We start from the raw sequence: 57671 nt of genomic DNA, 5'->3' as shown, positions 1-57671 counted from the left end.
GGGGCGGTAGCTGGCAGCCACGGCCCGCCCGCCCGGCGTGCGGTATGTCGTCAGGTTGGTCCTGCTCGTCCGGCTCGGTCGCCTCGACCGGCTGTGACGGCGTCACGGCGGGCGGCGGCGTCGGTTCGAGCACGGCCACCGGCCGCCGTACCGACTCGTCGCGCAGGATGCGTTGGTGCAGGAGTTGCAGCTCGCTGCCCGGGTCGACGCCCAACTCGTCGGCGAGCAGGCTGCGGGTACGGGCGTACTGGTCCAGCGCCTCGGCGCGCCGCCCGCTGAGGTGCAGCGCGCGCATCAGGTGCAGCACGAGGGGTTCCGTGAGTGGGTCGCGTTCCAACGCCTGGCTGAGTCGATCGGCTACCGGCCCGGGGCGGCCCTGGCGCAACTCGCTCTCCGCCCACTCCAACAGCGTGCCGAGCGCCTGCTGACGTAGCCGTTCTCGGACCCGGGCGGCCCAGTCGCCGGGCAGACCGTCCAGTGGGTCGCCGCGCCACAATTCGACCGCCTGACGGAGCAGTTGCGCCCGTCGCGGGTCATCCGCGTCGAGTTGCTGGACCTGCTCGCTGAGAGTCCGCAGCTGCCGCAGGTCCACCCGGTCGTCCGCGGCCTCCAACTGGTATCCGCCCGGTCGCCGCGCCAGCGTGATCGGGCTGACGCCCTCCACGAGCGCGGCCGCGGCGAGCAGCCGGCGGATCCGGGTGATGTAGGTGTAGAGCACCCCTCGGGCGTCCGCCGGTGGCGAGCCATCCCACACCCGGTCGATCAGCACCTCGACCGGTACGCCCCGACCGACGTCGACGGCCAGGGCCGCCAGCACCAGGCGCTGCTTCAGTGGGCCGAGTTCGATCGGCCGGCCGGCCACCTGGATCTGTAACTCGCCAAGTATTCGAAGTTCCACGGCATCGCCCCCGCGCCCGTTGGATTGTCCACATCGCCCGTGAAGAGGGCAGATGTGGCTGTCAAGGATTCGTTCAGCTTCGCTACCGGTCCGGCTGCGAAGGTCTTGCCACAAGCGATCTGGTGCGCCGCCAACGGGTGTGGCCCGTGCAGCCCACGACAGTCGTCCTCTCCCCCATAGGAGCCGCGAGTATCGATTTTCATCGGATGACGCGAAGAGAGCCGCCGGGTCTCGGCAGCCCTCGTGATCTTGCAAGGTTCCCAGCGACTCTAGCCCGCCATCGGTGGTCATCAGTGCCCCCCGAGGTGATGCCAGCCGCTCGTCAGAGCCGCTACCGGTCCGAAAAACACTATTCATCAGGAGGACATCTGCTATGCGAGTCTTCGCAGCACGCTCACAATTGCGGCATCTGACCCGGCTGGTTGCCGGCGTGGCGCTGAGTGTGGCGGTCGTCGGTGCGAGTGGCCTGCTCGCCGTCTCGCCCGCCGAGGCATCGTCGATCAACGGACCCATGACCCGAACCGAGATGCTGGACCGCGCCCAGAACTGGGTCGATCGTGGCATCACGTACAACACGGATGCGAAGGTCAGTGACGCCGAAGGCGCTCACAGTTACCGACGGGACTGCTCCGGCCTCGTCTCGATGGCCTGGCATCTGTCCACGGATTACAACACCCAAGCCTTTCAGGGCAGTAACCCCATGTGGACGAAGTTCAGCAATTGGGACGACTTCCAGCCTGGCGACGCCATGGTTCGCACCGGCCATATGGAGCTTTTCGCGTTTTGGAGGGACAAGAGCGATCACCGCAAGGGCGCTTACGTCTACTCGTTCAACAACTCCGGTGAGACGGTGCAAAACCCTTACGCTCTCACCAATAAGGACGCCAGGGGATTCAACAGCTGGAGCGATCTGACCAGCTACCAACCAATCCGGCGGGTCAACATCGAGGCCGACCCGACGCCCGAGCCGGAGCCGACTCCGGTCGCGGATCCGAACGTGGTGCAGTTGTCGGGGGACTTCAACGGTGACGGGCGCGACGACGCCGCGATGCTCTACCACTACAGGGACGACTCGATCGAGTTGTTCACGTCGTTGGCCAATGCCAGTGGTGGGTTCGGGGCGTACTTCGGCAGTTACAAGCTGCCGGCGAATTCGTGGAAGTGGGATTCGTTCCGGACGATCGTGGGTGATTTCAACGGTGATGGCCGTTCGGATCTGGGGGCGATGTATTACCAGGCGGACGGGTCGATCACGATGCACACCGCGTTGGCGAACAGCGGTGGCGGGTTCGGTGCGTTCACCGGGAGTCTGACGGTGCCGGCGAGCGCGGCGTGGAAGTGGGACGCGATCCGGTTGACCAGTGGTGACTTCAACGGTGACGGTCGCGACGATGCGGCGATGTTGTACGGCTACCGGGATGGCTCGATCGAGTTGTTCACGTCGCTGGGGAACACCAGTGGCGGGTTCGGCACGTTCACCGGCAGCTACAAGCTCCCCGCGAACTCGTGGAAGTGGAACTCGTTCCGGACCATCGCGGGCGACTACAACGGTGATGGTCGTTCTGATCTGGCGGCGATGTACTACCAGGCGGACGGGTCGATCACCATGCACACCGCCCTGGCCAACGCCAGCGGTGGGTTCGCAGCGTTCACCGGCAGCCTGACCGTCCCGGCGAGCGCGTCCTGGAAGTGGGACGCGATCCGCCTGACCACGGGTGACTTCAACGGTGACGGTCGTGACGACGCCGGGATGCTCTACCGCTACAACGACGAGTCGATCGAGTTGTTCACCTCGCTGGGCAACGCCAGCGGCGGGTTCGGCACCTTCACCGGCAGCTACAAGCTCCCGGCGAACTCGTGGAAGTGGAACTCGTTCAAGACGATCACCGGTGACCACAACGGTGACGGCCGCACCGATGTCGCCGCCATGTACTACCAGGCCGATGGGTCGATCACCATGCACACCGCGCTGGCGAACAGCGGTGGCGGGTTCGGGGCCTTCACCGGCAGCCTGACCGTGCCCGCCAACGCCGCCTGGCACTGGGACGCCATCCGACTCCTCTGACTTTCCTCCTGGGTGCGGGAGGGCTCACCCCTCAGGGCCCTCCCGCACCTCCCCTCTGGACAGGCAGGCCTCAGCCTGGCGCAGGGACGTGCCCCAACATCCAAGGAGTGTGTAGCAATGCTCAGCATGAAGAGGTCGGCGGTCGTCGTGGCGCTGGCCGTGGTCGCGCTGCTCGGACTCGCCACGCCGGCAGTCGCTCAGGCCGCCGGTGATGACGCCCCTGATGGCCATCCCGCCATGACCGGCTCGGCTCAAGCCGCCGCTGCCGCAACCGTGCCTCCCGGGTATCCGGTCACCGGCATCGACGTCTCACACCACCAGGGCACCATCGACTGGGCGGCGGTGGCCCGCGGTGGAGCCAAGTTCTCGTACGCCAAGGCAACCGAGGGGCTTTCCTTCGTGGACAGTTCCTTCACCGCCAACTTCCGCGGCGCCAAGCAGAACGGCATCCTGGCGGGCGCCTACCACTACGCCCGCCCCGACGTGTCCGATGGCACCAGCCAGGCGAACTACTTTCTCGATCGCGCTCAGTACTCGCAGGATGGCAAGACGCTCATCCCGATGCTGGACATCGAATGGCCCTGGGAGGGTTCGGGCGCGCCGTCCCCGTGCTACGGGCTGAGCACGAGCCGGATGTCGACGTGGGTCAAGCAGTTCGTGGACCGGGTCTACGCGCGCACCGGCCAGCGAACGATGATCTACACGAACACCAACTGGTGGAATCCGTGCACCGGCAACAACGCGACGTTCGGCGCCAATCCGCTCTTCATCGCCAACTACAGCTCGACGTACAAGCCGCTGCCCGCGGGCTGGAACCAGTTCACGCTGTGGCAGTACTCGGACAGTGGCTCCCTGCCGGGCGACCAGGACGTGTTCAACGGAAGCCTCACCCAGCTCCAGGCGCTCGCCGGGGGCAGCCCGGAGCCTACTCCGGTCGCGGACCCGAACGTGGTGCAGCTGTCGGGGGACTTCAACGGTGACGGGCGCGACGACGCCGCGATGCTCTACCACTACAGGGACGACTCGATCGAGTTGTTCACGTCGTTGGCCAATGCCAGTGGTGGGTTCGGGGCGTACTTCGGCAGTTACAAGCTGCCGGCGAATTCGTGGAAGTGGGATTCGTTCCGGACGATCGTGGGTGATTTCAACGGTGATGGCCGTTCGGATCTGGGGGCGATGTATTACCAGGCGGACGGGTCGATCACGATGCACACCGCGTTGGCGAACAGCGGTGGCGGGTTCGGTGCGTTCACCGGGAGTCTGACGGTGCCGGCGAGCGCGGCGTGGAAGTGGGACGCGATCCGGTTGACCAGTGGTGACTTCAACGGTGACGGTCGCGACGATGCGGCGATGTTGTACGGCTACCGGGATGGCTCGATCGAGTTGTTCACGTCGCTGGGGAACACCAGTGGCGGGTTCGGCACGTTCACCGGCAGCTACAAGCTCCCCGCGAACTCGTGGAAGTGGAACTCGTTCCGGACCATCGCGGGCGACTACAACGGTGATGGTCGTTCTGATCTGGCGGCGATGTACTACCAGGCGGACGGGTCGATCACCATGCACACCGCCCTGGCCAACGCCAGCGGTGGGTTCGCAGCGTTCACCGGCAGCCTGACCGTCCCGGCGAGCGCGTCCTGGAAGTGGGACGCGATCCGCCTGACCACGGGTGACTTCAACGGTGACGGTCGTGACGACGCCGGGATGCTCTACCGCTACAACGACGAGTCGATCGAGTTGTTCACCTCGCTGGGCAACGCCAGCGGCGGGTTCGGCACCTTCACCGGCAGCTACAAGCTCCCGGCGAACTCGTGGAAGTGGAACTCGTTCAAGACGATCACCGGTGACCACAACGGTGACGGCCGCACCGACCTCGCAGCCATGTACTGCCAGGCGGACGGGTCGATCACCATGCACACCGCGCTGGCGAACAGCGGTGGCGGGTTCGGGGCCTTCACCGGCAGCCTGACCGTGCCGGCCAGCGCGTCCTGGCAGTGGGACGCCATCCGACTTCTCTGAGCGCCGTCGATCGGTGTGGGAGGGTTCCCCGAGAACCCTCCCACACCGCTGTCGTCGCGGGCCACCGCTCCGGCGGCCGGTACGACGTACGGCACCTGCGGTTAGCATGACGGGACTATGGCGAGTGAGCGTAAGGCGACCGCGGACCCGGCCCGCAGCCTGGCCCTTCTCTGGCGCACCCGGGAGCCGACCAGCCGCAGCGCCGGTCCGGCGCTCAGCGTCGACCGGATCGTCCGGGTCGCGATCGACATCGCCGACGCCGAAGGGCTCGACGCGCTGACCATGCGCCGGGTCGGTGAGGCGCTGGGGGTCGGCACGATGTCGGTCTACACCTACGTGCCGGGCAAGGCCGAACTCGTCGCCGTCATGATCGACACCGCGTACGGCGAGATGCCGCGCCCCGCCGTCGAGGGCGACTGGCGGACCAGGCTGGAACGGATCGCCCGCGACAATCTGGCGCTCTACCAGCGACATCCGTGGATGCTGCGGGCCGAGACGACCCGACCGGTGCTCGGTCCGCACCTGATGGCCAAGTACGACTACGAGCTGAGCGCCATCGTCGACATCGGGCTCACCGACGTCGAGGTCGACGCGGTGCTCACCCTCGTGCTGGGTCACGTGAAGAGCGCCGCCCGGGCCGCCTCCGAGGTGGTTGACCTGGAGCGCGAGACCGGCATGACCGACGGTCAGTGGTGGCAGTCGCACGCGCCCTGGCTGGAGACCTTCCTGAAGCCCGGCGCCTACCCGACCGCGTCCCGGGTCGGCACCGCCGCCGGCCAGCAGCACGGCGCCGCGTACGGCCCGGAGTACGCGTTCGAGTTCGGTCTGCAACGCGTCCTCGACGGGATCTCGGTGGTGGTCGCCGAGCGGGCGGCCAACCGATAGCCGGCCCGCTTCGGGGACGGCGACCTAGCGTGGTGCCGCCTGTCGAGCCAGCCGGGCCAGCGAGCGCGCCGACGGGCTGCCCGGCTCGGCGTGATAGACGACCAGCGACTGCGTGGTGCCGCTGATCGCGAGCTTCTCGTAGCGCAGCGCCAACTCGCCCAGCTCCGGGTGCTGGAACACCCGCACCCCGCCGCCCGCACGGGCCGCGACGTCGTGCCGGGCCCACAACCGCCGAAACCGCTCGCTGCCGGCCGTCAGCTCCTCCAACTTCATGGGGCACTTCGCGTTGACCGTCGGCCCGCACGACGCCTTCGCCGCGGCCGGCGGCGCCCGGGTGGTGTCGGTCAGCTCCAGCGGCAACCTCTTCTCCCCGGTGATCTTCGACGACCTGCACTTCGCGTTCCGGCCGTACGACCCGTTGCTGGCCTACGGGCAGTCCAAGAGCGCCGAGGCCCTGCTGGCAGTCGAGGTGACGCGCCGCTGGTCCGGCGAGGGCATCTACTCCAACGCACTGAACCCGGGCGCGATCGCCACCGGCTTGCAGAAGCACACCGGTGGGCTCAAGTCGCCCAAGGAGATGCACAAGACCCCGCAACAGGGCGCCGCTACCTCAGTGCTGCTCGCGGCGTCCCCGTTGCTGGACGGGGTCGGCGGTCGCTATTTCGAGGACTGCGCCGAGGCCCCGGTCGTCACCGAACGGCCCGCCGACTACAGCGGCGTGGCCGTGTACGCGGTCGACCCGGGCAACGCCGAGCGGCTCTGGACCGTGGCGTCCGACCTGATCACCTAGCGCGGCGTCACCGCGGCCACCGACGACGCCCGGCTCGCCGGAACCGACCCGGGCCCGGCAGCCCAGGTGGTACGACTGGGGCGGCGGTGGCAGCTGCGGGCCGGGGAAGGATGGCGATGGCGGGCAGGCTTCCGGGTCAGCTGCTGCTTCGGCGGGAGAACCTGGGCAAGGCGTCGTTCCTGGAACTCTTCTTCGACCTGGCGTTCATCTTCGCGCTGACCCGGTTGTCCCGGGCGCTGCTCGACGACCCCAGCCTCAACGGTGGTTTCCAGGCGCTACTGATGCTGGCGGCGCTCTGGTGGGTGTGGTTCGTGACCGCCTGGTCGGCCGACTGGTTCGACCCGCGGGCCCCGCTGGTCGTCGCACTGCTGCTCTGGGTGATGTTCGGCGGCCTGCTGATGGCCGCGGCCGTACCCACGGTGTTCGACGGACACGCCATGGTGTTCGCCGTCGCCTACGTGGCCATCCACCTGGGTCGGGCGGCGATCCTGATCCCCGGCCTGCGGGGGCATCCGCTGCAACTGCGCAGTCTGCGGGTGGCGATCTGGTTCGCGATCTCCGGCGTGCTCTGGGTGGTGGGGGCGGCCGTGGCCCCGGCCCGGGAGGTGCTCTGGGCGCTGGCCCTGGTCATGGAGTACGTACTGGCATGGCTGCGCTGGCCGTTCCCGTGGCTGGGACGCAGCACCTGGCCGGAACTTCGGGTGAACGGAACACACCTCTCCGAGCGGTACCAACAGATCTTCATCATCGCCCTGGGTGAGCTGATCTTGATCGCCGGCATCACCTACAGCGGGTCCGGCCTGGACCGGGACAGCACGGTGGCCTTCGCCCTGGCGTTCGTGACCGCGGTGGCCCTCGCCCGGCTCTACCTGGTGCCCGCCGGCGGGCGGCTGGGCGGCAGAATCGAGGCGGAGGGCCCGCCCGGCAGCCGGTTGACGCTGCTGGCGGGCTACCTGCACCTCGTCATGATCGCCGGGGTGCTGGGCACCTCGGTGGCCATGGAGATGACGATCGACGATCCGGGCGAAGACAACACGGGGCAGCTGGCGGTGGGCGTCATCGGCCCCTCGCTGTTCCTGACCGCCCGGATCCTGCTCGCGGCGATGGTCGACGGCAGCCGGCCCTGGGCACGCCTGGTCGGTGTGCCGGCCATCATCGTGGGCGGGCTGGCCACCGTGGGGCTTCCGCAGCTCGTCGCCAGCGCCGTCGTCGCCGGGGTGCTGCTGCTGATCGTCCTCTTCGACGCGATGCCGCGACTGTGGCGGTTCATCCGCCAGGCCAGGGAGAGCCACCCGGCCGACCAGCGGCTGGCTGGATAGCTGACCCGATGCCGCAGGGACGAGCGCAGCACGGCGACCAACCGCGACGACACGACGTGGTGGAGTTGCGGGTGCACGGCGTGTCCGGGGCGGACCCCACTGTCATCCTCGACCAGCCGCAGGTCCGGCAGGTCGCCGGCGACGGCAGCGGGGGTTTCCACCGTGCCGCCCGGTCGGACGGCGTCGGCCCGGACGGGCTGACGCTGGAGGCGTACCGCTGGGGTGACCTGCCCTCGGGCACCGTCGGGCGGACCCTTGCCATGGTTTTCCTGCTGCCGTTCATGCTCAGCAACGTGGCCGTGTGGATGCGCCCCACCGGCCGCCGCCGCGCCGTCGCGGTCAGCGTGCTGTGCCGGCTGCTCGCGCTCAACCTCACCGTGCTGTACGTGGTGTCCATCGCCGGAGTCGCCCTCGACCTGCTCGCCTGGCGGTGTCTCGGTGCGGCTCGCTGCCGCCCGCCCTTCGACACGATGGCCGGGCTCGACGGCCGGCACGTCGGGCAGCGGCTGGCCGTGCTGGCGCTCCTGCCGATCGCCGCCATCGCGGTCCTGCGCCTCCTCGGCGCCCGTCGGTCCGGTCCGGCCGACAACCCGCTGTGGGCCGTGGAGCCGTTGGTGCACCGGCTGCGCGCGATCCACGTGGCCGCCGCGCTCGCCGTACTCAATGTCGTGCTGCTCACGGCCCGTCGCGCCAGCGGCGCGACGTTCTCCACGACGCTGCTGCTGGCGCTCAGCGCGGCGGTGTTGCTGACCTGCGTCGGTCTGCTCGCCGCTCCGGGGATGATCGACCGGGCGGCGACCGCCCGAACGGCGACCTGGACCGCCCGCACGGCGGGCGCGGTGTCCGCCGTCCTGAGCGTGGCGACCCTCGTCACCGTGGGGAGCGACCGGCGCGGCTGGTCGTCGGCGGTCGGGCTTCCCGGCTACGGCGGGATCGCGGGTTGGGCGCTGTTGGGCCAGATGGTGTTGCTGGTGGTCCTCAGCGTGGTGGTGCTGTGGCAGCGCGGTCGGGTGGGCGGCCGGTCCGCGCTGCCGGGTGGCCTGGGCGCGGCGGTCCTCGCCGCCCTCGCGGTCGGCCTGACCGGCGCGCTCTCCGCCGGCCTCGTCTACCAGACGGGGGAGTTGCTCGGCGGCTACCGCGGTGACGGCGGGCCACCGTTGCCGTACCGCTGGACGCTGCTGGCCTTCTTCCTGCACGTGGTCGCGGCGGTGCTGTTGTGCGGGGCGGCGACCGTCGTGTCGCGGCGGCGCCGGCTGCGTGCGGCGGCGGCGATCACCGCCCGTGACTTCCCGGTCGTGCCACCGGAGGCGGTCGGCCGGCTACGGCTGACGACGAAGACCATCGCCCGTGCGCGGTTCACCGAGTGGCTGGGACTGCTGGCCGCCACGTACGCGGCGCTCGCGGTGGTGGGGCTGACCACGAGTCTGGTGGGGCGTACCGGGCGCGAACCGGAGGAGTTGACCCGGCAACTGCTCGGGCTGCCGGGCGAAGCCGTCCAGATGGGGCTCAGCGGGGGCAGCTATCTTCTCGCCGCGTTGCTGCTCACGCTGGTGACCGGTGGCGTGTTCGCCTATCGGACCGCGTGGTTTCGCCGGCACGTCGGCATCCTGTGGGACCTGGGCACCTTCTGGCCCCGGGCCGCGCATCCGTTCGCCCCGCCGAGCTACGCCGACCGCGCGGTGCCGGAACTGGCCGACCGGATCAGCCAACTGGCCGAGCGGCACGCCGGGGTTCTGCTCTGTGGGCACAGCCACGGGTCCGCGCTGCTCGCTCTCGCGGTGCTGCGGCTGCCCTCGCGCGTACGTCAACGGGTCGCGCTGCTCACCTACGGGTCACCGCTGGACCGCCTGTACGCCCGGCTCTTTCCGGCCTACCTCAACGAGGAGGTGCTGCGTGAGGTGGGGGAGCGGGTCGAGTGGCGGTGGCTCAACCTCTGGCGGGACACCGACCCGGTCGGCGGCTGGGTCTTCGCCGCACACCGCCCCGGCGATCCACCCCCGGACCCGCTCGATCCGTCGGGCCAGGTCGATCGGCGGTTGCGGGACCCACCGGACCTGCTGCCGGCGCCGGGGGAGCGCTCTGCGCCGCCGCTGCGGGGGCACCATCCGGGCGAGACCGACCCCGAGTTCCGGGCTGCGGTGCGCGAACTCGCCGAACGCCTCCGTGGTGCCGGCTGAGCCGGCCGATCGTGGGGCGGGCGGTGCGGGGACCGCACCGCGGTCAACGGTCCATCTCAGGAATCCGGTCCGACTCCGCCACCGTCGCGCGGACCTTGCGCAGCGTGGCGTCGGGGGCGCGGATCGCGGCACGCCAGCGGTCCAGTGTCCGGGTGAGCACCCGGACCACGAACTGCAACTGGTTGACCTGTTCGCGGAGCGTGCCCAACTCGGACCGGGCGCTGAACGCCTCGCCCTCCAGTTGGGTGATCCGCGTCTGCAACGGCTGCACGAGCGTGAGGGCGGCCTCGGTGAGCGTGTCGGCGGCATCGGCCTTGAACTTGCCCCGCTGCACTATGACGGTGGCAATAGCGGCGAGGCCGGTGCCTCCGCCGAGGATGCCGAGCACGCTGAGCGCCACCTGCACCCAGTGCGGTGCAGCCGGTGCGGGTGCGGTGATCACGTAACACCTGCCTGCAACTGTTCGTATGTCACAAATTCGCACGCTCGGGCCAGGCGACGAAGGTCGATGGCGATCTGCGCGGCCCGCCAGAGCGACCCGACCGTCACCGCCATCACGAACGACGTCGCGACGATGGAGCTTCGGCCCGACATGACCAACACGGCTACCGCGTACATGCCGGTGATCGTGCCGAGCACCAGCACCGACGCGAGTTCGAGGCCGAGCCCGGTGGAGAGCCGGCCGGGCCACAGGATGCCCAGCAGTCCACCCACGCCCACCACGATCAGACCCAGTTCCCAGGCGACCTGGATGGGCTCCGGCATCGACGTCTGAACGGACGTCGGCCGGACATTCAGAGTCATCATCAGAATGCCGCAGAGCGGCGCTGCGGCCAGGACAGCGATCTCGTACGGCTGGTGGCGGGACCGGATTCGTAGGTTTCCCACGGCAACTCCTTGGTCGAGGACCGGCGTCCGGCAGCGCCCGGTGGACCAGTGCCGTTCGGTGGGTCGCGACTGTCGAGCGGCGGTCCGTGCGGCGAAGCCCAGGGGTGCGTTGCCTGTGGACGGTCGTTGGGCGAGAAAGGGAGCGACTCGGCGTCGTTGGCTGCCGGTATCTGCCTGTTTATCACCGATGACGGCTTGCCGTCCACCTCGCGCAGCATCGCATTACCGCAGGTCAAGGCCCATTGATGGCTGGTTTGTGGGCTGTGGGACCGTTGTGGCGCGGCGACCCGGCCGTACGACCACCCGGTGACAGCTAGTGTCGGATATCTTGCCCAGGGTGACAGAGGTGGCCGGGTCGCCGATCGATCAACGGTCGAGCAGGGCGCGCAGCGCCCGGAGCACCTCGGCCGGGGCCTCCTCCGCCATGAAGTGCCCGCAGGTGACCGTCTGGTGGTCCAGGTCCGGCGCCCAGGCCCGCCACACCGCCGCCGCGTCGTAGCCCAGCGCCGCGCCCCAGTCCTGCTGGAGCACCGTCACCGGCATCCGCAGCTGGTTGCCGGCCGCCCGGTCGGCGGCATCGTGGGCCACGTCGATCCCGGCGGACGCCCGATAGTCGGCGACGATCGAGGGAACGGCGTCGCGGGACGCGCGCAGGTACGCGGCCCGCACCTCCGCCGGCAGGGCCTCCGGATCACGGGTCCAGACGTCCAGGAAGTGACCGAAGAAGGCGTCCGGGCTGCCGGCGATCAGCTCCTCGGGCAGGCCGGGCGGCTGCGCCATCAGGTACAGGTGAAACGCCACAGCGGCGCTGGCGCCGTGCAGCACATCCCACATGTCCAGGGTGGGTAGCACGTCGAGCAGGGCCAGTTGACTGACCGCCGTCGGATGGTCGAGACCGGCGCGGAACGCGACCAGGGCGCCCCGGTCGTGCCCGGCCAACGCGAACCGATCGTGACCGAGCGCGCCGGCCAGCGCCACGATGTCGGCGGCCATGGTGCGCTTGGCGTACCCGGCGCCGTCGGTGTCGACGGGCTTGTCGCTGTCGCCGTAGCCACGCAGGTCGGGGCAGATGACCGTGTGGTCGGCGGCCAGATCGGCGGCGACGTGCCGCCACATGAGGTGGGTCTGCGGAAAGCCGTGCAACAGCACGATCGCCGGCCCGGAACCGCCCACGGCGGCGTTGAGCGTCACCCCGTCGGCGACGGTGACGCGTCGGTAGTCGAATCCGTTGATCTTCGGGTCCACGGGGAACCTTCCTGGTGAGCAGTGCCGGCGAGGGCGGTGGCCCGTCGCCGTCGTACCTCACCGAGCCTGCCCGGCGGTGATCAGCAGCCGGTCAGTGTCGGATCAGTGCCGGCCGGGCCACGGGCCTAGATTGGTGCCATGACCAGGCAGCTGACGGCGCCCGTCGCGGTGACCTTCGGCGTACTCGGGCCGGTGATCGCCGCGACCGAGCGCGGCCCGGTCCCCCTGCGGGGACACCGGCAGCGCCTGGTGCTGGGCCGGCTGTTGATCGCCCACGGTCGGGTGGTGCCGGTGGACCGTCTCGTCGACGACCTGTGGGAGGTCGCACCGGACGGCGCGGTGGGCGCGATCCGGACCTTCGTCGCCGACCTGCGCCGGGCCCTTGAGCCCGACAGACCACCCCGGCAGCCGCCCCGGATCCTGGTCACCGAGCCGCCCGGGTACGCCCTGAAGGCCGCCCCGGACGCGGTCGACGCCGGACAGTTCGAGGCGGCCGTCGGCGAGGCGGGCCGGCTGCTGGCGGCCGGGCGTCCCGCACCGGCCCTGGCCGCACTGGAGTCGGCACTCGGGCTCTGGCGCGGGCCCGCGTACGCCGACTGCGCCAACGAGTCCTGGGCGGTCGCGGAGATCAACCGGCTGGACGAGCTGCGCATGCTCGCCGTCGAGCGGCGGGCCGAGGCGCTCCTGGCGGTGGGCCGACCGGACGACGCCGCCGCGGACCTACCGGCACACCTGGCCAGCCATCCGCTGCGCGAGGACGCCTGGCGGCTGCTCGCGACTGCCCGGTACCGCGCCGGCCGGCAGGGCGACGCGCTGGCCGCGCTGCGGGAGGCCCGCCACGTCCTGGTGACCGAGCTGGGCGTGGACCCGGGGCCCGAGCTGCGACGGCTGGAAGCCGACATCCTGGCCCAGGCGCCGCACCTCGCCCCGGCCCTCGACCGGGCCGTCACCCCCGACCTCGGGGAACCCGCTCGACCCGTCCAGGCGGAGCAGCGCCCGTTCGTCGGCCGCGACGCGGAGCTGGAACGGCTGCGGCGCGCCGCCGAGGCCGCGTCCCGCCGCCGCCAGCCCACGCTCGCCCTGCTCAGCGGCGACCCGGGCGCCGGCAAGACGGCACTGGCCGAGGCCCTGACCCGGCGACTCGCCGCCGAGGGCTGGACCACCGCGTGGGGACGCAGCCCGGAGTACGAGGGCGCTCCGCCAGCATGGCCGTGGACCCAGATCACCGACGCGCTCGCTGGGCCGGCCGCCGCCGTCGGCGCCCCCGTCGCCGTCGCCGTTGACCCGGAAGACGGCTCGGCTGAGGCTTCGGCTGACCCCGCCACCGTGCGATTCCATCGACACCGCGCGGTGGCCTCGCTGATCTCGGCGGTCGCCGACCGGGAGCCGGTCCTGCTGGTCCTCGACGACCTGCACCGCGCCGACGGCGACACCCTGGACCTGCTGACCGCACTGCTCACCGGCCCGCAGCCGGCCGGCGGGCCGGTGCTGATCCTCGGCACCTACCGGGCCACCGAGATCAGCCCGGAGTTGACCGCCACCCTGGCCCGCGCGGCCGGGCTGGAGCCGGTCCGGGAGTATCTTGCCGGCCTGCCCGCGCCGGCGACCGGCGAGCTGGCCGGCGCCATCGTCGGAGCGGAACTGGACCAGGCCACCGCCCGCTCGATTCACCAGCGCAGCGGCGGTAACCCGTTCTTCGTCCGCGAACTGGCCCAGCTGTACGCGAGCACGGGGCAGGCGGGGTTGGCCGCCGTGCCGCCCGGGGTACGCGACGTGATCCGGCACCGGTTGGCGCAGCTGCCGGCCTCGACCCGTACCGTGCTGCGGCAGGCGGCCGTGCTCGGCCGGGACCTCGACCCGGACGTGCTGGGCGTGTTGGCCGGTGACCGGACGACAGCGCTGGACGCCGTGGACCGTGCCCTGGCGGCCGGGTTCCTCACCGAACGGGAGTCCGACGGGCGGCTGCGCTTCACCCACATCCTGGTCCGCGACACCCTCTACGCCGACCTGTCCGCGCCGCGCCGCGCCGCCTGGCACGCGGCCGTCGCCGACGTGCTGCGACAGCGGGAACCCGTCGAGCCGGCGGCCCTCGCGTACCACCTGCTGCGCGCCGGCGGGCCGGTCCACGCCGCCGAGGCGTCGACGTACGCCCAGGTGGCGGCCGAGCGGGCCGAACGGGGCGGCAACCCCCACGAGGCGGCCCGCCTGTGGGGCCAGGCGATCGACGCGTACGACCGCGCTGGCGGGGTCGAGCCGCGTGGGCGGGTGACCGCGCTGCTCGGCCTGGGGCGGGCGCTGGCCGTGACGGGCCGGCTGGCCGAGGCGCGGCTACGGCGTGCCGAGGCGATCACCGTCGCCGAATCCACCGGCGACCCCCTGCTGATCCAGGAGGCGCTGGCGGGCTTCGACGTGCCCGCCAGTTGGACGCGCAACGACGACGACCTGCTCTCCGGGCACATCGTCCGGGCCGCCGAACACGCCCTGACCCCGCTCGGCCCGATCGGCTCGACGCAGCGCAGCCGGCTGCTGAGCACCCTCGCGCTGGAGCTGCGCGGCACCACCACCGATCGTGGCCGCCGCGCTGCCGTCGAGGCCGAGACGATCGCTCGCGACATCGGCGATCCCGGGCTGTTGGCCTTCGCGCTCAACGCCCGTTTCATGCACGCCTTCCACCGCGTCGGTCTGGCCGACGCGCGGGCCCGGATCGGCGTGGAACTGGTCGAGCTGGCCGCACGGCACCACCTGGTGACCTTCGAGGTGCTGGGCCACCTCGTCCTGGTCCAGGCCAACTGTGCGCTGGCCGACCGGCCCGCCGCCGACGGGCACGCCCGCGCCGCCGACCGTCTCGCCGAACGGTACGAGCTGCCGTTGGTCGGTGTCTTCACCCGGTGGTACGCCGCACTGCGCCTGGCACTCGACGGCGAGTCGGACGCGGCGGCGCAGGCGTACCGCTCGGCGGCCGAGGGCGTGAGCGCCGACGGCATGCCGGGGCTGACCCAGGGGCTGCTCCCACTGGCCCTACTCGGCCTGCGGCTGGCCGACACCGTCGGTGCCGACCGGCCGACCACCGGGCCCGGCGGGGCCGACCCGCCGACCCTCGGGCTTGGCGCGGACGACTGGGCGGACCTGGACTGGGGTCCGTACGAACCGTGGGTCCGGCCGTTGCTGCTGCTCGCCGCCGGCGACCGGGACGCCGCCGCGGCCGCCCTGCGGGCGCTTCCCGAGGGGCCGCACGATCTGCTGCGTGAGGTACGGCTCTGCCTCGTCGGTCGGGCGGCGCGCGCCCTCGACGACCGGGCCACGATGGCCCGGGTCCACGCCGAGCTGCTGCCGGCCGCCGCCGAGCTGGCCGCCGGCAGCGGGGTGCTCACCGTCGGCCCGGTTGCCGGGCACCTCGCCGACCTGGCCACCGCGCTGGGCCGGCCCGAGGAGGCGGCCGAACACCGTCGTAGGGCCCGTGCGGTGACAGCGCGCGCCCGCGCCACCGCCTGACCCTCGCCCGCGGGCACCGCGACTTGCCGGTTTCCGCTGGAACCCACCGGCCGGTGGGGTCAGATGGAACCACCGGCGCGTCCACCGTCGGCATGGTCCGAGGGGGGTGTACGCGTGGAGGCGCTCATCCTGATCGTGGCGCTCGGCATCACCGTCCTCGTCGGCACCACCCTCGGCGGCCGGTACCGGGTCGCCCCGCCGGTCCTGCTCATCGCGTTGGGCGTGCTGCTCGGGCTCACGCCGCCGCTGTCCGAGGTCACCCTGGAACCCGACCTGGTCCTGCTGATCTTCCTGCCGGCGATCCTGTACCGGGAGAGCCTCACCATCAGCCTGCGGGAGATCCGGGCCAACCTGCCGGTGATCGGGCTGCTCGCCGTGGTGCTGGTGGTGCTCACCATGGTCACCGTGTCGTTCGCCGCGCAGGCGTTCGGGGTGAACCCTGCGGCCGCCTGGGTGCTCGGCGCGGTCCTCGCGCCGACGGACGCCGCCGCGGTCACCGGTCTGGCCAAGCGGCTGCCCCGGAAGCTGCTCACCACCCTGCACGCGGAGAGCCTGATCAACGACGGCACCGCGCTGGTGATCTTCGCGGTGGCGGTGGGTCTGCTCAGCCAGAGCGCCGAGCCGGGCGTGCTGGGCATCGGCGAGGAGTTCGTCGGCGCCAGTGTCGGCGGCGTGGTCGCCGGTCTGCTGGTGGGGGCGGCCGTGGTGCTGATCCGCAAGCGGCTCGACGATCCGCTGCGCGAGGGCGCGTTGAGCGTCCTGACACCGTTCGGCGCCTTCCTGCTCGCCGACTCGGTGCACGCGAGTGGCGTACTGGCGGTGGTGGTTGCCGGCCTGGTGCTGGCCTACGCCGGCCCTCGGGTGATCCGGGCCCGGTCCCGGGTGCTGGCGTATGCGTTCTGGGACCTGACCACCTTCCTGATCAACGGCGGATTGTTCGTGCTGCTCGGCACGCAGATTCCCCGCGCGGTGCGGGGCATCACCAGCACATCGACCGGGCGGGCTCTGCTGATCGTGGTGGTGGTGACCCTGGTCGTGATCGGTACCAGGCTGCTCTTCGTCTACCTGACCTCGCAGACCGCGAGGCTGCGGCGGCGTCGCATCATGGACCCGAGCCAGGGGCCGTCGAGTTGGCGGGTGGGGACCGTCGCGGGCTGGTCCGGTTTCCGGGGCGCGGTGTCGCTCGCCGCCGCCCTGGCCGTGCCGACGATGACGGCGGGTGGTCGACCGGTGGTCGAACGCGATCTGATCATCTTCGTTACCGCACTGGTCATCGTGCTGATCATGCTCTTGCAGGGCACCACCCTGCCGTTGGTCGTGCGCTGGGCCCGGCTGAGCGGCGACCCGGAACGCGTGGACGAGGCGCGGCATGCCCGGCGGCGGGCCACCGAGGCGGGCCTGGCCGCGCTTCCCCAGGTCGCCGCCGAGGTCGGTGCCCAGGATGACTCGGTGCGCCGGCTGGAGGCCGAGTACCAGCGGCATCTGGAGGACCTCAACGAGAGCGGCGGGAGCACCGCCGAGGAACGCCGCCTGGAGCGGCAGCTGCGCCTTCGCGTCCTGGCCCACAAACGCCGAGAGGTGACCCGCCTGCGCGACAGCCGGGAGATCGACGACCTGGTGCTGCAGGAGCTCCAGGCCGCGTTGGACAACGAGGAGATCCGGCTGCTGGGGCGCGGACCCAACGAGTGATCGTCGCGTCGGTCCGACCGGCGCGGCTCAGAGCACCTGGTCGAGGAACCGGCGCAGTCGCGGATGCTCGGCCCGCTCGAAGATGGCCTCGGGCGGGCCGGCCTCCAGCACCACACCCCGGTCCATGAAGGCGACGGTGTCGGCGACCTGCCGCGCGAAGCCCATCTCGTGGGTCACCACCACCATGGTCATGCCGGCGGCGGACAGGTCGGCCATCACCCCGAGGACGCCCTTGACCAGCTCCGGGTCGAGCGCCGAGGTGGCCTCGTCGAAGAGCATCACCTCGGGCCGCAGCGCCAGCGCGCGGGCGATCGCCACCCGCTGCTGCTGACCGCCGGAGAGCTGCGCCGGTCGGGAATTCGCCTTGCCGGCCAGCCCCACCAGCTCCAACTGGGCCCGGGCGACAGTTTCCGCCTCGTCGGCATCAAGCTTGCGGAGCCGGCGCAGTGCCAGCGTGACGTTGCGCAGCACGCTCATGTGCGGAAAGAGGTTGAACTGCTGGAACACCATGCCCACCCGCTGCCGCAGCGCGTCCGGGTCGTCGCCCAGCACGCTGCGCCCGTCCAGCAGCACGTCGCCCCGGTCCGGTTCGATCAGCCGGTTGATGGTGCGCAGCAATGTGGACTTGCCCGACCCGGACGGGCCGATGACACAGGCCGTCGCGCCGCGCGGCACCGAGAGGTCGACACCGCGCAGCACCCGGTTCGGTCCGAAGGCGAGGTGCACGTCGCGTACGTCGAGGCTGACCGAGGTGGTGGTGGCGCTGGTCATCGCCGATCTCCTTCCGTCGCGGCGTACGACGCGGTGTCGTCGTCGTCCTCTTCGGTCGACGCGGTGGCCGGCCGACCGTTGCGCAGCCGCCTGTCGATCCAGTTGACGACGTGCGTCAGCGGGACTGTCAACGCCAGGTAGCAGAGCCCCGCCAGCAGCAGCGCCGACTCGTTGCCGGTGGTGGCCGCGTAGTCCTGCCCGATCCGGAACAGCTCCCGCTGGCTGGCCACCAGGCCGAGGAAGTAGACCAGGCTGGAGTCCTTGATCAGCGCGATGAGCTGGTTCACCCAGGCCGGCAGCACCCGCCGGATGCCCTGCGGGATGATCACCAGCCGCATCGCGTCGGCCCAGGAGAAGCCGAGCGCCCGGGCGCCCTCCAACTGGGCGGCCTCCACCGACTGGATGCCCGAGCGGAAGATCTCTCCGATGTACGCGGCGGCGATGAGCGACAGCGCCAGGATGCCCAACGGGTAGGGATCCGGGCCCCAGACCTGCATGCCCAGCGGAGCCAGTCCGACGCCGATCAGCAGGATCGTCGCCGCGGCCGGCAGCCCCCGGAACACGTCGGTGTAGACCCGCGCCGGCCAGCGCAACCAGCGGCTGCGGGAGATCCCGGCGACGGCCAGCAGCAGGCCCAGCACCGAGCCGAGCAGGGCGGCGGAGACCGCCAGGATCAGCGTGTTGGGCAACCCGACGGTCAGCATCTCGGGCAGCGCCTCGCGCATCGCGTCCCAGTCGAAGAAGGTCTCCCACAGGGTGCTCAACGGATCCATCGGTCGCTCCTCCTACCGCCCTGCTCGTTCGTCACCGGCTCAGGACGCGGTCGACGCGGACGCCGACGGCACGGCTGTAGCGGACGCCGACGGCACGGCCGACGCGGACGGGGCCTTCACCGTGCCGCTGCCCGGCGTGAAGTCCGCCGGGATCGGTCGGCCCGGGTAGTACTGCGCCTGCAACCGGGTCCAGGTGCCGTCGGCGATGACCTCGTCGAGGGCCTTGTTCAGCGCCTCGCGCAGCTTGTCGTTGCCCTTGGCGACGGCGTACGCGGTAGGTGCCGGGCTGAGCTGCTTGGCCGCCACGGTGATCTTGCCGTTGCTGTCGGTGGCCGACTTCTCGCCGATCTCCGCCGGGGCGATCCAGGCGTCGGCGGTGCCCGCCTTGAGCTGGTTGAGCGCGCCGTTGTAGTCGGGCACCCGCACCGGGTTGAGCTGCTTGCCGGTGGCGTAGTCGTCCTGGACGGTGCCCTGCACCACCACGACCCGCTTGCCGGCGAGTTGGTCGAAGCCGGTGATCGGCGAGCCGGTCGGGACGTCCAGGCCGAAGTAGCCGAAGTCGTAGCCGTTGCCGAAGTCGACGGTCTTCCTGCGGGCCTCGGTGATGGTGATCGAGGAGCTGCCCACGTCGAACTTGCGGTTGTTGACCTGGCTGAGCAGCGCGGAGAAGTCGGTGCCGACGAACTCGACAGTGAGACCGAGCTTCCCGGCCACGGCGGTCAGCAGGTCGTTGTCGAAGCCGGTGAACTTGCCGTCCTTGAGGTACACGTTCGGCGGGGCGTCGGTCAGCGTTCCGGCGCGCAGCACGCCCGACCGGGCCAGGCCGTACGGGTTGGCGGTGGCGTCGGACGAGCTGTCGTCGCCGCAAGCGGTGAGGGCGGTGGCGGCCAGGATCGTGGCCGCGCCCAGGGCGGCGGCGCGGGTCAGGGCAGGAAGGAATCGCACTGGTGTCTCCGAAGGGTGATGTCTCGGCGCGCACGGACGTGCGCCACCGACGGCGCGCCCGATGGGCGTACCGGTGGGAGAGGAGCTCGGGAAGGGGGTGCTAGAGCGCGGTGCCGCGACGACAGGCGGCGCTGCACATTCGCATCATGTCCACGTGCCGCCGCCGGATCAGTGCGGGCGAGGGTCGATCGGTGCGGGAGTCCGCGACGTCGGTCGGTGGGGTGGTGCTGAGGATGCGCATGGTTCTCCCGGGTCTGTGCTGACCTGGGTGCCAGGCCACGCTTGCACCGACGTCCTGCCGGTGCCTGGTCTTCACCCGGGGCACCCCACCGCGGAGGAGGGTTGCCGGCCAGCGAGCCGGGGCTTCGCGCTGGCACTCATGACCTGCGCCGAGGCTAGCAGCAGGAACGGGTGGATCGTCCAGTCGTTATGACCACGCTCACGGTGCGCGACGGACTGTCGGCTCGCGGGTCAGCCGGCGTGCACGTGCGGTCGACGGTGCGGGTCGGGCTCGTGACGGCGCAGGATCTCCCGGGTCACCGAGGCGATGGCGCCCTGTCCGAACGCCAGGTAGCGCAGGAAGTTGCGGGTTGGACCGCCCTCGGACCACTCGAAGTAGATGTGAGGGCGCCGACGGCTGCGGTCGCGGATCTCCAGCAGCAGGGCGGCGAGCGCGCTGGGCACCGACGAACTGGCCAGGCTGAGCACCGGGAAGCGACCGTCGACCACGCCGCCGCGGACCAGCAGTTCGGTCTCGAAGTCGGACGGGTCGGTGACCGTGACCTCGACGAAGATGACGTCGCTGTCGTCGGGGAAGTCGTTGTCCGCCATGGTCTGGGCCAGCTTGGCGCGGTACTCCGCCTCGTCGCGTCGGTCGGGTTCGTGCGCGATCAGGCGGATCCGACGTCCGGCGCGTTCGTCGATCAGCCGGGCCGCGGCGGGGTCCAGTTCGACGCGGTCGACGCGCAGCTCGTAGGCCCGCATCAGCCGGGACAGCACCGACACCAGGATGATCCCGCCGATGAAACAGGCCGCGATCTTGACGCCGCTCGGGCGCTCCACCACGTTCGCCAGCGTGGTGTAGACGAAGATCACCGTGATGACTCCGAACGCGATGGTGCGACCGCGCTGACGCTGCCGGAGCGCCGCGAGCGTCACCGCCGTCGCGGCCGAGGTGATCAACACCAACACCCCGGTGGCGTACGCGCCGCCCTGCGCGTCCACGCTGGCCTCGAAGACGATCGTGATCAGGAACGCCACCGCGGTGAAGACCAGCACCAGCGGCCGGACGGCTCGCGCCCAGGTCGGGGCCATGCCGTAGCGGGGCAGGTAGCGCGGCACGAGGTTGAGCAGACCAGCCATCGCCGATGCCCCGGCGAACCAGAGGATTCCGATGGTGGACAGGTCGTAGACGGTGCCGAACACCTCGCCGAGGTGGGCGTGCGCCAGGTAGGCCAGCGCCCGCCCGTTCGCCGGCCCACCCGGCTTGAACGCCTCCGGCGGGATGAGCACCGTGGTCGTCACGCTGCTGGTGATCAGGAAGACGCTCATGATCAGCGCTGCGGTGGTGAGCAGCCGGCGCGCGCCACGGATCCGGCCCAGCGGACGTGCCTCCGTGTCCTGTGGGTCACCCCGAACGCTCGGCATGACCGCCACTCCGGTCTCGAAGCCGGACAGACCCAACGCCAGCTTCGGAAAGACCAGCAGCGACAGCCCGACCACCAACCACGGGTCGCCGTGCCGGGTGGTCAGCATGGTGGTCCAGTCGCCGACCGCGCTCGGATGCGTCACCACCCGCCACAGCGCGTCGGCCACCACCACCGCGTTCAGCGTCAGGTAGACCGCGACCAGGACGACGGCGATCCCGATGGCCTCGGTGAATCCCTTGAGGAACACCGCGCCCAGCAGCGACACCAGCAGCAGCGTGATCAGCACCTCGTGCCCCTTGAGCCCGCTCGGCCAGAACGGGTTCTCGTCGATGTGCGCCGTCGCGTCAGCGGCCGAGAGAGTGATGGTGATGATGAAGTCGGTGGCCACGAAACCGAGCAGCACCAGCACCAGCAGCTTGCCCGGCCAGTAGCTCAGCAGGCGTACCAGCATCGCGATGGAACCCTCACCGTGCGGGCTCTCCACCGCCACCCGCCGGTAGACCGGCAGCGCCCCCAACAGGGTCACCAGCACCAGCACCAGGGTCGCCACCGGTGAGAGCGCCCCGGCGGCCAGCGCCGCGATGCCCGGCTGGTAACCCAGCGTGGAGAAGTAGTCGACCCCGGTCAGGCACATCACCTTCCACCACGGGTGGTGCCGGCGCTCCGGCGGGCGCCCGTGCGGCCCCGGGTGCTGCACGGCCTGGTCCGAGCCGGCGTCGAGCAGCCACCCCCGCAACCGGCCGGCCCGTCTGTCGACCTTCACCGGCGCGTCCCCCGTCATCCCGCTCACGGTCACCGTGAGTATCCGCCCGACGGGCCGGCCCCGTCCGCCGGTGCGCGGATCCCAGCTGACGCCACGGCGGGTTTCAGGGCCCAGGACAGGGGGGAAGCAGCGCCCCGCGCTGGATGGGACGGCACCGGGGAGGGGACAGGGCATGGTCGGCGGCCGTCGCTTCCGTCCGGGTGGTGGCTTCGGCCGCCAACTCGACGAGTACGAGACGAGGGTCGGTGTGGCGCCGCCCGCGGAGTCGCCCGCCGCGTCCCACGGCGGCCTGGTGGACAGCGCGGTCTACATCCGGGGGCACCGGTTCGCCTCGCCGTCCGGCCTCGCCGAGACGTACCGCTGCCTCCAGGAGCAGGACGGCGCGATGGCCTGGATCGGGTTGTACCGGCCGGACATCGAGCAGATCACCTCGCTGGCCCGGGAGTTTCGGCTGCACGACCTGGCGGTCGAGGACGCGATCAACGCCCACCAGCGGCCCAAGCTGGAGCGGTACGGCCACACCCTGTTCGTGGTGCTGCGCGCCGCCCGCTACAACGACCTCCGGGAGGACGTCGAGTTCTCCGAGCTGCACCTGTTCATCGGGCCGGGCTTCGTGGTCACCGTCCGGCACGGCGAGGCGCCCGACCTGGCCGCGGTGCGGCGGCGGCTGGAGACCGAGGCGCAGATGCTCGCCCGGGGGCCGGAGGCGGTCCTGTACGCGATCCTCGACCAGGTCGTCGACGGGTACGCGCCGGTGGTGGCCGGACTGGAGAACGACATCGACGAGATCGAGACCCAGGTGTTCGGTGGCGACCCGAACGCCAGCCGCCGCATCTACGGGCTCAGCCGCGAGGTCATCCAGTTCCAACGGGCCGCCCGCCCGCTGCTCAGCGTGCTCGACGCGCTGGCCGACGGCGCCGGCAGCGCCAGCGCCGACGAGGAGTTGCGCCGCTATCTGCGCGACGTGACCGACCACCTGACCCAGGTGGTGGAGCGGGTGGACGGTTTCCGGCACCTGTTGCAGAACATCCTCACCGTCAACGCCACCCTCGTCTCGCAGCAGCAGAACGAGGAGATGCGCAGCCTCACCGCGGCCAGCTACAGCCAGAACGAGGAGCTGAAGAAGGTCTCCTCCTGGGCGGCGATCCTCTTCGCTCCCACGCTCATCGGCACCGTGTACGGCATGAACTTCGTCCACATGCCGGAGCTGAACTGGCGCTTCGGCTACCTCTTCGCGCTGCTGTTGATGCTGCTGGTCTGCGGCACCCTCTATGTGATCTTCAAGCGACGCGGCTGGCTCTGAGCCGCGCGGCCGGGATTCACTCGATGCCGCGCAGGATGTGCCGCTCGTCCTCGACGTCGTCGTCGCCGGCACCGATACGGCCGAGCAGTACGGCGGCCGCCCAGATCGTCAGTGGCGTGGCCGCCCCGGTCATTCCGCCGCCGGTCCGGTCGTCCCGGGTCTGGCTCCGCTCCGCGCGCGGTGGCCTGCGCTGAGCCTGCATGGGCCCTGCCTCTCCTCGTCGAAGCCGCCGTGGGTGGCGCGGGGTGACCTCGCGCCACACCGGCCGGGCGGACCGCCTGTGAGCAGCCCACCACCGGTACGACAGCCACTCGAACCTTCCCACGCCCGGCCGCATCCGCACCGCTTGTTTTCGGGTTTCCGACTGTCGCCCGCCAAACCGGACATTACGCCTCGACGGTCGAGGCGTGGTCAAGGCAGCGGGTGGGCGATGCCGCGCGCGTGGTCGGTGAGCGCCGCGCCGACCACTGTCGCGGCCAGCGGCAACACCTCCAGGCAGCGGCGCACCGCGGCGGCCATCAGCGTGTTCGGCACCCGCATGGAGAGCGTGCAGTGCGGCACCCACCGCCCCGGCTGGTAGTGCTCGGCGAGGGCGATGCCGGCGGCGGTGAGCCGGTCGTGCACCAGCCGGTGGTGCGCCAGCAACTCCGGGGTGGGCGCCGGGCCGAGCCAGAGGACCCGACCGACGAACTGGCCGGCGTGCTGGAAGTCGAGCCGCAGTGGGGCGGCCACCACCGTCCCTTTCAGCGCCTCGGCGACCTGCTCCGGGTCGAAGCGGGGCGCCACCATGAGCGAGACGTGCGGACGGTGGCGCTGCTCCAGCAGCGAGCGCATGCTCTGCACCCCCTCGGCCTCCAGCGCGTCCCAGAGCACCCGGATTCGGCGGGTGGCGTCCGGGTCCAGGTACAACTCCACCGCGGCGACCATTCGATCACCGTAGCGGCCGAGGTTTGCGCGCCCTGGTCCGGCGGTACCTGTTCGGAAACCGACCAGGAAGGCGTACCCGTGGACGTGAGTGACCTGCTGACCGAGGCGTACGACCGGCTGCCCGACCTCGTCCGCGCGGCCGTCGACGGCCTCAGCCCCGAGCAACTGCGCCACCAGCCCGTGCCGGGCGCCAACTCGGTCGGATGGCTGGTCTGGCACCTCACGCGGGTGCAGGACCACCACGTCGCCGACCTGCTCGACGCCGAGCAGATCTGGGTGAGCGGCGACTGGGCGGGTCGGTTCGGGCTCGCCGCCGACCCCGACAACACCGGCTACGGGCACTCGCCCGCTCAGGTCGCCGCGGTGCGGCCGGAGAGCGCGCAGGCGCTGATCGACTACTACCAGGCGGTCGCGGCGCGTACCGGAAGCTTCCTGGCCGGCCTGGGCCCGGCGGACCTGGACCGCGTGGTCGACGAAACGTGGGACCCGCCGGTCACCCTCGGCGTCCGGTTGGTCAGCATCGTCGACGACGACCTGCAACACGTCGGCCAGGCCGCCTACGTGCGCGGCCTCATCCAGGCCGACTGACCGCCGGGCTCACGGCACGATCACCGCCCGGCCCTCCAGGGTCCCGTCGCGCAACTGGCGGTACGCGTCCAGAGCGTCGCCCAGCGCGAAGGTGGTGGTCTTCGGACGGACCAGGCCCCGGGCACCCAGGTCGAGCACCTCCACCAGCTCGGGGCGGCTGCCCCAGTAGGTGGTCGCGATACTCACCTCGTAGGGCACGGAGAAGAACGACACCCCCACGGTGCCGCCGCCGATCCCCACGATGGTCAGGTCGCCCACGGTGCGGGCCGCCGCCACGCCGAGCGCCAGGGTGGTGTCCGTGCCGACGAAGTCCAGCACCACGTCGGCGCCCCGCCCTCCGGTGGCGTCCCGGATCTCCTCGGCGGCGGTCGGTCCGGAGGTCACGGTGCGCTCGGCGCCGCACTCCTCGGCCAGCTGCAGCGCCTCAGCCCGGGTGTCCACGGCGATCACTCGGGCGGCTGTGGTGGCCTTGAGGATCTGCACACCCACATGCCCCAGACCGCCGACTCCGATCACCACGGCCGTGCTGCCCGGCGGCAGCTTCGGCCAGGAGCGCCGGATGGCGTGGTACGGGGTGAGCCCCGCGTCGGTCAGCGGTGCGGCCTGTACCGGATCCAGACCCTCCGGAAGAGGCACGACGTGCCGCGCGTCCGGGACCAGTTCGAACTCGGCCATGCCGCCGTCCAGTCCGAGCCCGCCGCCGCCGCTCGGTACCGGCGCAGCGGACGGGTTCTCGCAGTACGGGTCGATCCCGACCCGGCATCGGGCGCAGGTGCCGCAGCCCCACGCGCCGAAGACGGCGACCGGTTGGCCGACGGACAGCCCGGTCACCCCGGCGCCGAGGGCGTGCACCCAGCCGGCGTTCTCGTGCCCGAGGGTGAAAGGTGGGTTCCAGGGCATGCTGCCGGGCTCAAACTCGTCCATCAGGTGCAGGTCGGAATGGCAGGCGCCGGCACCGCCGATCCGGACCACCACCTGACCCGGCCCCGGTGTCGGATCGGGAACCTCGACCAGCTCCGGTTCCGACTTCCACTCCCGCAACTGCAGCGCCCGCATACCGGTGCTCCCGTCCGTCTCGGCTGAACCACTGGCCTGCCCACCTCGTCCCAGAGCAAACGAGCCGACACCACGGCAGATCTGGCACCTCACCTGTTTGGGGTGAACCGGGCTCACCCCGAAGCGGGTGATCCTGCGGGAAACCGTGGGGGAGGGGACCCGATGGGGGCAACGGCGGAGCAGTACCTGCGACAGCTCGACACCGGTCGGCGGCCCGACCTGCCGGAGACCACAGTGGGAACGCTCCGGCTGGACGTCCGCGACGACGGCAGCACCGACCACTGGTACCTGACCATCGCCGACCAACAGGTCCGGGTGACCCGCTCGGCCGACGACGCCGACCTGGTGGTGCGGGCCGACCGGCCGGTCTTCGACCGGATGATCCGCGGCGAGTTGCACCCCGGCGCGGGCTTGCTGCGCAACGAGCTGACCGTGCAGGGCAACATGCAACTGCTGATGCTGCTGCGGCGGATCTTCTCCGGGCCGGACGGCGCCCGCCACCCGCGCGAGCTGGGCCGGGCCGCGTTGGTTGGCCGGACCGCGACGGCCGCTCGGAATGAGCGGTCGTGAAGCAGGAACTGGTGCACGTCATCGCCGGCAACCTGTTCGCGATCAGCGACGCCCAGGGCGACATCGAGACCGATCCGCAGGCCCCGCTCGGACTCTTCGCGTACGACACCCGGTTCCTGTCCCACTGGGTGCTCAGGATCGACGGTGAACGGATCAACGCGCTCTCCCGCGACGACCTCACCTACTTCGAAACCCGGTTCTTCCTGGTCCCCGGTGCGGCGAGTCACTACGTCGACGCCGACGTGTCGATCATCAGGCACCGCTCGGTGCACGACTGCTTCCACGAGAACATCACAGTGCTCAACCACTCGTCGCAGCCCGCCGAGTTCACCGTCCGGGTGGAGATGGCCAGCGACTTCACCGACATCGTCGAGGTCGGGCAGCTCCGGCAGCGGGCCGTCGAGGTCAGCGCCGACTCGGCGAACCAGCAACTCGTGCTGCGCTACCAGCGGGACCGGTTCGTCCGGGAGACCACAGTGCGCAGCACCGTCCCCGCCGAGGTGGACGAGCGGGGGATGACGTTCCAGATCCGGATCGCACCCGACGGCAAGTGGGAGACCGACCTGCACGTCAGCGTGACCATGGGCGGCGAGGACGGCCGGGATCTCCGCGCCGACCTCCAGTCGCACCAGCAGATTGTGCGGACGGGAATGGAGGAGGACCTGGTGCAGTGGCTGGACCGGGCACCGCAGCTGGTGGCCGAACGCAAGGGCCTGGAGGAGCTCTACCAGGGCAGCCTCGCGGACCTGGCGGCGCTGCGCTACAGGCCGCTGTCGTACCGCGAGCGGGTGCCGATCGGTGGTCTGCCGTGGGCGATGGGGTTGTGTGGACGGGACGCCCTGATCACCTGCCTCCAGACGATGGCCTTCACCCCCGAACTGGCTCCCGCGACGCTACGGATGCTGGCGCTCATGCAGGGCGGCCAACTCGACGACGCGCTGGACGAGGAGCCCGGCAAGATCCTGGCCCAGCTCCGGTACGGCGAGACGGGGGCGTTCAGCGACCGGACGAGCGCGCTGTACTACGGCGCGGCGGACACCACCCCGCTCTTCGTCGTGCTGCTCGACGAGTATGAGCGCTGGTCCGGTGACGCGGACCTGGTCCGCGAACTGCGCCACCCGGCCCGGATGGCGCTGGACTGGATCGACGAGTACGGCGACCTGACCGGGGACGGCTACCTGCGTTACCAGCGCCGCAACGAGCGCGACGGCACGATCAACCAGTGCTGGAAGGACTCCCCGGACGCCATCGTCGACGCCCACGGTCGGCAACCCGCCTTCCCCCGCGCCACCTGCGAGTTGCAGGGCTACGCGTACGACGCGAAGCGGCGTGGCGCCCGGCTGGCCCGGGAGTTCTGGGGTGACCCCGCGTACGCCGACCGGTTGGAACGGGAGGCGGCAGCGCTGAAGGAGCGCTTCAACCGGGACTTCTGGCTGCCGCACCGGGAGCACTACGCGTTGGCGCTCGACCCGTACGGCGAACCGGTCGACGCGTTGGCCTCCAACATCGGGCATCTGCTCTGGAGCGGGATCGTCGCGGACGACCGTGCGGAGGCGGTCGCCGAGCACCTGGTCGGGCCGCGACTGTTCAGCGGGTGGGGAGTACGCACGTTCGCCACCGGGCAGCGTGCGTACAACCCGGTGGGCACGCACCTGGGCGCGGTGTGGCCGTCGGACAACGCGCTGATCGCCGCCGGGTTGCGCCGCTACCGCCTCGACGTGCAGGCGGCCCGAATCGCGGACGGCATCTTCGACATGGCGCAGACGCTCGGTGGCGCGACGCCGGGAGTGATCGCCGGCTACGAGCGCGACCTGACGACCTACCCCGTCCAGTTGACGACGAGCTGCCGCCCGCAGGCGTGGTCGTCAGGAGCGATGCTGATGCTGCTCGGCACCATGCTGGGCCTGCGACCCACCGGCGACAACCTGTTGGTGAACCCGGCGGTGCCGGAGGGGTTCGGTCGGCTGGAACTGCTGGACATCCCGGGCCGTTGGGGCCACTCCGACGCCTACGCGAGAGACCGGACCACCGAACGCCGGCACCGCCTGCACTGAGGCGGTGCCGCAGCGCTCGGCCCGGCGACGGTCGACGTCGGAGTCAGCCCATCGTCTTGGCGCCGTCGATCGACTCCCGCAGGATGTCGGCGTGCCCGGCGTGCTGGGCCGTCTCGGCGATCAGGTGCAGCAGCACCCGGCGGACCGTCCAACTCGCCCCCGGCTCGAACCACGGCGCCTGCGGCAGCGGGTGCGCCGCGTCCAGGTCGAGGGTGGCGACCAACTCGTCGGTCTGGGCGGCCACCTCCTGGAAGCGCCCGACCAGCCCGGCGAGGGTCTCGCCCGGCAACATCTGGAACTGACCGACCCAGTCGATCTCCTCGCGGCCCATCGCCTCCGCGCCGCCGACGGCGAAGAGCATCCACCGGTGCTCGACGACGGACACGTGCTTGATGAGGCCGCCGAGGCAGAGCTCGCTGACCGTGGGGCGGCTGGCCGCCTGCTCGTCGGTGAGCCCGTCGACGGTCTGCAGGAGGAACCCGCGGTGCCCGCGGAGCGCCTGCAAGAGATCGGTGCGCTCGCCGGTGAGCTGCTCAGTGCTGGTCATGCCGCCACCCCTCGTTGATGTCCATCCGAGGCCACCGTAGGGCGAGGCACCGACACTTTCCGGTCATCGCACGGCGTCGGCGGAAGACCCTCCAGCGGTTGCCGATCCGCGCCGGTGGCGGTCCACTGAATGACATGGCTGTGATTAAGGTGGGCACGTCGTCCTGGGCGGACCAGTCCCTGCTGCGCTCCGGGTGGTACCCGCGCTCGGCCAGCACACCGGCCCGTCGACTGGGCTTCTACGCCAGCCAGTTCCCGATGGTCGAGGTGGACACGTCCTACTACGCCGTCCCGGTGCCGGAGACGACTCAGGGCTGGGTGGACGCCACACCTGACGACTTCACCTTCGACGTCAAGGCGTTCAGCCTCTTCACCGGTCACCCGACACCGGTCGCCGTGCTGCCCCGGGACCTGCGACCGGCCAGCGGCCCGAGCCGGATCCGCCGCCGGGACCTGCCGGAGCCGGCGTACGACGAGCTGTGGGCCCGGTTCCGCGCGGCCCTCGACCCGATCGCGGCGGCGGGCAAGCTCGGTGTGGTGATGTTGCAGTTCCCGCCGTGGCTGGTGCGCAGCCCCGCGGCCGAACGCCGGATCGTCGAGCTGGCGCAGCGCTGCCGGCCGTGGCGGGTCGCTGTGGAGCTGCGGCACGGCTCCTGGTTGGACGACGACGCCGCGGCGGACACTCTGGACCTGCTACGCGCCCACGACCTGTCCCTGGTCTGCGTCGACATGCCACAGGGGCACCCGTCGTCGGTGCCACCGATCCTGACCATGACGGCGGAACCGGCGATCGTCCGGTTCCACGGTCACAGCGACGCCTGGGGCGAGGGTGACAAGCAGGAGAAGTTCCGCTACGCGTACGCCGAGGACGAGCTCCGGCACTGGGCCGGACGGCTGGCCGAGTTCGCCGATCTCCCCGACGAGCTGCACGTGCTGTTCAACAACTGCTGCGCCGGGCAGGCCCAGCGCGACGCCACCCGGCTGGCGCAACTGCTCGCCGAGACGATGGTCGTCGAGCAGGCCGTCCCGGCGACCGGCTGATCGCGGCACGTGCCACCCGGTCGGGCGCCGGTCAGCTCAGGACCGTCGTCCCCGGCTGCGCAGGGCGTCCTGGGTCGACTCGCCGATGTCCGCGTCGTCGGGGAAGCTCCGGCCGCTGGGGGCGGGATCGGGTGCCCCACCCGATCCGGCCATCGTCGTACGGGTCGGCTCGACGGAGCCGAAGCCGTGTCGTCCCGCCGGGTCCGACCGACCCGCCGGAGCACCGGCGCGTCGCTCGCCGCGCCGTCCCTCGGGCACCGCGGTCTCCTCGCTGCCCTCGTCCATCGGCGAGTCGTCGGCCGTGCCCCAGGGCGCGTCGGCGTCGAAGCCGTCGCCGGTGCCCCACGGCTTGGTCGCCTCCGGCTCCAGCCGGTCGTTGTCCCCGCTGCGTCCCTTGTGCGCCGTCATGGCCACCCCGCTCGTCGGTCCGCCGCCAGCGGCGGACGATGTGCCGTCCTCGGGCCGGGACCGCCCGCCCGAGTGCGGCGTACGACATGTCGCCGGCACGCCGCCGCGCGTGGGACCCGTCATCCCTTCGGTGCGCGCGTAGGGCCGGCCGGCGCCCCGCCGTCGAGGTGGCGGCGGGACGCCGGCCGGCCCGACGTTCAGCGTCCGGCCATCGCCATCGGCCGCTTGCCGTTGCTCATTCCCATTTTGATCATGCTCTTCGAGGCGCCCTTCATCCCACCTGCGCGACTGAGCATGCCGCGGAACACCTGGCCGGGCTTCTGCTGCTCACCCATGTACGCGGTGACCACGACCAGGGTCCCGGTCAGCGCCGGAATGGCCCACTGGAGCAGCTTCATCTGCCGCTGCGACGAGGCCACACTGGACGGCGTCTGGTGGTTCGGCTCGGTGGCACCGCTCACCGACGGACCGCCCGCCTTCTCCAGCCGCATGCCGACCAACCGGCTGTAGCCGGTGACCGCCAGCGCGCCGATCGTCAACGCGGTCTTGATGGCGCTGGCCCGGGCGACGCCGGACTGGGCCGCCACCCGTGGGCTCTCGGTCACCAGCTCGCCGACGGCGCCGGCCAGGTGGGCGCCGATCGCGGCCGCGTTGACCGGTGTCCACTTGGACCATCCGGCCGAGGCGACCGGGAGCCGCTGGGTCGAGTCGCTGATCTTCGCCGCTGCGCCGTTGACGCCGAAGGCACCCATGAGGGAGCCGCCAAACCAGGCCGCCAGGCCCAGATCGTGCATCGAGCGCAGTGCGGTATGCCGTTCGGACATGTGATCCCCTTCCGCCGTGTCGGGCGGTGCGGCTTACCCGCCGGTCGGGCGGCTAACCCCGCCCCGGGCGGGCCGATCCGCCCTGTGGAGGGCCGCTACCGGACATCCCTGGCGTCGGCGGGTCGACCTGCCCCGAGCAGGAGTCGTTCGCCCGGTGGTGGGTAGATCCCGAGCGACGCCGACGAGAGGGGAACGCGATGTCGCAGCCGGACGAGAGCCGGGAGAAAACCCCCAAAACAGACGCGGTGCTCATGCACCCCGACAACGACCCGCACCGGAACACCGCAGAGGTCGCACCCCGCAAGGAGCACGCCGAGATCCAGGTGGAGCGGGACGGTGAACTGGTGCCGCTGGACCAGGACGAGTGAGCCGACCGGCCGGTACGGCTCAGCGGGGCGGCAGGTCGCCGACGAAGCCGGCGATCCGCCGCGCCAGCGGGACGCTGGCGCGAACCCAGGTGAAGTGGTCCAACGTCGTACCGGCCTGGGCCACTGTGTACCGCTCCCGGGTCACCGGCGCGTCGGCGAGCTTCGCGCAGAGGTGGTCCATGGTCTCGTGCGGGGTGAACTGGTCGTCGTCCACACTGACGGCCAGCACCGGGGTCCGCACCGCGCGGACGGCGGCCTCGGTGTCCGTACCGTCGAGCCGGGGGAATCGGCCGGTCCGCGCGGTGTGGGCCCAGTCGCGGATCACGCCGCGTGCCTGCCGACCGCCGAAGCCCCAGCCCGGCCAGACCCCGAGCAGGGCCGCCGTGGCGGCGATTCCCTGGGTGTAGGGCAGTACGCCGATGCCGCGACGGCCCGGGTAGCTCCGCCAGTACGGGATGCCGACCGCCACCAGCGCCAACCCGTCCACCTCGCCGCTGCCGTGCAGTGCGAGGTGCAGCAGCGCGGCCTGTCCGCCGAGCGAGTGCCCGAGAAGCAGTCGGGTGCGTCCGTCCAGACGTGGCTTGAGGGCGGCCAGGACGGCGCCGACGTCGTCGGCCAGTTCGGCGTAACCGTGCCGGTCGGCCCGACTCGGCGCCGGCGTGCTCGCCCCGGTGCCGCGCAGATCGGCCACGACCACTGCCAGTCCGGCGGCGCGCAGCGCGGCGGCGAAGGGCCGGTAGTACCGGGCCCGGACCCCCATCGCGGGCCAGATCACGACCACCGGCGCGCCCGGCACCCCGGCCGGTTCCGGATAGACCTGCACACCCAACCGGCCACCGTCGACGTCGACGTACTCCTGCGCGTACTCCGGGTCCCCGTTCATCGGCCCAGACTACGGCCTGACGTTACCGGCGGGTAGCAGCAGGCCGTCGGGTCCACGGCAGCAGTGGGCGCGCTCGACGGACGCGACGGAGGGCCCCGCCGAATGGCGGAGCCCTCCGAAGGACGCTGCGGTCAGGAGACCGAGATCGCCCCGTTGCTGGCCCGCACGCAGGCGACCGAACGGGCGCTGGTGGAGGCCGCGCCGCTCAGGCACTGGCCGAGGACCTGGTGCCCGGTGGCGTTCGGGTGCCACGACTCCTGGCAGGTCTGGAAGTAGGTCACGCAGGTGTTGGCGATGCGCTGGATGGCGATCTTGTCCTTGCCGGCGAGGCTGGTGACGAAGGTGCCGGTCGCGCCGTCCTGAAGCCGGATCGGAGTGGCCAGCGAGCCGCTCGGGCTGCTGGTCTGCTCGCAGAGCCGGGCGCCGTTGAAGGCCTGCTGCACGTTCAGGTACACCAGCTCGTCCGCGGGGAACTCGGCGGCCAGAGTGTCCCGGGTGGACTTCACGATGCTGCCCAGACCCTGGGAGAAGCGGTGCCCCGGCGCCAGGCTGGCCCGGTGGATCGGGCAACCGCCCGCGTACCGCTCGGCACCCAGGTCACGGAACTTGTCCCGGGTGTCGTCCCGGCTGTCCTCCTCGTGGAACTGCGGGTTCAGATCCAGCGGCAGCGGGTTCGTGTAGTCCTGGAAAACCACCCGGTGCTGCCCGTCCGCGTCCACCTGGTCGAGGGTGGTCAGGATCTGGCGTACGGCCGCGGTGGTCTCCGCGGTCGCGGCGCTGAGCTGCGCGGCGGTGGCCAGGTCGGCGTCGCTGCACGGCTTCTGCTCCACCGGCCCGTTCAGGTACGCCCAGAACTCCCACCAGCCGGTCCAGGCGTCGGCGATGAACCGGTTGGCGCACTTCTCCGCGACGCTGCCGAAGGTGAACGAGCTGTTGTTGGAACCGAGGCCGACCAGCACCAGGTCGATGTCCTGGGTCTGCGCGACGGCGCGCAGCTGACTCAACTGCGAGGCGACGGTACGACCGTTGGTCCGCGCCTGGGAGGCGTTGGCGATGTCGTGGGGCTGACCACCGGAGCAGGCCAGGTTGAACCGGTTCTGGATGCCCGGCAGGTTGGCCTGGTTGAGCGAGGCGTTCGCCGAGCGGTGGCAGAAGAACGCGTTGTTGTTCGCCGCGGTCCAACCGGGGAAGCCCTGGCTGACTCCGTTGACGTCGACGACAGGGGTGTACGCCCCGGCGCCCTCGCCACTGATGAAGCTGTCCCCGAGTGCCACCGCGGCGGTGGGCAACGCGGCGGACGCGGGTGCGGGCAGCGCGACGGCGGTCGACAACGCGGCCATGGCGATCGTTAGTCCCGCGGCGAGCGCGGTACGCCGGAACCTGGGCATGGGGCCCCCAACCATCGAAAGATGAAAGATTCTCTGAGGGCGCGATCAGATCACCTCGCCGCGATGGGCGTCAATGGCCCGTAACAGATTCGTTCGACGAAAGACATGCGCCCGTAGGCATGACGGGCTAGCGGTCGGCGGGATCCACCGCCGCGACCAGCGCCCCGGCGGCCAGCAGCCCCGCCGCCAGGGTGCCCACCAACAGCCACCGTCGGGCCGGCATGCCGAGGGAACGCCGCAGCGCGTCTCGTCCACCTCGGCCGCCTCGACGAACTCCTCGACCCGAACCGGCGTGCCCCCCGCGCTCAACCGGCCGCGATCATGGGTGGGCGTACCGGTGGCGGTGTCTCTGTGTGGCCCCATGATCACTCGGCGGCTGTTCGTTGGCTCACGTCCGGAGGGCCACGCGCGGCGGGTCGCGTAGGTCCTCCGGTGGTTGTCCTAGCCTCGGGCTAGGCTCGCTGCGGCGCGCCACGCCGGCTGATGTCGCCGGTGACCGGCAGCACACCGCCGAGACCGGGGAGTACGACCAGTTGACCGCAGAGCCTGACACCCTGTACGGGGCCGATGACCTCACCCACCTTGAGGGGCTGGACGCTGTCCGCAAGCGGCCCGGCATGTACATCGGTTCCACCGACAGCCGTGGCGTGGGTCACCTCGTCAACGAGATCCTCGACAACTCCACCGACGAGGGTGTCGCCGGTCACGCCAGCCACGTCGAGGTGATCCTGCACGCCGACGGCTCGGTGCAGGTCGACGACGACGGCCGCGGCATCCCCACCGACGTGCACGCCAAGTCCGGCATCTCCGGCGTCGAGCTGGTGCTGACCCGGCTGCACGCCGGCGGCAAGTTCGGCGGCTCCGGCTACAAGACCTCCGGCGGTCTGCACGGCGTCGGCGCATCGGCGGTCAACGCGCTGTCCCGCCGCTTCGACGTGACCGTCCGCCGGGCCGGCAAGATCCACGCGATGTCGTTCCGGCACGGCGTCCCGGGCATCTTCGACGGCGACGGGCCGGACGCCCCGTTCACCGCCGGCCCCGGGCTCCAGGTGACCGGCGGGATGAAGCGCGGCCAGCGCACCGGCACCTCGATCCGCTGGTGGCACGACGCCCGCTACTTCGAGACCGGCGCCGCGCTCGACGTCGACGCCGTCCGGATGAAGCTGCGCAACACCGCGTTCCTGGTCCCCGGCGTGACCTACCTGCTGCGCGACCTGACCGGCGAGGCGCCCGCCGAGGAGCGGTTCCACTACCCCAACGGGCTCAGTGACATGGTGGAGTTCCTCGCCCCGGCCGGAGACCGGCCCGTCTCTGGCACCCTGCTGGTCAACGGCGAGGGCACCTACCGGGAGAACGCCGCCGACGCCAACGGCGTCATGCAGTCCAACGTGCAGCGGCGCGCCGAGGTCGAGGTGGCGTTCCGGTGGGGCACCGGTTACGAGCGCACCGTCGAATGCTTCACCAACACCATCCGCAACGCGCACGGCGGCACCCACCGCAAGGGTTTCGAGCGGGCCCTCGTCCGCGCGCTCGCCGACGCGATCCGCAACACCCGCGGTCTGCTCAAGGCCAAGGAGGAGCCTCCCACCCTGGACGACGTCCTGGAGGGGATGACGGCGGTGGTGCACGTGCGGATCCCCGAGCCGCAGTTCACCTCGCAGACCAAGGACGAGCTCTCCACCACCGGCATCACCAAGGTTCTCCAGTCCCTGGTCGACGCGCACATCAAGGCCTGGCTTGAGGACCGGCGCACCAAGGCCGAGGCGCGCACCGTCCTGCAGAAGATCGTCGACGCCGCCCGGGTGCGACTCACCCAGAAGCAACAGAAGGACGCCGCCCGGCGCAAGACCGCCCTGGAGGGCGCGTCCATGCCGCCGAAGCTGGTCGACTGCCGGGCCACCGGCATCGATCGCAGCGAGCTGTTCATCGTCGAGGGTGACAGCGCGCTGGGTACGAGCCGGATGGCCCGTTCCTCGGAATACCAGGCGCTGCTGCCGATCCGCGGCAAGATCCTCAATGTGCAGAAGGCCAACCTCCAGCAGGTTCTGGACAATGCCGAGTGCGCGGCCATCGTGCAGGTCCTCGGCGCCGGCTCGGGGCGCACCTTCGACCTCTCCGCGCTGCGCTACGGCCGTGTGCTGATCATGGCCGACGCCGACGTGGACGGCGCCCACATCCGTACGCTGCTGATCACCCTGTTCGCCCGGTACATGCGACCGCTGATCGAGGCCGGTCGGCTCTACGCCGCGATGCCGCCCCTGCACAAGATCACCACCAAGGGGCGCAGCCCGCAGACCGTCTACACCTACACCCAGGCCGAGATGGAGACGACGGTCCGCAAGCTGGAGAAGGCCGGCAAGCAGATCGTCACGCCCATCCCACGGTTCAAGGGTCTCGGTGAGATGGACGCCGACGAGCTGTGGGACACCACGATGAACCCGGCCACCCGGGCCGTCCGCCGGATCACCCTCGACGACGTCGACGCCGCCGAACGCATCCTCGAACTGCTGATGGGCGAGAAGGTCGAGCCGCGTCGCAACTGGCTCATCGACTCCGCCGACCGCGTCGACCGGGATGCGATCGACGCATGAGCGCCCGTTCCGTTCCGATGGAGAGCTGAGTCATGGCACGCCGTAAGGAAAACAAGGTCGACCTCTCCTCGTTCGACCAGGCCGGCGCGCGGGTGTTCGACAACCCACTGGTCACCGAGGTCTCCGACTCCTACCTGGAGTACGCGTTCTCGGTCATCCACTCCCGCGCCCTGCCCGACGCCCGCGACGGCCTCAAGCCCGTGCACCGGCGCATCCTCTGGTCGATGTACGAGCAGGGCTACCGCCCCGACCGCGGGCACGTGAAGTCCGCCCGCATCGTCGGCGACTGCTTCGTTGCCGGCACACTCGTCTCGACGCCCGACGGTTTGCGGGCCATTGAGGAGATCGAGGTCGGGGACCTCGTGCTGGACGGTGACGGAGCCTCCGTACCGGTGACTGCTGTTTATCGGAATCCGACCTCCGAACTCGTGCGCGTAACCTGGAGCAACGGGCACACGATGCTCGTCACGCCGGGCCAGCGCTTCCGCGTGGTCGCCGATGACCTTTCGGTTCGGTGGGCGGAGGCCCGGGATCTCCCGGGGCGACTGGCATTGGCGTACGGCAGTCGCCGCAATGCGGTGTCGACGCCTGCTGGCGACGTCTACGACTATGTGCGCGGGCTGCTGGTGGCTGAGGGCTTCCCTGCCCATCGGTCTCCCGAAGCGGACGGCCGGGTCCGGATCCGCATGTGTGACGTCGAGCCGCTGGATGTCGCTCACGGCTGGGCCATCGCCAGTGGATTGAACGTCTCCCGAGGTAAGCGCGAGGCGCGTAATCCCCTCCATCGCGACCAGCACATTCTGACCTTCGCTCGGCACAAAGGGTTGCTGGAGGCCGCACAGCCGCTCAGCCGCGACAAGCACGTGCCCGACGACGTCATCCGGGACCGGTCGGCGTGGGCGCCGTTCCTCGCCGGCTTCTTTGACGGTGACGGCTACGTCCGTAAGCGCTTCAGAGAGATCGTCTTCGTCAGCACGAGCGAGGTGCTGGTGCGGCAGATCTACGCCATGCTTGCCGACCTGGGGCTGCACGGGCACCACTGGACCAGCGGTCGCGCCTCCGCGGGTAACCCGCTCTTTGGTCTTTCGGTCAGCGGTCGGGACGCCGCAGACCTTGCTCGGTTGTTGTTGCCCTGGGTGCGGATCGGATACAAGCACGACGGCTTGCAGCGAGTCGCCGAGATCGGCTACGAGTACAGCGGCAAGCAGGGCAACGACCGGTTGCCCTACGGTCCGGTCATCGCGGAGTTCACGGCAGCGCATCAGGGCGGCGGGTGGTTCCGGGACCAGGACGGGCAGGCGTTCCGTGACTCGCTCTCGGCGAGCGGTGGCCCGAAGGTGCGGTACGGCAAGGACCGCAATGGCGTCCCGCTCGCGGACCGGTCGTTCCAGTTGGAGCGAGCGGTACGAGACGGCTGGATCCAGAAACTCCGCCGCCTTGGCTCACCGCTCGCTGCTCGGCTCGACGCGTTGGTCGGCAGTTCGTTCCTGCGGGTCACTTCGGTTGAGGCGGTTTCGCCCGACGTCACGTACGACATCCAGGTCGGCAGTGATGAGCACGCGTTCGTCGCCGAGGGTTATGTCGTTCACAACTGCATGGGTAAGTACCATCCACACGGCGACACGGCGATCTACGACGCCATGGTCCGCCTCGCCCAGGACTTCTCCCTCAACGTGCCGCTCATCGACGGGCACGGCAACTTCGGCAGCCCCGACGACGGCCCGGCCGCCTCGCGTTACACCGAAGCGCGGATGTCCCGCGAGGCCATGCTGCTCGTCGGTGAGCTGGGCGAGGACACCGTCGACGTCGAGCCCAACTACGACGGGTCGCTGACCCAGCCGACCGTGCTGCCGGCGGCCTTCCCCAACCTGCTGGTCAACGGCGCGTCCGGGATCGCGGTCGGAATGGCCACCAACATGATCCCGCACAACCTGGCGGAGGTCGTCTCCGCGGCCCGCTGGTTGATCAACCACCCGGACGCCACTCTGGACAAGCTCATGGAGTTCGTCCCCGGCCCCGACCTGCCCACGGGTGGGGTGCTGCTCGGCCTGGACGAGGTGCGCCGGGCGTACGAGACCGGGCGTGGCGTGGTGCGGATGCGCGGCAAGGTGGAGATCGGACCGATCGAGGGCAGCCGGGGCCGACAGGCGATCACCGTGGTCGAGCTGCCCTATGGTGTCGGCGCGGAGAAGGTCATCGCCGCGATCACCAACGAGGTCACCAAGACCAAGCGGCTCACCGGCATCGCCGACGTCAAGGACCTCACCGACCGGGAGAGCGGCACGCGGCTCGTCGTCGAGTGCAAGGTCGGGGTCAACCCGCAGGCGCTGCTCGCCGACCTCTACCGGCTGACCCCGTTGGAGCAGTCGTTCGGCGTCAACAACCTGGTCCTGGTCGACGGGCAGCCGCGCACGCTGGGCCTCAAGGCGCTGCTGGAGGTCTTCCTGGCCCACCGGTACGAGGTGGTCACCCGGCGCACCTCGTACCGTCGGCGCAAGCGTCAGGAGCGGTTGCACCTGGTCGACGGTCTGCTGATCGCGCTGCTGGACATCGACGAGGTGGTCCGGCTGATCCGGGGCAGCGACGACGCGCAGGCCGCGAAGGACGGGCTGATGAGCCGGTTCGGCCTCTCCGACATCCAGGCCACGTACATCCTGGACACTCCGTTGCGCCGGCTGACCAAGTTCGACCGGATCGAGCTGGAGGCCGAGCAGGAGCGGCTGCGTTCCGAGATCGCCGAGCTGAGCAAGATCCTCGACGACGAGCGTGTGCTCCGGAAGGTGGTCTCCGACGAGCTGGCGGCCGTGGTCAAGCAGTTCAGCACCGAACGTCGTACGACGCTTGTCGACGGTGACCTGAAGGAGGTGCTGGCCGCGTCCGCGCCGGCCGGCCCGCTGGAGGTCGCCGACGACCCGTGCCAGGTGATCCTCTCCGCGACCGGGCTGGTCGCCCGGACCGCTGCCGAGTCGGAGGAGAGCTCCGAGGGGCGCCGACGCAACGGCCGGGTCAAGCACGACACGGTACGCGCCATCGCGCACTCCACCGCCCGCGGTCGGGTGCTGCTGTTGACCAGCGCCGGTCGGGCGTTCAAGGTCGACGTTCTGCCGCTGCCGGTGCTGCCCGAGCAGGCGGGCACCGTGTCACTGCGTGGCGGTATGTCCGCGGCCGAGCTGGTGCCGTTGGCGGCGGGGGAGACCGTCGTCGGCCTGGCCCCGCTGGGCGGGCAGGCGGAGGGCTCACCAGGGCTCGCATTGGGCACCCGGCAGGGCGCGGTGAAGATCTGCTCGCCGGAGTGGCCGGTGCGCTCCGACGAGTTCGAGGTGATCGGTCTGCGCGACGGTGACGAGGTGGTCGGGGCGACCTGGCTGACCGACGGCACCGAAACGCTGACCTTCGTCACCTCGGAGGCGTCGCTGTTGCGCTTCCCCGCAGGGTTGGTCCGGCCGCAGGGCCTCAAGGGCGGCGGTATGGCCGGCATCAACCTGCCGGCCCGGGCGCGGGTCGCGTTCTTCGGCGCGGTACGCACCGACGACCCGGGGCATGGCGAGCCGATGGTGGTCACCTCCACCGGAGCGACGGTCAAGGTGACGCCGTTCAAGGCGTACCCGGCGAAGGGCCGGGCGACCGGCGGCGTGCGCGCGCACCGCTTCCTCAAGGGTGAGACGGACGTGGCCGTCGCCTGGGTGGGCCCGCGACCGGTCGGAGCGTCCGCCACCGGCGACCCGGTGGAACTGCCCGCCGCGGACCCACGCCGCGACGGCAGCGGCTTCGCGGTGATGCTCGGCCCGACGGTGGTAGGCCACCTGATCGAACGCGACTGACCCCACCCGCGCTGCCGGACCGTCCCCCGGGGACGGTCCGGCACCTGCGGGGTGGAGCGTCCGCCTGCGCGGTATGGTGGTGCCCTCTGTTGTCGGTGAGGGTCCGGGTGCACCGCGAAGCGCCCCTCAACATGATTTCTTCTCTGTCCGGCGGAGTCGCCGGCGCGGCGTGAGCGCCGCCATCCGGGTCCGGCCGAGGCGTGAGCTACGCGCCGCCCGCCGTCCCCGGCCACACCGCTGTTGGGGTCACCTGATCGCCGCGCCACTCTGGCCGATGCACGGCGCGAACCTGGGCACCCTGTTGCGTACGTGCGACGCGGTCGGCGCCTGCCTCGCCGTGCCACCGTTCCGCTGGGTGGACGAGGCCGTGGCCCGGGGCAACACGCTGCGGCGGCCGGGCTGCGTCCACCGGGTCGGCAGTCCGCTGCAATGGCTGGCCGCCGAACGGGCCGCCGGCACCCGGGTCCTCGGCGTGGAACTGGCCGACGAGGCCGTCCGGCTCGGTGATCTGCCCGCCGCTCGGGGCCGTACCGTGGTGCTGCTGGGCCACGAGGCGACCGGCATCCCGCCCGAGGCGCTCGACCAACTGGACGCGGCGGTGGAGATTCCCATGGTCGGCCACGGCCACAGCCTGAACGTCGCGGTAGCCGGCTCCCTGGTCCTCTACAAACTGGCCGGCCTCCTCTAGCCTCGCGCCAGGTGTGGACAGACGGTCCCCGTTTGGCCTCGCGCCATCGTCGTGCAACCAGGCCTGGCGATTGGTGCTCTTGGATGAGACGGTGAGGACGGTAGAACCGTCCTCACCGCTCCCGGTCCCCCCATGAAGAAGGTACGGTGGGGCCGGTACAACCGCCGCACAACTCACGCACAGCTCATCTGCTCGCCCGCTTGTCCGGGTGCGGTACGCGTGGCGGCACATGGCAGCGCCCACACGTGAGGTGCCTGGTTGCGTTTCGAACTCCTTGGCCCGTTCCGGGTGTACCGCGACGGCCGGTCGGTTCCACTGGGCTCGGTGAAGCAGCGTCTCCTGCTGGCCACCCTGCTGCTGCGCCCGAATGAGGTCGTCGGCACCAACGAGCTGGCCGCGATGCTGTGGGGCGACGAAGAACCGGCGTCGGCTGCCGCGAATCTGCGCACCTACGTGCGCGGGCTGCGGCGGTCGCTGGGCGGTGGGACGACCTGGGATGGGATAACCGCTGCGGCCGGCGGCTACCTGCTGCGGGTGGGCCCAGACGAACGGGACCTGGACCTGTTCGACGCCGCGGCGGCGCGGGGCCGCGAGGCGCTCGCCGTTGCCGATCTGGACCGGGCCGAGGCCGAACTCTCCGCCGCGGTGCGCCTGTGGCGTGGTGCGCCGCTGTCCGACCTGCCGCTGCGCTCGACGCTGGCTCGGCGGGTGGCGCAGTTGGAGGAGCGCCGGCTGCTCGTCGAGGAGGACTACGCCGAGGCCGTGCTGGCCCTCGGCGCGTCGGCCGACGTCGTGCACCGGTTGCGTGGCCTGCTCGACCGGCATCCGTTGCGGCAGCGGGCGTGGGGCCAGCTGATGGTGGGCCTGTACCGCATCGGCGACGTGGCCGGCGCACTGGATGCTTTCCGGCAGGCCCGACAGACGCTGGCGGAGGAGACCGGCCTCGATCCCGCGCCCGAGCTCGTCACGCTGTACGACGACATTCTGCATCACCGCCCGGGCCTGACGACGCAACCGCCAACGGGGCCGGACCGGCGGGCGCCGGAGACGGCAGTCGGGCCGCTCATCCAGCGCCCCGAGCAACTGCCGCGTGCGGTGCCGGAGTTCGTCGGACGCAGCGTCGAGCTGGCGGGCCTCGACGGGCTTCTGCATCGCGGGGCTGAGGGGTCGACGAGCGGGGCGATCTCTGTGGTGTCCGGCATGGCCGGAGTCGGCAAGACGGCCCTGGCGTTGCACTGGGCGCACCGGGTTGCCGACCGCTTCCCGGACGGCCAGCTCTATGTGAACCTTCGCGGTTACGACGAAGCTGGCGCGGTGTCCCCGCCCGACGCCCTGTCCGGCTTCCTCGAGGCGCTCGGCGTGCCCCACGCCCGGATACCCTCCGACATGGAGGCCCGGACTGGTCTCTACCGCAGCCTGCTGGCCTCCCGCCGGATGCTCCTGGTGCTCGACAACGCTCGCGACTCCGCCCAGGTGCGCGCCCTGCTGCCCGGTGCGGGCCGCTGCATGGTCGTGGTCACCAGCCGTGACCGGCTCGGCGGCCTGATCGCCGCCGAGTGTGCCACGCCGTTGACACTGGACGTGCTCACGGCGGACGAGTCGAGGAGTCTGCTCGCCAGACGTGTCGGGGTCAGCCGGCTCGCCTCCGAGTCGGTGGCGGTGGCCGACATCATCGAGGCCGCAGGCCGGCTTCCACTGGCACTGTCGATAGTGGCGGCGCGTGTCGCGACCCATCCCACGTTTCCGCTCAGCGCTATCGCCGCCGAACTGCACTCGGCCGAGGCGAGGCTGGACGCCTTGGCCGACGGCGACGTCCGGCGCGTCTTCTCGTGGTCGTTCCTGGCCCTGGGGGTGGACGCCGCCCGGCTGTTCACTCTGCTGGGGCTGCATCCGGGCCCGGACCTGACCGCCGCGGCGGCGTCGGCTCTCGCCGGTGTGTCGGCCACGGCCGTTACGCCGATCCTGCGGGAACTGACCCGGCTCCACCTGCTGGCGGAGCACGCGCCCGGCCGGTTCGCCTTCCACGATCTTCTGCGCGCCTACGCGGCCGAGCTCGCACAGTCGTCGGAGCGCGGCGACGAACACGTCGCAGCCCGACAGCGCCTGTACGACCACTACCTGCACGCCGCCTATCCGGCCGCCCGGCTACTCCAGCCGCAGTGGCCCCCGATCGAGCCGATGCCGCCGCTGCCCGTACCCGCCAGGCGGTCGGTGACCGATCACGACGGCGCGCTCGCCTGGTTCACGGCGGAGCATCGAGTGCTGGTCCGGGTGGTCCGACAGGCCGCCGAGAACGGCTTCGAGACGTACGCCTGGCAGATCGCGTGGGCGCTGACGACCTTTGTGGCGCCGCGCGGCCTCTGGCAGGACCAGCTCGCCATCCAAGAGGTCGCGTTGGGTGCCGCAGAGAAGATCGACGACTTCGCGGGTCAGGCCGTCGCCAACCGGCTGGTCTCTCGCGCGCTGACCCGACTGGGCGACCACACCACTGCCGAGCAGCGGCTCAGGCGCGCGCTTGATCTGCACGAACGTCTCGGCGACCCGATCGGCCAGGCTCAGACGCTGCACAACTACTGCGAACTCTGCTACCTGGACGGCCGGCTCGACGAGGCGCTCGCACACGGTCGCGAGGCGCTGCGGCTCTACCGGCTGGTCGGCAATCACGCGGGCGAAGCCCGGACGCTCAACGCGATCGGTTGGCTGCTCGCCACCACCGGTGACTATGTCCAGGCCATCGCCAGCTGCACCGAGGCCCTCGACCAGCAACGACGGACCGACGACCGCAACGGTCAGGCCGCGACGCTGGACAGCCTCGGCTTCGCATACGACCGCCTCGGTGAACGCGACCGCGCGGCCAACTGCTACGAGCAGGCGATCAAGCTCTTTCGCGACTCCGCGGACCGGTATCACGAGGCGGAGACCCTCATCCGACTCGGAGACACCCGGGAAGGGATGGGTGACCGGAACGCTGCCGCTGCCGCTTGGCGCCTGGCCGCGCGGATCTATGAGGACGTGGGCGACCCCGCAGCGGAGGAGGTCCGCCGCCGCCTCGAACGTCTGATGCCGTCCTAGAGCGGGCCCACAGTCAGGCGACGTTGTGGGGGCGGAACTGGACGCTCACCCGAGGGCCCACGGGGCGGGTGGTCTTGGGGATGGCGTGCTCCCAGGTGCGTTGGCAGGAGCCGCCCATCACGATCAGGTCACCGTGGCCCACCGGGAAGCGCAGGCTCTCGCCGCCGCCGCGTGGGCGCAGCAGCAGCGGTCGCGGTGCACCGAACGACACGATCGCGACGATCGTGTCGGTGTGCGCCGATCGGCCGATGGTGTCGCCGTGCCAGGCCACGCTGTCGCGCCCGGACCGGTAGAGGCACATGCCGGCGGTGACGAAGGGCTCGCCCAACTCGGGCGCGTAGTGCGCGGTGAGCGCGGCCCGCGCGGCGGTGAGCACGGGGTGGGGGAGCTGCCTCGCGCCGTCGTACCAGCAGAGCAGTCGGGGCACGTCGACCTCGGCGTCATACATGGTGCGCCGTTCGGCACGCCAGGGCACCTCGGTGAGCAGGGCGTCGAGGACCGTGTCGGAGCCGCGCACCCAGCCGGGGAGGTGGTCGACCCAGGCGCCCCGGCTGAGCTGGTGCCGGCGGATCTGGCCGGGCAGCGGCCCCAGGGTCGGCCCGGCGTCGGCCAGGTCGAGCATCGACGGCTGGTAGGCGGCCTGCGTCATACGGCCACCCTAGCAGCACTTTAGTACACCCGTGCTAGCGCGAACGGTGCCGGCTCGTTGCCACTCGGCAAGATCGTGCTCGATCCTGGATGTAGTGGCCTCCCGCGCCTTGGAGGGGACTACATCCAGGATCGAGCGTGACCTTGATCTGCCGCGGTCAGCCGGGGACGGTGGCGGCGCGTACGGCGTCGAACACCGCGTCCACCACCCGTGCCCGGCCCTGCCCGTCGACGGTGGACCAGGCGCGCGCGGCCAGCGTCGCGCGCCGCTGCGGCGAGCTGAGCAGCCCGTGCAGGGTCCGTGCCGCCGTCGCGCGGGCGGCTCGTCCGGCGACGCCACCGGCGGTCAGCTCCGGCAGCTCGCCGAGGCCGGCGGCCAGGCCGTGCCGCACCACCCGGGTGTACGACTCACGTTGGTTGTCGACCACGCAGACAAGTGCGCCGGGTGCGCCGAGGCAGCAGAGTTCCCAGGTGGACGTGCCGGCGGCGCTGACCACCAGGTCCGCTTCGGTGATCAGTGCCGGCAGCGAGGTGGTGGGCGGGACCGGTCGGATGGTCTGCCCCCGACCGGGGGCGACATCGTCGACCTCCGCCTCGATCTCGGGTCGCCCGACGATGACCGTGAGGTCCATCGGATGACCGGTGGCCACCAGCACCCGGGTCAGGAGCGGCGCCGCGCCGACCGCGTCGGTGCCGCCGAAGAAGGCCAGCACCCGGGGGCGGCTGACCGCCGTGGCAGGCGGGGCGACCGGTGGCCGGGCGTTGATCACGGTGTCGCGCAGCAGCGCGTACCCGCTCCCGGCGAGAAGCCGGCCGGGCAGCTCCGCCCCAAGACCCGACCCCAGCTCCGGCCCGGACTCCAGCCCTGGCAGCTCCGGCCCCGACTCCAGCCCTGGCAGCTCCGGCGCGGACCTCAGCCCCGGCCGGTCCGGCCCGGACCTCAGCGCCGGCAGGTCCGCCCCGAAACCTGACCCCAGCGCCGGCAGCTCCGCTCCGAAGTTCTGGTCGAGGTAGAGGTCCGCGACCTGGCCCCGGCTGTCGCCGTCGATGATGGCGAGGGTGTAGACGCCGGCGGCGCGCAGGGCGCCGGCTCCGGCCGGGTCCAGTTCGTAGGAGTCGAGGACGAACACGTCCAGGTGGTGTCGGCGGGCCACCTCGACCAGTTCGGCAGCCGAGTCCGGGCCGGGGAGCAGCGGGATGCCCCGCGCGGCCAGCTCAGCGGTTGCCCAGTCGAGCCGTTCGACGGTGCCGAACACGGTGACGTCGGCGCCCCGCGCGAGGAACTCCTCGGCGAGCGCCAGGCAGCGGACGAGGTGGCCGACGCCGCGCCGTGGCCCGGCGTCGCAGCGCAACCCGACCCTCGGGGTGCTCAGGACTCCTCCAGGTGCTTCTGTCGTACGTCGGCGTTGAGCGCCCGCAGCCGGGGCTGACCGTCGAGCCAGTCGGCGAGCTTGGCCAGCGGCACGCTGACGTCACCGAAGTGGTCGATGATCGCGCTGACCAGCGTCCAGTCCTGCTCGGTGTCGAGGGTGAGCCGCAGCGCGGAGCGGTCCGGGGTGAGCGTCACCCCGAGCACCCGGAACAGCTCCGGATGGGTGTACGCGTACGAGGTCACGTGCACCCGGTGGTGGTCGGTGGCGAGCCGGCCCAGGGTGCGCAGCGTCTCCGCTCGGATGATCTCGACGTCCAGCCCCCGGGGCAGGGTCCGGGCGATCGACGTGCTGGCGTAGTCCAGCCCGGGGACCGCCCGGTACACCGACGCGACCAGGGTGATGATCTCCGGGTCGAGCAGGGGGCAGTCGGCGGTGAACCGCATGACGGCGTCGCCCGGGTGCGCCGCGAGGGCGCCCACGAACCGGTCCAGCACGTCGTCGACCGGCCCGCGGTGGCACGGCACGTCGAGCCGCGCGCACTCGGCGGCCACCGCGTCGTCGACCGCGTCGGTGCTGGTGGCGACCACCAGGTCGGCCAGGACGCCGCTGTCGGAGGCGGCGCGTACGACCCGGCCCAGCACGGAGCGTCCGGCGAGCGGGCGGAGCACCTTGCCGGGCAGCCGGGACGAACCCATCCGCGCCTGCACGATGCCGACGATCCGTGGCCCCGCGTCGTCCGCGGGGACCCCGGGCACCGGTACGCCGGTCACTGCTGCTCCGCCTGCTTGGAGGCCAGCACCGCGGTGGCCCGACGTTTGGCGGCGCGGGCACCCCGCTTGGCCAGCCGGGCCGGGGTGATGGCGAGCCGACCCACCCGGTAGCTGAGCGACCCGCTGAGCAGGCCGATCGTCGTCTCGGCCCGGCGCAGCGCCCGTTCCCGCGAGGTGAGCAACTCCTCGGTCCACGCGGTCAGCGCCGCCAACCGGGTGAGTTCCTCGCGCTGGCGCAGCCACGCCTCGCGTAGCTGCTGGTAGCTGTGCCCGCCCACCGGCGGGTCGGTCGGCGCGACGGCGTGCAGCTCGGTGGCGAGGCCGACCCTGCCGTCGGCGTCCAGCCCGTGCAGTGCTGCGGCGATGGCCGCCTCGGCCTCGACCGCGTCGCTGACGGTCGCGCGGTCGAGGTCGTGACCGGCGAGTCCGCCGAGCACCACGGTCAGGCCCGCGACGTCGAGAGTGGACGACCACGGGTGGGCGTACCCGCCGGTGAGCAGGCCCGCGGCGAAGCGCCACAGCCCGCGGGCGAGCACCACGTCGGCGGGCAGCGCGGCGGTGGCCCGCCAGCTGGGGTCGAGCACCGCGTACCGCTCGCCGTCGACCACCACGTTGTCGGTGGCGGCCAGCGCCGCCGCGCCGGCGATCCGGCCGTCGGCGTCGGCCTGGTCGGCGAGCCAGCCCGCGTACCCGCGCAGCAGCGCGCGCAGGGTGGCCAGGTCGCGGCGCAGGGCCGCGTCGAGCAGCAGGGTACGCAGCAGCCGGCCGGACGGCACCGGTCCGGACAGCGCGTCGGCGTCCCGGTACGCGGCCTCGCGGCTGGCGAACGGCGCGACGGCCGGCGTCGTCGCTTCGGTGGCCGGGATGAGCCCCCAGCGCCGACCGGAGGGGCCCTGCAGCACCTCCAGCACGCCGATCCCGGGGCTACCGGTCTGCACGAGGGCCACCGGCAGGTCCGCCTCGACGGCCGGCGTGGTCGGGTCCGTGGGGTCGGCGGGCCGGTGGGCGAGCGTCAACCAGCCCGGTGCGAGGTCGGCGGCGCGCCCGGCGTGCAGCGCGTCCACCGCGAGCCGGGCCGGGTCCTGGAGCACCATGGCGCTGGTGAAACCTCCGGCGCAGGCGCCGTGCAGCACCGCGTCGAACAGGCCGGAGCCCTCGTCCCGGTCGAGGTGGTCGGCGTCCAGCAGCGCCGTCGGGGTGCTGACACCGGGGTACGCGGCCCAGCACGCGGCCGGCCGCAGCCCCGCAGCGTCGAGCCGCTCGCGCAGTTGGTCCCGGTTGGCCGGGTGGGCCCGGTCCAGCACGCCGCCGATCACCCAGGCGGAGTTGTCGCGGCGGGCGTACCAGGGGGTGGTGTCGACCAGCCGGTGCAGGCCCAGGGGGTTGTCCAGGCGCAGCAGCAACGCGCCACCCGGTCGCACCGCGGCGACGAGTCGTGCCAGCACACCGTCCCAGCCGAGCCGGGTGCCCTCCACCGACTCCACCGGGTCCAGCCCGGCAGCGGCGATCACCACGTCGTACGTCTCGTCGTCGGGCAGCCCGGCCGGGCCACCCACCACCACCCGGGCGGCCCGGTGCGCCAGCGCCACCGCGTCCGGGTGGCTGCGCAGCAGGCAGGTCACCTCGGCGTGGGTGAGCTGGTCGAGCAGCGCCGGGTCGTGTGGACCGGCCACCAGGACGCGGGCGCCGGGCGGCACCAACCGGGCGGCCAGCGCGGCGAGCGGCCCACCGTTGGCCAGCCGTTCCTGCGGCAGGTCCGACCAGGCCAGCATCTCGCCGCCCGGCAGGGTGATCCGGTCGGCGGGTGCCGTCTCAGTCGTCACGGTCTTCCTCTTCCTCCTGGAGGTGCGCCCAACCGAGCAGCTCGCGGAGCTCGGCCGGCGTGCAGCGGTGGTCGGTGCCCAGCTCGGCGCGGGCGATCTCGACCGCGGTGGGCAGGTCGACACTGGTGCCGTGCAGCTGCGGCCACTGCCGTCGGATCCGGGCGGTGCCGCCGAAGGTCGGGTCCTCGTTGGACAGGATCATCGGGTCGCCGTAGACCGCGGGCTCGCACCCCGCCGCGATGCCGTAGAAGATCGCGCTGGTCAGCCGGTTGGACGCCACTCGGCGGTGACGGCGCAGCTCGGTGAGCTGCCGGTCGAGGAACTCGGGGTCGGTGTCCTTCCACCAGTGTCCCCGGTAGCCGTGGCAGATCACCCGGAACCCGGCGCGCTCGTAGAGCCGGCGCACGTTGCGCATCCGGTACTCGTGCCAGTAGAGGCAGACCGTGACCGGGCCGGGCTCGGTGTCCTGGATGAGGGCGATCAGTTTGCGGTGGTCGCCCTTGACGTGTTGTCCCTCCCAGCCGTGGAACGGGTACCAGATGGTGCCCTCCCGCTCCTCGGCCGGTGGTTCGTCGGGGCGCAGAGCCTGCAGGTAGACGAACGGCGCGCCGATGACGACCACGTTGCGTCGCCCCACCGACCAGGCCCGACGGCGGGTCTGCTCCGACCAGAGCAGGCTGGGGGTGCGGTCGGCGTACGGGTGGCCGGGGGCCAGGCCGTCACCGATGTTCCAGCCGTGCTGCACGTACCCGCTGATCCGGGGTGGGTGCCGGTCGCCGAGGCCCGCGTAGCGGGCCAGCACGTGGGCGTGGCCGTAGAAGTGGTTGGCGTGGTGCATCAGGTTCCCATCAGGCGGCGGAACGCACCGAGCTGCCCCGCACCGCGGCGGTCAGCGCGTCGATGACGCGGTCCTGGTCGGCGTCGCTGAGCCCCGGGTACAGCGGCAGCGACAGCTGCTGGGAGTAGAACGACTCGGCCACCGGGCAGGACCCGCGCCGGTAGCCCAGGTCGGCGAAGGCCGGGTGCCAGTGCACCGGGACGTAGTTGACCTGGACGCCGATGCCGGCGGCGCGCATCCGGTCGTACACCTCGCGGCGACGCCCGTCGAGCACCCGGATCGGGTAGAGGTGCCAGGCCGGGTCGGCCCACGACCTGCGGTTGGGCGGCAGCACGCCGTCCAGGTCGGCCAGCGCCTCGTCGTAGCGGGCGACCAGGGCGCTGCGGCGGGCGGTGAACGCGCCGAGCCGACGCAGTTGGCTGCGGCCCAGGGCACAGAGCACGTCCGGCAGTCGGTAGTTCAGCCCGAACTCGTGCACCTCCTGGTGCCAGCCGCCCTCGTCCGGGAAACGCAGGTCGTCGCGGTCGCGGACCACGCCGACGCCGCGGAACCGGCGGGCCCGCTTCAGGATCTCCGGGTCCAGCGCCGCGACGGCGCCACCCTCGGCGGTGGTCAGGTTCTTCGTGGGGAAGAACGAGAACGTGGTCAGGTCGGCGAGCGAACCGACCGGCCGACCTCGGTACGTCCCGCCGATCGAGTGCGCCGCGTCGGCGAGCAGCAGCGCGTCGCTGCCGTCGACCGACTTGCGCAGCGCGTCGTAGTCGGCGGGGTGGCCGGCATAGTCGACAGCGGCGACGACAGCCGTCCGCGAGGTGACCGCGGCGGCGGCCGCCGCCGGGTCGAGGCAGAACGTCTCGTCGTCGACATCGGCAAAGACGATCTTCGCGCCGAGGGCGACTGCGCTGCTGGCGGTCGCCACGAAGGTCATCGGCGAAACGACCACCTCGTCGCCCGGCCCCACCCCGGCCGCCGCGTACGCCACGTGCAGCGCCGCGGTGCCGTTGGAGACGGCGGCGACACCGACTCCGCCGGTCCACCGGGCGAGGTCGGCCTCGAAGGCGTCGACCTGCGGACCGGTGGTGAGCCAGTCGCCGCGCAGCACGTCGGCGACGGCCGCGATGTCGTCCTCGCTGATCGACTGCCGGCCGTACGGGAGCATCCCCGTCATCCGTTGATGCCGAGCATGTCGCGCAACTGCTCGACGGTGAGCCACTCGTCGTTGGTGTCGGACTGGTAGGCGAAGCCGTCCGGCACCGGGTCGCAGTCGGCCGGCGGCTGGTAGCCCCAGGTGGCGATGGTGGGCTGGACGATGAACCGGCCGTCGGCGCGCAGCGTCCGCCGGCTGTCGTCGGGCGCGATCATCTCCTCGTGCAGCTTTTCGCCCGGCCGGATTCCGACCTCGTGGGTGGTGGCGTCCGGGGCCACGGCCTCGACCAGGTCGAGGATGCGCATGCTCGGGATACGCGGCACGAACAGTTCGCCGCCCTGCATCTGGTCGAACGAGTCCATGACGAACTGCACGGCCTGGTCCAGGGTGATCCAGAAGCGGGTCATCCGCTTGTCGGTGATCGGCAGGCTCTTGCCCTCGGCGGCCAGCCGGCGGAACAGCGGGACCACCGAGCCGCGGCTGCCCACCACGTTGCCGTAGCGCACCACGGCGAACCGGGTGGGGTGCTGGGCGGCGTAGTGGTTGGCCGAGACGAACAGCTTGTCGCCGACCAGCTTCGTCGCGCCGTACAGGTTGATCGGGCTGGACGCCTTGTCGGTGGAGAGCGCGATGACCTTCCTGACGCCGGCCTCGATCGCCGCGTCGACGACGTGCTGCGAGCCGGTGATGTTGGTGGCGATGTACTCCGAGGGGTTGTATTCCGCGGTGTCCACCTGCTTCAGCGCGGCGGCGTGCACCACGTGGTCGACGCCGTGCATGGCCCGGGTGAGGCGGTGCCGGTCCCGGATGTCGCCGATGAACCAGCGCAGCCGCGGGTCGTCGCCGAGTTGCTGGCGCAGCTCGTACTGCTTGAGCTCGTCGCGGGAGAACACCACCACGCGGGCGGGGTCGGCCTCGTTGAGGATGTGCCGGAGGAACGTCCTGCCGAAGGAACCAGTTCCCCCGGTGATCAGAATGGACGATCCATTCAACTCACTCAATGTGGTGCTCCCGTGTTCGTGGATGAACGAGCCGCCCTGGGCCGGCCGACCGGGGTGACACGCTAGCCATGGCGGGTTAACTCCCCGGCGCTCGCGGGTGAACCACAACCTCTGCTCCCGTGAATGCCGAACACCGCGTAGGCGAACACTTCCGACCGCCCCGAATGTGGGCTGACCTGGCCGGATCGGGCCGCTACAGTGACCGCGCGAACGACCCGGCGGCCCGGCGCGCAGCCGGGTCCCACGTTCACCCGACATCCACACCGGCTCGTGCGAGCGGGCCATCCCCGGGCGTCACCGACGCCGGTCGACGGGCCTGTCGGATCAGCGCGGGCCGGTCCGGCCGGCAATTCTGGAGGCGTTCATGGCACCCGGTAGTGACGTGATCGAACGGCCGGTGGTGGTGGCCGAGACACCGAGTGGCCCCGCCGCCCGACGTTGGCTGGTGCCGCTGCTGCTGGTCGTCGGCTGGGTGCTCAGCGTGGCCTGGCGGATGTGGTGGTCCCGGCACATCGTGCTGCCCATCGCGCACACCGACGAGGACAGTTACCTGAACACCGCCCGCGCGTTGGCCGGCGGCCCGGGGGGCTTCAGCAGCGAGAACGACCTGCTGCGCCGGGTCGGCTACCCGATGCTGATCTCGCCGGCGTTCCTCGGGGACCGGGACTTCACCGACAGCTACCGGATCGTCCAGCTGATCAACGCGATGGTGAATTCGACGCTGCTGCCGCTGGCGTACCTGTTCGGTCGCCGCCTGTTCCAGCTGCGCCGCTCGTACGCGCTGCTCGCCGCGGTCGCGGCGGCGACCCTGCCGGCCACCGCCTTCTACGCGGGCATCGCCATGATCGACGCGGTGATGGCGCCGCTTGTCGTCGCCTGGCTGCTCGCCGTGCACCGCTGGATCACCCGGCCCGGCCCGCTCGCCGCCGCCACCGTGGGCCTGCTGGTCGGCGGGTTCCACCTGCTGCACTCCCGCGGTCTGGTGATCGTGGCCGTGCACGCCGGGCTGGTGCTGCTGCTGTTCGTCCGCCGCCGAATCAGCCCGCCTGTGGTGCTCGCGGCGATGCTGCCGGTGCTCGCCATGGCGCTCGTCAACGAGGCCGCCATCCGCTACCTCGGCGGCAAGGTCTACCTGCTCGGCAGCACCCCCGGCGGCGGCACGTTCGAGGCGGTCACCTCCGCCCAGGGGATGGTCCGGGTGAGCGCCGCGGTCACCACCCAGCTCTGGTACCTCGTGGTGATCACGTTCGGAATGGCCGGGGTGGCCTGGGCCGGCGCGGTGCGCGAGCTGTGGCGCCCACGGCACGGCGACGCGGCCCGCTGGACGATGGGCGTGGCGCTGGTGGTGACCGTCGGGGTGGCCGGCGGCGCGTCGGTGATCCTGTCCGGCATCACCGGCAAGCCGCTGGACGCGATCTACGGCCGCTACGTGCAGATGCTGGCGCCGCTCTGGCTGCTGGTCGGGCTGGGGGTGCTGTTCACCGCCGGCTGGCGGGTGGTGCTGCGCCGGGCGGCGGTCGCGGTGGCGCTGCTGATCGGTGGCGGCGCGCTGGTCGCGGCCCGACTCGCGTACGTGGCCAGCCAGGGCCACCGGTTGCGCTACGGCGGGTTCAGCGCACCGGACCTGGCGGCGTTGACCGAGGGCTGGCGGGAGCTGAGACCGGTGGTCGGGTCGCTGGTCGGCATCGCCGGCTGCGTGCTGCTCGTCGCCACGGTCCGGGTGCCCCGCCTGCGGCTGCCCGTCCTCGGCGCCGTCGTGGTGGTCAACCTCGTCACGATGCACGTGATCGACCAACGAATCGTGCTACCGACCGCCGCGAGCACCGCGCCGACGCCCCGGGTGGCCGACGTCGGCGTACGCCCCGGCGAGCGGGTGTGGGCGTCGACCGACGTGCACTACACCCTCCGGTTCAACCTCAGCCACCAGGTGACCTGGGCCGACGTCCGGTGGTTCGGCGACAGGCAGCCGCCGGCCGCGGCGCAGGTCGTGTTCGCCCGCTGGGCACCGGGGCAGGTCGACGACTGGGACGGCGCGGCGTACGGCTTCGTCCGACTCGGCGGCAACCCGGAGCAGCACTGGGCCGCCTGGCGGCGGGCCTGACCCACCGCGCTTCGGTGGACTCCGCTATTCGTGAACGGCGGATGTCCACCGGGAGCACGGCCGATTAATGCTTCCTGTCCATCGCGGAAAAGGGTCCGGCAATCAGCGTTGGCGGCGGTCTGCCCGAGCCAGGGAAATCGGGATGACGGTGATTTCCCGGCCATCGGACAGCTCCTGTCGCGGGGTTCCCTCGACGAATCGGAAACGCCGGTTCATCTGTCGTACGACGGTATTGTGGCCGAGCACCTCCCCATCGAGTCGGTCCAGGTGCAGCCCGTCGAAGGCGTACTCGACGGCCTCCCGCATGACCCCCAGCCAGGCCGGCAGTGTCTCGCCCCGCCCGTCCAGCCCGTCGGCGTCGAGATAGAAGCCCCACGCCCCGGTACGGGGGCCGTCCAATCGCAGGTCGAAGAAGGTGACCACACCGCAGGGCCGGTCGTCGCGGACGTACACCAGCACTCGCCGCGACGGGTCGCCGCGGACCGCCGACCACCACCGGGCGTGCTCCTCGGCGGTGATCTCGTGACTGGTCTTGCTGACCTGCCGATTGGTTTCCTGATTACGCCAGGACAACATCAGATGAACGTCGTCCGTCGTCGCTTCGCGCAGCACCTGCGTCTCGCTTTCCTAGCCGTTCACATCGGGTTCCGGCACCTTACCCGGGCCTACCGGGAAATCAGATATGCATTCGTTGGGTTGTAGACTGCGGCGCATGAACGAATTGAGTCGCGCGCAGATCCGCGACCTCATGGCTCAGGTGCTGAAGAATCAGGACAAGGAGCTGCCCGCGGACGACGCGGCGCAGTTGCGGGAGATCGGCTTCCGGTCGCTCGACTTCTCCGAGCTGGCCCTGCGGGTGGAGGACGAGACGGGGGAGGAGCTCAACTTCGACGCCCCCGGGCTGCGTCGCATCGCCACCGTCGGGGACGTCCTCGACTTCCTCGTCGAGCTTCAACACCAGTGACCGTCGCGACGTCACGCCACCTGACCCCCGCCGGCCCGGAGCCAGCCGGTGCCGACAACCGGCTCGTCGTCGGTGGCGCCGCGCTGACCTGGCGTTCGCTGCCGACGCCCACCCTGCCCGACCCGGCGGCGGTGCTCGCCCGCTCGGCCGTGCACGCGCTCACCGCGGCGCGGCAGCACGCCGCGCACGGCACCGAACTGCTGCTCAGCACCGTGAGTCGGGTCGACGCGGTGATGCGCACCGAGCTGCTGACGGCCGGGTTCACCGTCGGCGTCCTCGACGACGACGGCGTCCACCCGAGCGCACCGGTTCGGCCGCGAGCCGCCGAGCCCGGCCGGCTCTGGCTGCTGACCTCGGGGTCCACCGGGCGTCCGAAGCGGGTCGGGCACACCCTCGACACGCTGACCACGGTGCGGGCCGACCAGCCTGAGCGGACCTGGCTCTGCCCGTACGCACCGGGCACGTACGCCTGGTGGCAGGTCGTCACCCTGTCGCTGACCCAGCCCGGCCAGCACCTGGTGGTGGTCGAGCCCGACGAGTTGGACGACTGGCCCACGGTCGCAGCCACCCATGGGGTGGACGCGGCCTCCGGCACTCCGACCTTCTGGCGGCGCACCCTCTACCGCGACGCCGAGGCGCTGGCCCGGGTGCCGCTGCGCCAGATCACCCTCGGCGGGGAACCAGTGGACCAGGCGATCCTGGACCAGCTGCGGGAGGTCTTCCCGACCGCCCGGATCTCCTGGATCTACGCGTCCTCCGAGGCGGGTGCGTCCATTGTGGTGCACGACGGGCGGGCCGGGTTCCCGGTCGACTGGCTGGACCGGGACACCCCTGGCCGGCCGACGCTCTCGATCCGCGACGACGAGCTGGTGGTCACCTCCCCGTACCATGGCGCCGGTCTCGCCGGCCCGATCCGCACCGGGGACCGGGTGCAGGTGCTCGACGGCCGGGTGCTGATCACCGGCCGACTGGACTCGGACGAGATCAACGTCGGTGGCAGCAAAGTCTCCGCCGGTGTGGTCCGCGGCGTACTCACCGGTCATCCGGCGGTGGCCTGGGCCCGGGTGACCGGCCGCCGCGCCCCGGTGCTCGGGCGGATGGTGGTCGCCGAGGTGGTCCTCGCCGCTGCCGACCCGTCCGCCGCTGACACCGGTGTGCCGGACGAGGCCGCGCTGGTCCGCTGGTGCGCCGACCGGCTCCCTGAGCACGCGGTGCCGCGCCGCATTCGCGTCCTGACCGACATTCCCGTCAAGGAGACCCTGAAGAGCGATGTCTGAGCCAGCCGACACCCAGCTCGTCCCGCCCAGCTCCGTGGTTCTCGTCTCCGGCGGTTCCCGTGGCCTGGGCCTGGCCATCGTCACCGACCTGCTCGACGCGGGCGTACGCGTGGCCGCGTTCGCCCGCACCATCACCCCGGAGTTGGAGAAGCTCGCCGCCGAGCACCCCGACCGGCTGCACGTCGGCTCCGTGGACGTCACCGACCTGCGCGCCGCGCAGAGCTTCGTCCGCGAGGTGGAACAGCGCCTCGGCCCGATCGACGGCATCGTCAACAACGCCGCCATGGGGCAGGACTCCCTGCACGCCCACACCGCCGCCGGCGACATCGCCCGGATCATCGAGACCAACCTGACGGCCCCGCTACAGCTGACCCGGCTGGTGATCCGCCGGATGCTCGCCAAGGGGCTGCGCGGGCGGATCGTCAACATCACCTCGATCTGCGGGCAGCGCGGTTTCCCCGGCCTCGTCGCGTACTCGGCCACCAAGGGCGGCATGGACGCCGCCACCCGCTCGCTCGCCCGCGAACTGGGCGGCCGGATGCTGGTCAACTCGGTCGCGCCCGGGTTCTTCGCCTCGGAGATGTCCGCCGTGCTCGGTCCGACCCAGCTCGACCAGATCGTGCGCCGCACCCCGACCGGTCACCTGACCGAGCCGGTGGAGGTCACACCGGTCGTGCGGATGCTGCTGCGGGAGCACACCAACATCAACGGCCAGGTCATCGTGGTGGACGGTGCCGCCGCCATCTGACCTGCGGCCGGTTCCCCTGCCGGTGCGACCAGCACGGCACGGCAGGGCGGTCGTGCCGCGTCCGGTGCCGGGGCTGCTCGTCGCCGCCGAGCAGCATCTGCGCATCGGGTCGCCGGCCGCGATGGCCGACGCGGTGACCCGCAGTCACCTCGACGATGGACGGTGCGTCGGCTGGTACGGCCCACCGGCGCCCGGCTGGCGGGTGGCCGTCGACGCGGAGCGCGCCGACGCCCCGGTGCCCCCGGCGCTGGCCCGCCGGTTCGGCACGGCGGACTTCTGGGCCCGCTGGACCCGGGCCGAATGCTGGTGCAAGTTGGCCGATGTGTCGGTGGCGGCCTGGTGGCGGCGCCACGGCCTGGGTGCGCCGGCCGACGGATCGGCGATCTGGCGGACCCTCCGGATGGCCGACCTGGTGATCACCGTCGGCTTCGCCCCCACCCCCACCCCCGCACCAACGGCGTAACCAAACCACCGGCGCCGGCTCGACC

48 protein-coding genes, 2 pseudogenes and 1 riboswitch (1 of these 51 running past the window's edge) are annotated in these 57671 nt (G+C 71.5%); of the genes and pseudogenes, 25 read left to right on the top strand and 25 right to left on the bottom strand.

All coding sequences use genetic code 11. From position 1 onward, the window contains the following. Positions 1–898, bottom strand: partial view of an AfsR/SARP family transcriptional regulator gene (locus DLJ58_RS13175; RefSeq protein WP_158629583.1) — the 5' portion only. 2282 nt of this gene lie to the left of the window's left edge; 898 of the gene's 3180 nt are visible here — the first part of the coding sequence; its start codon is at positions 896–898; its stop codon lies off the left edge, out of view. A 373-nt stretch (positions 899–1271) separates the two neighbouring features. On the opposite strand from DLJ58_RS13175, the gene DLJ58_RS13170 reads away from it, so the two are divergent. From DLJ58_RS13170 to DLJ58_RS13160, 3 genes are all read left to right on the top strand, one after another. After that, positions 1272–2963, top strand: a complete 1692-nt coding sequence (locus DLJ58_RS13170) for an FG-GAP repeat domain-containing protein (protein ID WP_124856237.1) — start codon at positions 1272–1274, stop codon at positions 2961–2963. Between the two features lie 117 nt (positions 2964–3080). After that, positions 3081–4979 carry a GH25 family lysozyme gene (locus tag DLJ58_RS13165; protein ID WP_124856235.1) on the top strand — a complete coding sequence of 633 codons (1899 nt, stop codon included), beginning with the start codon at positions 3081–3083 and terminating at the stop codon, positions 4977–4979. Positions 4980–5096: 117 nt separating this feature from the next. Further along, positions 5097–5864 (top strand): TetR/AcrR family transcriptional regulator, encoded by a 768-nt coding sequence (locus DLJ58_RS13160; RefSeq protein ID WP_124856233.1) that lies wholly within the window; start codon positions 5097–5099, stop codon positions 5862–5864. Positions 5865–5888: 24 nt separating this feature from the next. Here the strand turns inward: DLJ58_RS13160 and DLJ58_RS13155 are convergent, their stop codons facing one another. Continuing rightward, positions 5889–6137: an MmyB family transcriptional regulator gene (locus tag DLJ58_RS13155; RefSeq protein ID WP_244218925.1), complete on the bottom strand. Its 249-nt coding sequence runs from the start codon at positions 6135–6137 to the stop codon at positions 5889–5891. Between DLJ58_RS13155 and DLJ58_RS13150 the strand changes: the two genes are divergently transcribed. The 3 genes from DLJ58_RS13150 to DLJ58_RS13140 all read left to right on the top strand — a co-directional run bounded on the left by DLJ58_RS13150 (position 6136) and on the right by DLJ58_RS13140 (position 10150). Continuing rightward, positions 6136–6654 carry an SDR family NAD(P)-dependent oxidoreductase gene (locus DLJ58_RS13150; RefSeq protein WP_208741068.1) on the top strand — a complete coding sequence of 173 codons (519 nt, stop codon included), beginning with the start codon at positions 6136–6138 and terminating at the stop codon, positions 6652–6654. The genes DLJ58_RS13155 and DLJ58_RS13150 overlap by 2 nt on opposite strands. A gap of 116 nt (positions 6655–6770) precedes the next feature. Then, entirely contained in the window at positions 6771–7973 is a 1203-nt protein-coding gene (locus DLJ58_RS13145; RefSeq protein ID WP_158629582.1) for a low temperature requirement protein A, read from the top strand. Positions 7974–7981: 8 nt separating this feature from the next. After that, positions 7982–10150, top strand: a complete 2169-nt coding sequence (locus DLJ58_RS13140; RefSeq protein ID WP_124856229.1) for a hypothetical protein — start codon at positions 7982–7984, stop codon at positions 10148–10150. Positions 10151–10193: 43 nt separating this feature from the next. On the opposite strand, the gene DLJ58_RS13135 is transcribed toward DLJ58_RS13140, so the two are convergent. From DLJ58_RS13135 to DLJ58_RS13125, 3 genes are all read right to left on the bottom strand, one after another. Continuing rightward, complete coding sequence (locus DLJ58_RS13135) at positions 10194–10592, bottom strand: hypothetical protein (protein WP_124856227.1); 399 nt, start codon at positions 10590–10592, stop codon at positions 10194–10196. Next, the gene (locus DLJ58_RS13130) at positions 10589–11038 is read right to left on the bottom strand and encodes a hypothetical protein (RefSeq protein ID WP_244218924.1); all 450 of its coding nucleotides are present in this window, start codon (positions 11036–11038) and stop codon (positions 10589–10591) included. The genes DLJ58_RS13135 and DLJ58_RS13130 overlap by 4 nt, the downstream gene beginning before the upstream one ends. 366 nt (positions 11039–11404) lie before the next feature. Then, positions 11405–12283 (bottom strand): alpha/beta fold hydrolase, encoded by an 879-nt coding sequence (locus tag DLJ58_RS13125; RefSeq protein ID WP_124856225.1) that lies wholly within the window; start codon positions 12281–12283, stop codon positions 11405–11407. Between the two features lie 138 nt (positions 12284–12421). On the opposite strand from DLJ58_RS13125, the gene DLJ58_RS13120 reads away from it, so the two are divergent. Both DLJ58_RS13120 and DLJ58_RS13115 read left to right on the top strand, forming a co-directional pair. Beyond that, entirely contained in the window at positions 12422–15775 is a 3354-nt protein-coding gene (locus DLJ58_RS13120; RefSeq protein WP_124856223.1) for an ATP-binding protein, read from the top strand. A 114-nt stretch (positions 15776–15889) separates the two neighbouring features. Continuing rightward, positions 15890–17464 (top strand): Na+/H+ antiporter, encoded by a 1575-nt coding sequence (locus tag DLJ58_RS13115; RefSeq protein ID WP_208741066.1) that lies wholly within the window; start codon positions 15890–15892, stop codon positions 17462–17464. A 27-nt stretch (positions 17465–17491) separates the two neighbouring features. On the opposite strand, the gene DLJ58_RS13110 is transcribed toward DLJ58_RS13115, so the two are convergent. The 4 genes from DLJ58_RS13110 to DLJ58_RS13095 all read right to left on the bottom strand — a co-directional run bounded on the left by DLJ58_RS13110 (position 17492) and on the right by DLJ58_RS13095 (position 22383). Continuing rightward, the gene (locus tag DLJ58_RS13110; protein WP_124856221.1) at positions 17492–18235 is read right to left on the bottom strand and encodes an amino acid ABC transporter ATP-binding protein; all 744 of its coding nucleotides are present in this window, start codon (positions 18233–18235) and stop codon (positions 17492–17494) included. Next, on the bottom strand, positions 18232–19008 hold the full coding sequence (locus DLJ58_RS13105; RefSeq protein WP_124856219.1) for an amino acid ABC transporter permease: 777 nt from the start codon (positions 19006–19008) through the stop codon (positions 18232–18234). Before DLJ58_RS13105 ends, DLJ58_RS13110 begins: the two co-directional genes overlap by 4 nt. Positions 19009–19047: 39 nt before the next feature. After that, entirely contained in the window at positions 19048–19953 is a 906-nt protein-coding gene (locus DLJ58_RS13100) for an ABC transporter substrate-binding protein (protein ID WP_124856217.1), read from the bottom strand. Positions 19954–20226: 273 nt separating this feature from the next. Further along, positions 20227–20338: riboswitch (SAM riboswitch) on the bottom strand. Between the two features lie 86 nt (positions 20339–20424). After that, positions 20425–22383, bottom strand: coding sequence for an amino acid transporter (locus DLJ58_RS13095; protein ID WP_124856215.1), 1959 nt, complete (start codon positions 22381–22383; stop codon positions 20425–20427). A 154-nt stretch (positions 22384–22537) separates the two neighbouring features. On the opposite strand from DLJ58_RS13095, the gene corA reads away from it, so the two are divergent. Next, positions 22538–23668: a magnesium/cobalt transporter CorA gene (corA, locus tag DLJ58_RS13090; protein WP_124856213.1), complete on the top strand. Its 1131-nt coding sequence runs from the start codon at positions 22538–22540 to the stop codon at positions 23666–23668. 16 nt (positions 23669–23684) lie between these two features. On the opposite strand, the gene DLJ58_RS13085 is transcribed toward corA, so the two are convergent. Both DLJ58_RS13085 and DLJ58_RS13080 read right to left on the bottom strand, forming a co-directional pair. Then, positions 23685–23870 carry a hypothetical protein gene (locus DLJ58_RS13085; protein WP_124856211.1) on the bottom strand — a complete coding sequence of 62 codons (186 nt, stop codon included), beginning with the start codon at positions 23868–23870 and terminating at the stop codon, positions 23685–23687. 209 nt (positions 23871–24079) lie between these two features. Next, the gene (locus DLJ58_RS13080; protein ID WP_124856209.1) at positions 24080–24595 is read right to left on the bottom strand and encodes a 2'-5' RNA ligase family protein; all 516 of its coding nucleotides are present in this window, start codon (positions 24593–24595) and stop codon (positions 24080–24082) included. Between the two features lie 78 nt (positions 24596–24673). Between DLJ58_RS13080 and DLJ58_RS13075 the strand changes: the two genes are divergently transcribed. Further along, complete coding sequence (locus DLJ58_RS13075) at positions 24674–25183, top strand: mycothiol transferase (RefSeq protein ID WP_124856207.1); 510 nt, start codon at positions 24674–24676, stop codon at positions 25181–25183. A 9-nt stretch (positions 25184–25192) separates the two neighbouring features. Here the strand turns inward: DLJ58_RS13075 and DLJ58_RS13070 are convergent, their stop codons facing one another. Continuing rightward, positions 25193–26239: an NAD(P)-dependent alcohol dehydrogenase gene (locus DLJ58_RS13070; protein ID WP_124856205.1), complete on the bottom strand. Its 1047-nt coding sequence runs from the start codon at positions 26237–26239 to the stop codon at positions 25193–25195. A gap of 162 nt (positions 26240–26401) precedes the next feature. Between DLJ58_RS13070 and DLJ58_RS13065 the strand changes: the two genes are divergently transcribed. Both DLJ58_RS13065 and DLJ58_RS13060 read left to right on the top strand, forming a co-directional pair. After that, a complete protein-coding gene (locus DLJ58_RS13065) occupies positions 26402–26809 on the top strand; it encodes an SCP2 sterol-binding domain-containing protein (protein ID WP_124856203.1) in 408 nt (135 codons plus the stop codon). Beyond that, positions 26806–28863 carry an amylo-alpha-1,6-glucosidase gene (locus DLJ58_RS13060; RefSeq protein WP_124856201.1) on the top strand — a complete coding sequence of 686 codons (2058 nt, stop codon included), beginning with the start codon at positions 26806–26808 and terminating at the stop codon, positions 28861–28863. The genes DLJ58_RS13065 and DLJ58_RS13060 overlap by 4 nt, the downstream gene beginning before the upstream one ends. Positions 28864–28906: 43 nt before the next feature. Here the strand turns inward: DLJ58_RS13060 and DLJ58_RS13055 are convergent, their stop codons facing one another. Next, positions 28907–29410, bottom strand: a complete 504-nt coding sequence (locus DLJ58_RS13055; RefSeq protein ID WP_124856199.1) for a DinB family protein — start codon at positions 29408–29410, stop codon at positions 28907–28909. A 134-nt stretch (positions 29411–29544) separates the two neighbouring features. Here DLJ58_RS13055 and DLJ58_RS13050 point away from each other — a divergent pair, with 134 nt between their 5' ends. Then, a complete protein-coding gene (locus DLJ58_RS13050; RefSeq protein ID WP_124856197.1) occupies positions 29545–30450 on the top strand; it encodes a DUF72 domain-containing protein in 906 nt (301 codons plus the stop codon). A 36-nt stretch (positions 30451–30486) separates the two neighbouring features. On the opposite strand, the gene DLJ58_RS13045 is transcribed toward DLJ58_RS13050, so the two are convergent. Together DLJ58_RS13045 and DLJ58_RS13040 are read right to left on the bottom strand one after the other, a co-directional pair. Next, positions 30487–30858: a hypothetical protein gene (locus DLJ58_RS13045; protein ID WP_124856195.1), complete on the bottom strand. Its 372-nt coding sequence runs from the start codon at positions 30856–30858 to the stop codon at positions 30487–30489. Between the two features lie 197 nt (positions 30859–31055). Beyond that, complete coding sequence (locus DLJ58_RS13040; protein WP_124856193.1) at positions 31056–31682, bottom strand: hypothetical protein; 627 nt, start codon at positions 31680–31682, stop codon at positions 31056–31058. Between the two features lie 197 nt (positions 31683–31879). On the opposite strand from DLJ58_RS13040, the gene DLJ58_RS33825 reads away from it, so the two are divergent. Next, a complete protein-coding gene (locus DLJ58_RS33825) occupies positions 31880–32050 on the top strand; it encodes a hypothetical protein (RefSeq protein ID WP_158629581.1) in 171 nt (56 codons plus the stop codon). A 19-nt stretch (positions 32051–32069) separates the two neighbouring features. Here the strand turns inward: DLJ58_RS33825 and DLJ58_RS13035 are convergent, their stop codons facing one another. Together DLJ58_RS13035 and DLJ58_RS13030 are read right to left on the bottom strand one after the other, a co-directional pair. After that, positions 32070–32933: an alpha/beta hydrolase family protein gene (locus tag DLJ58_RS13035; protein ID WP_124856191.1), complete on the bottom strand. Its 864-nt coding sequence runs from the start codon at positions 32931–32933 to the stop codon at positions 32070–32072. A gap of 131 nt (positions 32934–33064) precedes the next feature. Continuing rightward, positions 33065–34321, bottom strand: a complete 1257-nt coding sequence (locus DLJ58_RS13030) for an SGNH/GDSL hydrolase family protein (RefSeq protein WP_124856189.1) — start codon at positions 34319–34321, stop codon at positions 33065–33067. A 533-nt stretch (positions 34322–34854) separates the two neighbouring features. Between DLJ58_RS13030 and DLJ58_RS13025 the strand changes: the two genes are divergently transcribed. From DLJ58_RS13025 to DLJ58_RS13010, 6 genes and pseudogenes are all read left to right on the top strand, one after another. Continuing rightward, positions 34855–36912, top strand: coding sequence for a DNA gyrase/topoisomerase IV subunit B (locus DLJ58_RS13025; RefSeq protein ID WP_124856187.1), 2058 nt, complete (start codon positions 34855–34857; stop codon positions 36910–36912). Positions 36913–36944: 32 nt separating this feature from the next. Beyond that, positions 36945–37202: pseudogene (locus tag DLJ58_RS35035) on the top strand (DNA gyrase subunit A); the annotation flags it as partial. Between the two features lie 36 nt (positions 37203–37238). Beyond that, positions 37239–38000: pseudogene (locus DLJ58_RS35030) on the top strand (LAGLIDADG family homing endonuclease); the annotation flags it as partial. Between the two features lie 48 nt (positions 38001–38048). Next, positions 38049–40733 carry a DNA topoisomerase (ATP-hydrolyzing) gene (locus DLJ58_RS35025; RefSeq protein ID WP_425271311.1) on the top strand — a complete coding sequence of 895 codons (2685 nt, stop codon included), beginning with the start codon at positions 38049–38051 and terminating at the stop codon, positions 40731–40733. 169 nt (positions 40734–40902) lie between these two features. Further along, on the top strand, positions 40903–41421 hold the full coding sequence (locus DLJ58_RS13015; protein ID WP_244218923.1) for a TrmH family RNA methyltransferase: 519 nt from the start codon (positions 40903–40905) through the stop codon (positions 41419–41421). A gap of 258 nt (positions 41422–41679) precedes the next feature. Then, entirely contained in the window at positions 41680–44493 is a 2814-nt protein-coding gene (locus tag DLJ58_RS13010; protein WP_124856181.1) for an AfsR/SARP family transcriptional regulator, read from the top strand. A gap of 13 nt (positions 44494–44506) precedes the next feature. Here DLJ58_RS13010 and DLJ58_RS13005 read toward each other — a convergent pair whose 3' ends face one another. The 7 genes from DLJ58_RS13005 to pseB all read right to left on the bottom strand — a co-directional run bounded on the left by DLJ58_RS13005 (position 44507) and on the right by pseB (position 52093). Beyond that, positions 44507–45142 carry an alpha-ketoglutarate-dependent dioxygenase AlkB gene (locus DLJ58_RS13005; protein ID WP_124856179.1) on the bottom strand — a complete coding sequence of 212 codons (636 nt, stop codon included), beginning with the start codon at positions 45140–45142 and terminating at the stop codon, positions 44507–44509. A 157-nt stretch (positions 45143–45299) separates the two neighbouring features. Continuing rightward, positions 45300–46514, bottom strand: a complete 1215-nt coding sequence (locus DLJ58_RS13000; protein ID WP_124856177.1) for a PseG/SpsG family protein — start codon at positions 46512–46514, stop codon at positions 45300–45302. Beyond that, on the bottom strand, positions 46511–47284 hold the full coding sequence (locus DLJ58_RS12995; protein ID WP_279635866.1) for a cytidylyltransferase domain-containing protein: 774 nt from the start codon (positions 47282–47284) through the stop codon (positions 46511–46513). The genes DLJ58_RS13000 and DLJ58_RS12995 overlap by 4 nt, the downstream gene beginning before the upstream one ends. Then, on the bottom strand, positions 47281–49107 hold the full coding sequence (locus DLJ58_RS12990; RefSeq protein ID WP_124856175.1) for a class I SAM-dependent methyltransferase: 1827 nt from the start codon (positions 49105–49107) through the stop codon (positions 47281–47283). Before DLJ58_RS12990 ends, DLJ58_RS12995 begins: the two co-directional genes overlap by 4 nt. Beyond that, positions 49097–49945, bottom strand: a complete 849-nt coding sequence (locus tag DLJ58_RS12985) for a hypothetical protein (RefSeq protein WP_124856173.1) — start codon at positions 49943–49945, stop codon at positions 49097–49099. Before DLJ58_RS12985 ends, DLJ58_RS12990 begins: the two co-directional genes overlap by 11 nt. A 10-nt stretch (positions 49946–49955) precedes the next feature. Beyond that, positions 49956–51113: a DegT/DnrJ/EryC1/StrS family aminotransferase gene (locus DLJ58_RS12980; RefSeq protein ID WP_124856171.1), complete on the bottom strand. Its 1158-nt coding sequence runs from the start codon at positions 51111–51113 to the stop codon at positions 49956–49958. Further along, complete coding sequence (gene pseB / locus DLJ58_RS12975) at positions 51110–52093, bottom strand: UDP-N-acetylglucosamine 4,6-dehydratase (inverting) (RefSeq protein ID WP_124856169.1); 984 nt, start codon at positions 52091–52093, stop codon at positions 51110–51112. The genes DLJ58_RS12980 and pseB overlap by 4 nt, the downstream gene beginning before the upstream one ends. 364 nt (positions 52094–52457) lie before the next feature. Between pseB and DLJ58_RS12970 the strand changes: the two genes are divergently transcribed. Next, positions 52458–54194, top strand: coding sequence for a hypothetical protein (locus DLJ58_RS12970; protein WP_124856167.1), 1737 nt, complete (start codon positions 52458–52460; stop codon positions 54192–54194). 102 nt (positions 54195–54296) lie between these two features. Here DLJ58_RS12970 and DLJ58_RS12965 read toward each other — a convergent pair whose 3' ends face one another. Continuing rightward, positions 54297–54806, bottom strand: a complete 510-nt coding sequence (locus DLJ58_RS12965) for a GNAT family N-acetyltransferase (protein WP_124856165.1) — start codon at positions 54804–54806, stop codon at positions 54297–54299. A 100-nt stretch (positions 54807–54906) separates the two neighbouring features. Between DLJ58_RS12965 and DLJ58_RS12960 the strand changes: the two genes are divergently transcribed. The 4 genes from DLJ58_RS12960 to DLJ58_RS12945 are packed head-to-tail and all read left to right on the top strand — an operon-like array spanning position 54907 to position 57646. After that, positions 54907–55158 (top strand): acyl carrier protein, encoded by a 252-nt coding sequence (locus DLJ58_RS12960; RefSeq protein ID WP_091401397.1) that lies wholly within the window; start codon positions 54907–54909, stop codon positions 55156–55158. Continuing rightward, on the top strand, positions 55155–56435 hold the full coding sequence (locus DLJ58_RS12955) for an AMP-binding protein (RefSeq protein WP_124856163.1): 1281 nt from the start codon (positions 55155–55157) through the stop codon (positions 56433–56435). The genes DLJ58_RS12960 and DLJ58_RS12955 overlap by 4 nt, the downstream gene beginning before the upstream one ends. Beyond that, positions 56428–57183 (top strand): SDR family NAD(P)-dependent oxidoreductase, encoded by a 756-nt coding sequence (locus tag DLJ58_RS12950; protein ID WP_124856161.1) that lies wholly within the window; start codon positions 56428–56430, stop codon positions 57181–57183. The genes DLJ58_RS12955 and DLJ58_RS12950 overlap by 8 nt, the downstream gene beginning before the upstream one ends. 52 nt (positions 57184–57235) lie before the next feature. Beyond that, positions 57236–57646, top strand: a complete 411-nt coding sequence (locus DLJ58_RS12945; RefSeq protein WP_244218922.1) for a hypothetical protein — start codon at positions 57236–57238, stop codon at positions 57644–57646. The last annotated feature ends 25 nt before the right edge of the window (positions 57647–57671 follow it).

The organism is Micromonospora arida (assembly GCF_003857035.1).
Classification (GTDB): domain Bacteria; phylum Actinomycetota; class Actinomycetes; order Mycobacteriales; family Micromonosporaceae; genus Micromonospora; species Micromonospora arida.
The sequence above is the reverse complement of the archived record's forward strand: the minus strand, read 5'-3'. Positions and strand labels throughout refer to the sequence as shown.

What these genes read in the sequence shown, in the direction of transcription:
- DLJ58_RS13045 (WP_124856195.1), bottom strand. Translation starts at nt 30,858, where the DNA reads ATGACGGCGCACAAGGGACGCAGCGGGGACAACGACCGGCTGGAGCCG.
- DLJ58_RS13050 (WP_124856197.1), top strand. Translation starts at nt 29,545, where the DNA reads ATGGCTGTGATTAAGGTGGGCACGTCGTCCTGGGCGGACCAGTCCCTG.
- DLJ58_RS13085 (WP_124856211.1), bottom strand. Translation starts at nt 23,870, where the DNA reads ATGCAGGCTCAGCGCAGGCCACCGCGCGCGGAGCGGAGCCAGACCCGG.
- DLJ58_RS13065 (WP_124856203.1), top strand. Translation starts at nt 26,402, where the DNA reads ATGGGGGCAACGGCGGAGCAGTACCTGCGACAGCTCGACACCGGTCGG.
- DLJ58_RS13140 (WP_124856229.1), top strand. Translation starts at nt 7,982, where the DNA reads ATGCCGCAGGGACGAGCGCAGCACGGCGACCAACCGCGACGACACGAC.
- DLJ58_RS13150 (WP_208741068.1), top strand. Translation starts at nt 6,136, where the DNA reads ATGGGGCACTTCGCGTTGACCGTCGGCCCGCACGACGCCTTCGCCGCG.
- DLJ58_RS13160 (WP_124856233.1), top strand. Translation starts at nt 5,097, where the DNA reads ATGGCGAGTGAGCGTAAGGCGACCGCGGACCCGGCCCGCAGCCTGGCC.
- DLJ58_RS12970 (WP_124856167.1), top strand. Translation starts at nt 52,458, where the DNA reads ATGGCACCCGGTAGTGACGTGATCGAACGGCCGGTGGTGGTGGCCGAG.
- DLJ58_RS13105 (WP_124856219.1), bottom strand. Translation starts at nt 19,008, where the DNA reads ATGGATCCGTTGAGCACCCTGTGGGAGACCTTCTTCGACTGGGACGCG.
- DLJ58_RS13095 (WP_124856215.1), bottom strand. Translation starts at nt 22,383, where the DNA reads ATGACGGGGGACGCGCCGGTGAAGGTCGACAGACGGGCCGGCCGGTTG.
- DLJ58_RS12950 (WP_124856161.1), top strand. Translation starts at nt 56,428, where the DNA reads ATGTCTGAGCCAGCCGACACCCAGCTCGTCCCGCCCAGCTCCGTGGTT.
- DLJ58_RS13030 (WP_124856189.1), bottom strand. Translation starts at nt 34,321, where the DNA reads ATGCCCAGGTTCCGGCGTACCGCGCTCGCCGCGGGACTAACGATCGCC.
- DLJ58_RS12980 (WP_124856171.1), bottom strand. Translation starts at nt 51,113, where the DNA reads ATGACGGGGATGCTCCCGTACGGCCGGCAGTCGATCAGCGAGGACGAC.
- DLJ58_RS13055 (WP_124856199.1), bottom strand. Translation starts at nt 29,410, where the DNA reads ATGACCAGCACTGAGCAGCTCACCGGCGAGCGCACCGATCTCTTGCAG.
- DLJ58_RS13070 (WP_124856205.1), bottom strand. Translation starts at nt 26,239, where the DNA reads ATGCGGGCGCTGCAGTTGCGGGAGTGGAAGTCGGAACCGGAGCTGGTC.
- DLJ58_RS33825 (WP_158629581.1), top strand. Translation starts at nt 31,880, where the DNA reads ATGTCGCAGCCGGACGAGAGCCGGGAGAAAACCCCCAAAACAGACGCG.
- DLJ58_RS13120 (WP_124856223.1), top strand. Translation starts at nt 12,422, where the DNA reads ATGACCAGGCAGCTGACGGCGCCCGTCGCGGTGACCTTCGGCGTACTC.
- corA (WP_124856213.1), top strand. Translation starts at nt 22,538, where the DNA reads ATGGTCGGCGGCCGTCGCTTCCGTCCGGGTGGTGGCTTCGGCCGCCAA.
- DLJ58_RS12985 (WP_124856173.1), bottom strand. Translation starts at nt 49,945, where the DNA reads ATGCACCACGCCAACCACTTCTACGGCCACGCCCACGTGCTGGCCCGC.
- DLJ58_RS13155 (WP_244218925.1), bottom strand. Translation starts at nt 6,137, where the DNA reads ATGAAGTTGGAGGAGCTGACGGCCGGCAGCGAGCGGTTTCGGCGGTTG.
- DLJ58_RS13005 (WP_124856179.1), bottom strand. Translation starts at nt 45,142, where the DNA reads ATGACGCAGGCCGCCTACCAGCCGTCGATGCTCGACCTGGCCGACGCC.
- DLJ58_RS13080 (WP_124856209.1), bottom strand. Translation starts at nt 24,595, where the DNA reads ATGGTCGCCGCGGTGGAGTTGTACCTGGACCCGGACGCCACCCGCCGA.
- DLJ58_RS13040 (WP_124856193.1), bottom strand. Translation starts at nt 31,682, where the DNA reads ATGTCCGAACGGCATACCGCACTGCGCTCGATGCACGATCTGGGCCTG.
- DLJ58_RS13170 (WP_124856237.1), top strand. Translation starts at nt 1,272, where the DNA reads ATGCGAGTCTTCGCAGCACGCTCACAATTGCGGCATCTGACCCGGCTG.
- DLJ58_RS12960 (WP_091401397.1), top strand. Translation starts at nt 54,907, where the DNA reads ATGAACGAATTGAGTCGCGCGCAGATCCGCGACCTCATGGCTCAGGTG.
- DLJ58_RS13165 (WP_124856235.1), top strand. Translation starts at nt 3,081, where the DNA reads ATGCTCAGCATGAAGAGGTCGGCGGTCGTCGTGGCGCTGGCCGTGGTC.
- DLJ58_RS13110 (WP_124856221.1), bottom strand. Translation starts at nt 18,235, where the DNA reads ATGACCAGCGCCACCACCACCTCGGTCAGCCTCGACGTACGCGACGTG.
- DLJ58_RS13035 (WP_124856191.1), bottom strand. Translation starts at nt 32,933, where the DNA reads ATGAACGGGGACCCGGAGTACGCGCAGGAGTACGTCGACGTCGACGGT.
- DLJ58_RS13145 (WP_158629582.1), top strand. Translation starts at nt 6,771, where the DNA reads ATGGCGGGCAGGCTTCCGGGTCAGCTGCTGCTTCGGCGGGAGAACCTG.